This window comes from Paraburkholderia sp. BL18I3N2 (assembly GCF_003001875.1).
Classification (GTDB): domain Bacteria; phylum Pseudomonadota; class Gammaproteobacteria; order Burkholderiales; family Burkholderiaceae; genus Paraburkholderia; species Paraburkholderia phytofirmans.
The window spans coordinates 456307-513977 of the sequence record NZ_PVNC01000001.1 but is presented as its reverse complement, the minus strand read 5'-3'; the positions used below and the strand labels follow the sequence as shown (position 1 = coordinate 513977).

Genomic DNA, 57671 nt, shown 5'->3' with positions numbered 1-57671 from the left:
ATGACCCGGCAGTTCGACTTCGGTTTGCCGTTCTTTTACGGCCGTCATGTGTATTACGGGATTTCGGGGCGTGCTTCCGCGGGGGGCGGGACGGGGCCGTATGTAGCTTATGTTTCGAGTTGATCTGCAAGCGTGATCTGATCGTGACCATCGACCCGAACGGAGTAGTCTCGGATGTGAATGACGAGTCGTCCGGGTCGGCACGCAAAATCTCGTAGGTCTGTTGATCTTCTGGTGGCAACGCTGGCAACCTAGCGAATCCTAACGCAACCACGTTGCATGGGACCAGAGCAAGTGCACTGCGGGGACCGGCGTAACGCGCTGAAGCGCGAACGCCGGTCGACAGCTAAAAGCGCCACCTCTGGCCGACACAGCGGAGACAACGGCAATGGAACCCTCCACCCACCCGCACGACGACGACCTCGAACGCTTCGAAGCCCACGGCGCTGCGCCGCTGCCGGTCCCGGCCGAAGAAGGCTACGTCGGGCACGAAGGCGCGCGAATCTGGTACGCATCGTATGGCGCCGGCGCGCCAGTGATCCTGCTGCACGGCGGTCTTGGACACAGCGGCAATTGGGGCTACCAGGTTCCAGCGCTGCTCGATGCGGGGCGTCGCGTGGTGGTCGTCGACAGCCGCGGCCACGGCCGCAGCACCCGCGACGGGCGGCCCTACCGCTACGAGTTGATGGCGTCCGACGTGCTGGCCGTCATGGACACGCTGCAACTCGAACGCGCCGCGCTGGTGGGCTGGAGCGACGGCGCGTGCGTTGCGATGGTGTTGGGCGCGACCGCCCCTGAGCGCGTAGCCGGCGTGTTCTTCTTCGGCTGCAATATGGACCCGAGCGGCACCAAGCCATTTGTGCCGACGCCCGTGATCGAGCGCTGCTTCAGCCGCCATGCCCAAGACTACGCGCAGCTATCGGCGACACCGGACGACTTCGAGGCATTCGTCGGCGCGGTCAGCACGATGATGAAAACCGAGCCCAACTACTCCGCCGACGATCTCGCAAAGGTTCGCGTGCCGGTCGCGATCGTACAAAGCGAGTACGACGAGTTCATCAAGCCGGAACACGCCGATTATCTCGCCCGCAGCATTCCCGGCGCCGAATTGATCCTGCTGCCCGGCGTAAGCCATTTCGCACCGCTGCAACGGCCGGCGCAATTCAATCGTGTGGTGCTGGATTTCTTGCGGCGGATTGCCGGCTGATTGCGGCGGCGGCGCTCGCTGCGCCACCTGGCCGCCGCGTTTCTGCGCAAGGGTCGCACAACACCCTCAATATTTCACGATGCGGAACGATCGCGCGCCTCGTAAAAAATCGTGGTGCGTGGCACAAATTCGGCATTTCGCAATGTCGCCCCACGTTGCACATCGCGAAACAAAGACGATAAGCCTTTCTTTATAAACACTAATTTTTGACGCAACGGAGCATTCAACAGCCACTTGCGCCGCTGCCTGCTGACGTAGACTCTTTTACAAGAGCCAGCGCTTCAGTAGTCGAGCGGAGTGGGAAGAGACGGAACAGTGTCTGAAGAATCCCAACCTCTGAAACGAAGTCGCCACGGCACCGCGGTTTTTAAATGGTACTTGGGAGACTAAAAATGAAAGGCTTTCGCTTCGGTTCGAATCAGGGTGCTTTCTACATTTTGCCGGGCCAGGACGGTTGGGAAGCGACCTACGGCAACGAAACGCTCGGTGAATTCGCCAGCCCGCAACAGGCGGCGGACGACCTCGCGCGCGGCTTGATCTGCCCGCATCTCTCGGAAGGCGACGACACGTCGACGCTCGAAATTCCAGAAAAACTCAGCGATTGGGAAATCGTCCACGTGTGATGGCCGGTATGGCCGTTATCCACGTTGGCGTAGAAACGACGATGGTGCTCGAAAGCGCCATCGTCATGTTTACCGCTTGCTTCTGTGCAGCCTACTGCGTTGGTGCCTTAAGCAATTGCGTCCACGATCTTGTTCAGCGTGGCGCTCGGGCGCATGGCCTTGCTCGTCAGTTCGACATTCGGACGATAGTAACCGCCGATGTCCACCGGCTTGCCTTGTGCCGCAGCCAGTTCTTCGACGATCTTCGCTTCGTTCTCAGCCAGTGCCTTCGCCACGCCGGCGAATTGCGCCTGCAGCGCCGCGTCTTCGGTTTGCGCGGCCAGTGCTTCCGCCCAGTACAGCGCGAGGTAGAAGTGGCTGCCGCGATTGTCGATGCCGCCAACCTTGCGCGCCGGCGACTTGTCGTTGTCGAGGAACTTGCCGGTTGCCTGATCCAGCGTCTTGGCCAGCACCTGCGCCTTCGGGTTGTGATACGCGCTGCTCAAATGTTCGAGCGACGCGGCCAACGCCAGGAATTCACCGAGCGAATCCCAACGCAGGAAACCTTCTTCGACCAGTTGCTGAACGTGCTTCGGCGCCGAACCGCCCGCACCGGTTTCGAACATGCCGCCACCGGCCATCAGCGGGACGATCGACAGCATCTTCGCGCTCGTGCCCAGTTCCATGATCGGGAACAGGTCGGTCAGATAGTCGCGCAGCACGTTGCCGGTGACCGAGATCGTGTCCTTGCCGGCGCGAATACGCTCGATCGAGAACTTAGTCGCTTCGACCGGCGTCATGACGCGAATGTCCAGACCGGTGGTGTCGTGGTTCTTCAGGTATTGCTCGACCTTCTTGATGATCTGGGCGTCGTGCGCGCGCGCCGCGTCCAGCCAGAACACGGCCGGCGTGTTGGTGGCGCGGGCGCGGTTGACCGCGAGCTTGACCCAGTCCTGAACCGGCGCGTCCTTGGTCTGGCACATGCGCCAGATGTCGCCCGCTTCCACTTGCTGTTCGATCAGCACCGTGCCGGCTGCGTCAGTCACGCGAACCACGCCGTTCGCCGGGATCTGGAAGGTCTTGTCGTGTGAGCCGTATTCTTCAGCCGCTTGCGCCATCAGGCCGACGTTCGGCACCGTGCCCATCGTGACCGGATCGAACGCGCCGTGCTTCTTGCAGTCTTCGATCACGGCCTGATAAACGCCTGCGTAGCAGCGGTCCGGAATCACGGCTTTGGCGTCGTGCAGCGCGCCGTCCGCGCCCCACATCTTGCCCGACTCGCGGATCATGGCCGGCATGGACGCGTCGACGATCACGTCGCTCGGCACGTGCAGGCTGGTGATGCCCTTGTCCGAATTGACCATGGCCAGTTGCGGACGCTGTTCGTATTGCGCCTTGATGTCGGCTTCGATTGCCGCGACCGTTTCAGCCGGCAGGTCTTTCAGGCGCGCGTACAGATCGCCGATGCCGTTGTTCGGGTTGAAGCCGGCTTGCGCCAGCGCGTCGGCGTGCTTGGTCAGCACGTCTTTGTAGAACACCGACACCACGTGACCGAAGATGATCGGATCCGACACCTTCATCATGGTGGCCTTCAGGTGCACCGAGAACAGCACGCCCTTGGCCTTCGCGTCGGCGATTTCCGCTTCGATGAAGCTGCGCAGCGCGTTCTTCGACAGCACCGAAGCGTCGATGATCTCGCCCGCTTGCACGGCCGTCTTTTCTTTGAGGACTGTCTTCGAACCGTCGGCGGCCGTCAGTTCGATCTTCACCGAACCGGCTGCGCCGATCAGCGCTGACTTTTCGCTACCGTAGAAATCGCCGCCGCTCATGTGCGCGACGTGCGACTTCGAGTCCGCGCTCCAGGCGCCCATCTTGTGCGGATGCTTGCGTGCGTAGTTCTTGACCGACAGCGGCGCGCGGCGGTCCGAATTGCCTTCGCGCAACACCGGGTTGACCGCGCTGCCCTTGATCTTGTCGTAGCGCGCCTTGACGTCTTTTTCGGCGTCCGTGTTCGCGACGTCCGGATACGCGGGCAGCTTGTAGCCCTGATCGCGCAGTTCGGTGATCGCGGCCTTCAGTTGCGGCACCGACGCGCTGATGTTCGGCAGCTTGATGACATTCGCTTCGGGACGCGTGCTGAGTCCACCCAGTTCCGCCAGATCGTCGGGACCCTTCTGTTCCGCGCTCAGGTAATCGGGGAATGCAGCGATGATCCGGCCGGCAAGCGAAATATCGCGCGTTTCGACGATCACGTCGGACGAGCGCGTGAACGCCTTCACGATCGGCAGCAGCGAGTAAGTCGCCAGAGCAGGCGCTTCGTCGGTCAGGGTGTAGATGATCTTCGGCGGTGTGGACATGTTCGGTGCTTTGCTAGGTGAAGTGTTAGACAGAGCGTTGGGCGGTGCCGACCGGCGCGTTGCGGCAAAACAACATTGCGGCGCGACGCACGGCACTACTTTCTACGGCCAAGCCGTGAGTATATGCGTGTTTTCCTCTACTCGCTGCTAAACAAACATATCCCGGAAACGACGCTGACAAGGTCGAGCCCCGCCGGACAAGGCTTTCGGCAGATTTAGCCTCGTCTTATGACAGATGTCTTATAGATGACTAACGACCGGCAACAAATATATTGTTAATGCGAATCAGATGCATTAACATTTGCACGCAGCCGTGTTCTTACGTTTCGATTACTCCAACCACTCGCTTTCGATGAGGCCTCTCCGCACTTTTCGAGGTGCGCGACAGGCGGCATCCTGTCCAATTCGAACAACATGCAGAAATTCTTTGTCGCCGGCCGACCGGCGTTTGTGCGCGGCCAACGCCGCACTCCCTCGCTGCTGAGCGCGGGGCTTCTGGCAAGCGTCGGTTTGACGCTTTCCACGCTGTCGACTTCGGGCTGGGCGCAGGCCGCGGCCAGCGACGCCGGCGCGACGCTGCCGGCTGTGAGCGTCTCGGCGTCGAAAGACAGCACCGTGGCGCAGGCCGACACCGTCAGCGCGGGCGCGCTAGGTTCGCGCAAGCAGGTGGACACGCCGTTCTCGACCCGCGTCGTGACGAGCGACGAAGCGCAGGACCTGTTCGCGACAACCGCCAACGATCTGTACAAGTACGATCCGGCGGTCTCGGTGATCAGCGACAACGGTGTCAGCGAAAACTCGATGTTCACCGTGCGCGGCATGCCGATCGACACGCTGAACAGCATCAAGGTGGACGGTCAGACTTTCCCGTCGTGGGATACCGACCTCTCGCTCGAGCCGTTCGAGCAGGTCGAGTTGCTCAAGGGCCTGTCCGGCTTCATGTACGGCTTCGGCTCGCCGGGCGGCATCGTCAACTATGTATTGAAGCGCCCCACCGACACGCCGTACCGCAGCATCTCGGTCGGCTACAAGTCGGCCGGCGTGTTCAGCGAGGCGGTGGATCTGGGCGGCCGTTTCGGCAATGACGACCGTTTCGGCTACCGCCTGAACCTCGCCAACGAAAACGGCAACACCGCCGAAGACCACGGCCACGTGCGCCGCCAGGTCGCGTCGCTCGCATTCGACTTCCGCATCACGCCGGACCTGACGTGGAGCGCCGACGCGTTCTACCAGAAGCGCAGAACCAACGGCACGCTGTTCGGCCTGATGTTCGGTAGCGACGCCGGCGGCATTCCCGACGCGAGCAAAGTCACCCATGCGCTCACGCAACCGCAGAACTACTACGAGACCGAGATGGCCTCGTTCGGCACGGGCCTGGATTACCGCATCTCCGAAAACTGGCACGCGAGCATCAAGTACCGCTTCGCCAAGGAGAACCGCACCAATTCGGATAGCTTCCTGTTTGTCACCGACCCCGCAAGCAACTACTCAAACACGCTCTATGCGGCCCTGACGCGTTACTTCTATCAGAACGTCGACGGCATGGTGCAAGGCCATTTCAACACGGGCAGCATCAAGCACGACGTGGTGGTGGGCGCGGGCTTCCAGACGCAAACCAGTGAGTACAGCAACACCACGGGGTGGAACGAAGGCTACTTCCTAGGCAACGGCAATCTGTACGCCAGCACCTTGCTGACCAACGACGAAGTCAGCATCGGTTCGAACCTGTACCGCCAGCAGCGCATCACGCAAGCTGCCGTGTACGCGAGCGATACCGTGCAACTCACGTCGCGTCTGTCGGCCCTGGTCGGCGTGCGCTACACGCAATATCAGCAGCACGTGTACGACCCGAGCGGCGCGGTGTCGTCGCAATACCAGGCGGACCCGGTCACGCCGACCTTCGCGCTGATGTTCAAAACCGATCCGTACTCCACGCTGTACGCGAGTTACGTGGAGTCGCTGGAACAGGGCGGCGCGGCGTCGAACACCAATCTCAACTACCCGGACACGTTCGGCCCGCTGCGCAGCAAGCAGTACGAAGTCGGCTTCAAAACCGAACACGCCAAGTGGGGCGCCAACCTCGCGCTGTTCCGCGTCGATCAGGGTTACAACTACACGAACGTCGACAACATCTTCGTACAGGACGGCACCAAGCGCTATCAAGGCCTCGACGCGAGCGGTTGGCTCGCGGTCACGAGCGAATGGCGCGTGCTGGGCGGCGTGATGTGGCTCGACACGAAGGCCATGGACGTAAACGACCCGACTGTGGAAGGCAAGCGCATCTATGGCGCGCCGCGCTTCACCGTGACGGGCCGGATCGAATACAACCCGTCGTATCTGCGTCCGCTGACGCTGGCGTTCGGCGGCAAGTACGTCGGCAACCAGGCCGTCGACGCGCAGAACACGCAGTTCGTGCCGGCTTACACCACGTTCGATCTGAGCGGCCGGTATGAGACGAAGATCGCCGGCAAGGACGTGACGTTCCGCGCGGGCATCAACAACCTCTTCAACCGCCGTTACTGGACGACGGCATGGGGCTACTACGTGGCGCCGTCGCCGACGCGCACTGCCGTGGCCAGCGCAACGCTGCAGTTCTAAGCATCGCGTGGACGAGGGGCGCCCGCGGCGGGCGCCCCGATCATGGCGGGAATCTCCGCGACCAGCGCATCGATCGCACAGCGCGTTTTCAGCGCCAGATAGCGACTCTTGGGCCACACCAGGTGAATCTCCTGAGCAGGCCGGAAACAATTCTCCATCACCGTCACCAGTTCGCCTGTTCTCTCATAACGGGCCAATAGCCAACTCGGCAGCCAGGCGAGACCGAAGCCGGCGAGAGCGGCATCCACTATCCCCTTCATGTCGTCGAAACCGAGCTGCGGCTGAACCTGCGCGCGACGGATTTGCCCGTCGACATCGATCACATCCCACGGCTGCGCCGACCCTGCTCGCAAGTAAGCGATCACGGCGTGGCCGCGTAATTCCTCCACGTTGCGTGGCGTGCCATGACGCGCCAGATACGCCGGCGCGGCGCCGATACTCGCGTGCTGCATGCCGAGCTTGCGGGCGGCGAGACTCACGCTGTCGGCGAGCGGGCCCACGCGCACCACGAGATCGAAACCCTCTTCGATCACGTCGACGAAACGGTCGGTAATCGAAACGTCGATCTTCAATTGCGGATGCTTGCGCGCAAGTCCGAGCAGCACCGGCGCCACGCAGTGGTGACCGAATGCCTGCGGCACGCTCACGCGCAAACGGCCTTGGGGCTGGCGCCGTCCGGAGTCGAGATCCGCTTCTGCCGCTTCGAGCTCGGCCAGCGCACGCACACAGCGGTCGTAGTAAGCCTGCCCATCTTCGGTGAGGCTCTGGCTGCGCGTCGTCCGATTGAGCAGGCGCACGCCGAGGCGCTTCTCCAGCCGCACGATCACTTTGCCGACCGCCGAGCGCGTCAGGTTCATCCGCTCCGCCGCAAGCGCAAAGCTGCCTGTTTCCACCACGCGCACGAACGTCGTCACACCGTCGAGGATGTCGCTCATCTGTTTGCCCTATTGGTTCCCTTGGAGACGCATTTCCGGGATTTTTACGCGTCAATAGGGATCTGAATTCCCCCTATATTACACAGTCCATGGTGGGCGAGCCCATCGACTAACGAGGTGAAATTCCATGTCCCATGACCCGATCGCGCCGCCACGGCGTGAAGAGCGGCTCCGCACAAACGCAGCAGTTGGGCGTCAACCGACTTCGCACGAAGCGCATCGCGCACGAACGGTTACGAGCAAAGAGACCCCGCAGTCAGCCACTTTCCTCTCGGTCCACAAAAACACTTTGGCGTTGGGCGCGGTGTGCCTCGCGTCGCTGATGTTCGGCCTCGAAATCTCCAGCGTGCCGGTGATCCTGCCGACGCTCGAACGCGTGCTGCACGGCGACTTCAAAGGCATGCAGTGGATCATGAACGCCTACACGCTCGCGGTGACCACCGTCCTGATGGCAACCGGCACGCTCGCGGACCGCTTCGGCCGCCGGCGCATCTTCGTTGTCGGCATCGCGCTGTTCGGCATCACGTCGCTGATCTGCGGACTCGCGCAAAGCGTTCCGACGCTGATCGTCGCGCGCCTGTTGCAAGGCGCGAGCGGCGGCGCCATGCTGATCTGCCAGGTGGCCGTGCTATCGCATCAGTTCAGCGACGGGCCCGAACGCGCTCGCGCATTCAGCGCGTGGGGCATTATCTTCGGTATTGGACTCGGGTTTGGGCCGATCATCGGCGGGGCCATCGTGGCGTTGTCGAGTTGGCAATGGGTCTTCTGGGTGCACGCGCTACTCGCTGTCGTGACCTTGACGCTCGTTTTCAGCGGCGTGCAGGAATCGCGCGACCCGCATGCGCATACGCTCGACGTTGCCGGCATCGTCACGTTGTCGTTGGCGGTGTTCGGGCTCGTGTATTTCATCACGCAAGTTCCGGCGCTTGGATTCAGCAATCCGCGTGCGCTCTTCATTGTCGCCGCGACGTTGGTCGCCTTCGTGGCTTTTCTGTTTGCCGAGAAACTCAATACGCGGCCCATGTTCGACTTTTCAGTGTTCAGGATTCCGCAGTTTTCCGGTGCACTGATGGGTTCGGCGGGCATGAACTTCAGCTTCTGGCCGTTCATGATCTATCTGCCGATCTATTTCCAGATCGGCCTCGGCTACGACAGCGTGAGCGCCGGACTGGCACTGCTCGCTTATACGCTGCCGACGCTGCTGTTTCCGCCGCTCGGCGAACGTCTCGCACTGCGTTACGGCTCGGGAATCGCCATACCTGCCGGCCTGTTTACGATCGGCCTCGGCTTCATGCTGATGCGTTACGGCAGCGGCGCCGCGCATGCCAACGCATGGACCCTGTTGCCAGGTTGCATGATCGCGGGCGCGGGCCTCGGTCTCACCAATACGCCCGTCACCAATACGACCACCGCCGCGGTTCCCGCGGAACGCGCGGGTATGGCGTCGGGCATCGATATGAGTGCGCGGATGATTACGCTCGCGATCAACATCGCGTTGATGGGTGCAATCCTGGTCGGCGGAATTCTTGCCAGTCTGAAGACGCGCTTGCCGAAGACGCTCGACACCGCGCCGCTCGGCAGACTCGCCGAGAAAATCGCAGCGGGCGATGTCGAAGCAGTCAGGACGGGGATGCCCACCCTGGCGCAAATCGACCCGTCGGGAAGCGTCGTGCATGCCGCGTTGATGCAAGGCTTCGGCTGGGTGATGGTTTACGGCGGAATCGGCGTGTGGGTACTTGCCGCGCTCAGTTTCGCGATTTCCGGCAGCGCGTCGAGAAGGCTAAGCAGCGACAAACGCGTGCCGACGCAACAGCAGCAGCAGCAACCGGCTCGATGCGACGCGTGTAGCTAGCGCTTCTTCGACGGCGCCGTGCACAAGCGAATAAGTTCAGAGCGGCGCCTGCGCGCCGCTCCACCGCTCACGCTTCGACTTGTATCTTCTGCCCCGCCATTATCGCGAGCCCTTCGTTCAAAGCCGGGAAAAGACTGCGGTTGAAATTGTTCCAGCGCAGTTCGAGGATCGTATCGTCCTTATCGATTTCGGTGTTCAGCACGTCGTGAATCACCTCGCCCGAATCGATTCCGTTGTCGACATAGTGAAACGATGCACCCGTCAAATAGAGCGGTTCGACCGCCACGGTTTCCATCGTCTTCCAGTTGACCACCTTCTTGCCGCGCGCGCCGTAGAGCGCATCGAGCGTCGCATACGCGCCGCGCCGCTCGTACGGCGATTCGGCGCGCGTTACGCCCGGATGAATGTTCACAATCTTGCGATAGAACGGCGCACCCGGCCGAACCAGTTCGTCGAGAATGATCAGCAACCCATCAAGCACGACGATGTCGGCCTTCAACTCCACTAGCGTATCGAGCAGATGCTTTTCGAAAGCGCTCTTGCCTGCCGGTCGTCCCGGCGCATCGAGCGGTTCACGCCGGTACGTCGATGGAATCGCGAGCAGCAGATCGTTGACCGGCTTGCCTTGCACGCGCAGATTCGGCGGATAAAACCAGCGCTTGCCCGGCTCATAAGCGAAGCCGTATTCCATCAGTTTCTCGCGATCCACGCTGGAGCCGGCGTCGTCGTCGTAAATGACTTTTTCGAGCGAGTACTGATCGCCCAGTTCGGTGTCGTTTAGCGCCTCGACGAGCGACTCCAGCACCGACTTCATGTAGCGCGTGCCGCTCTTGTACGCGATCTCCTGACCGGCCTTGTCGGCGGCGGCATTTCTAAGCGACCAGATGTAAACGAGTTTCTTCTTCGGCATAGTAGTTTCTTGTGTATGTGAGTCGTGGCACACCAGGACCCGGTTTTCTAAGGCAGAAGCGGCGGCTTTTGTTAAAGAGCGAAGGCCATGCGACCGACGCTCGTTTCGTTTTCTTGTGCTTGTTGTGTCCGGCCGCCCAACCGGTCCTGCGATGCATAGTGTGCGAGCGACTCGGCGATTTCGTCCGAGCGCAGCGCGAGCACCGATAGCAGCGTGTCGGAGAGCCCATGAGTGTCTTCGCAGCAGCCTTGCAGATAAACGCGCGGCTTGAAACTCGCCGGCGTGGCAAGCCGGTAATCACGTTCGACGTTGCCTTGCGCAAGCGCATCGCCGAGATGCGGCGCGAGCCCATCCAGCAGGTCGAAATGCGTGTCGCGGCGATAGCCCGTCGCGAGCACCAGTGCGTCGAATTGCTCGGCTCGCGCGTGGCCGCTCAGACGATCACGCAGCGTGAGTTCGATCTGCCCGCCCGCCGTGCGCACCGCCGTTTCGATGCCGGTGTTCGCCAGCAGCCGGTGCCGCGGATCGGCGGACACGTTCTGCAGATAAAGCATTTCGTAGATCTGCTCGATCAGCGGACGGTCGACCACCGCATAGTTGGTGTCGCGAAAGCGCTCGATCAGTGAACGCCGGCCGTCGCGCGGCTGCGCGTAGACGATATCGGTAAAGGCGGGGCTAAAGATCTCGTTGACGAACGGGCTGTCGTCGGCGGGTTTCAGCGCGCTCGAGCGGATGATGAGGCTCGCATCGACGTGCGGGAAGCGGCGCGTCAGATCGACGAACACCTCGGCGGCGCTCTGTCCCGCGCCGATCACCGCCACGCGTTTTCGCGCACCGTCCGCAGGCCCGACCGTACGGTCGATGGACGTCAGGTACTGCGACGAATGCACGATGTTGTGCGTGCCGAGCGCGGCAAATGCTTCCGGCACTTGCGGACCGCCGCCGATGCCGACCGACAGCGCCCGTGTCACGCGCTGCCACTCGCGGCCTTCGCTGTCGCGCGAGAAAACCCGCAGCGCTTCAACGTCGTTCATATTCGTGGTGCTCCTGACCGCTTCGATGCCAGTCACGGTTTGCCCATAGTTCACGCGATCATCGAACGACGCTGCGACCCAGCTCAGGTAATCGTGAAACTCCACGCGCGTCGGATAGAAGTTCTTCAGATTGACGAAATCCGCCAGACGTCCATGCTCGAACAGATAATTGATGAACGTAAAGCGGCTTTTCGGATCGCGCATTGTCACGAGATCCTTGAGGAAGGAAATCTGCATCCGGCAATCGTCGAGCAACATGCCGCGATGCCAGCCGAATTCCGGCTGACGTTCGATGAAGCAATGCGCAAGGTCCGACACGCCGGCCTCTTCGGCGAGGCGCACGGCAAGCGCGAGATTCGACGGTCCGAAGCCGATTCCGATCAGATCAAATACGGTGTCTCTGTGCATGTCGCAGGTCCTTATCGGTGGAAGCCGGCGCGCTGCATACGCGGGCCGGTGAAAACTCTTTCGTGATTGATGCGGTTTTATTCATTGCGTTTTTTGCCGGCTTTCTTTTTTACCGGCGTTCTTACTGGCTTCATGCGCCGTCCCGTAACTCGACGACACTCGATCCCCGCGCAACGAGCCGTGCCCCGAGCTGTGCAAAGGTCGGCGCGGCGAACACGTCGGCGATTTCCAGCGCATGGCCGGCGGCCCGTGCGGCATCGACGAAGCGAACCACGTCGAACGAACTCGCGCCCGCTTCGAACAGGTCGTCGTGATGCGCGGGCGTGTTGCCTTCGAATAGATCGCTCCAGACGCGTTCAAGAACCTGGGCTCGTTGCGATGCTTCGTTGTGAGATGTCGCGCTCACGTGCGCGCCGCCCGCGACGCTCGCGGACTCCAATGCAAAGCGCGCGGCTGAAGCACCCAGTTGCTCGTGCGGCGCATCGACGAACTGCTGCACCACGTCCAGATAGTCGGCGGTCAATACCTCGACAAAACGGTCGTCCACCAGCTCGTTCGCATACGAGAAGGCGCCGGTCACGCGTCCGTCGGCATGTTCAACTACATCCAGTTCCAATTCGAACACCACGCGGTGCCGCACGTCGTTGAAATCTTCGAGCGTTAGACCGGCCCAGTCGCGTTCCGCCGTTCCCGCTGGGCGCAGGTAGTTGAACATCACCGAGAACAAAGGATTGCCGGCCTCCGCGCGAGGAGCGCGCAATGCCGCAACCACGTCTGCGAACGGCGTGTCAGCGTGCGCATAAGCGGCGAGCGCGGCATCGCGGACTTCGGCGAGCAGCGTCGCGGGCGTGTCGGTTTTCGCGAGCCGCGTGCGCACGACAACCGCATTGATGAAGAGTCCAAGCGCGCGGCGCGCGGCCTCGCCGGTCAGTTCGCGCGTCGAGGCGAGCACGCCGACCGGCTGATCGGTGACGCCCGTCGCGCGATAGAAGGCCACGTTCAGCGCGGCATGCAGCAACATGGGCAGCGTGGCGTGAACTTCGAGCGCCATTGAGCGGGCGCGGCGCACGAGCGCCGGGCTGAATTCGAACGCGAGACGGCCGCAACTCCAACTCGGCGACGCAGCACGGCCCGACGACGGTGCCGGCAGCATGTGCGACGGCGCATCCGTCAATGCATCGCGCCAGAACGACAGGCGCGCTCGCGGCGCGGCGACCGGCAAGATCAGTTCCTGATTCGCAGCCGTTCCCAATACTGCAGCTCTCGGCGACGCGCCGCGCACGATCGCGACATACGTGGTGCGTACGTCGTCGAGCCATAGATCGATCGACTGACCGTCCGACACGATGTGATGCACGACCAGCGACAACACATGATCGTGCTCGGCAAGACGCAATAAGCGCGCACGCCAAAATGGCGAGTTGTCGAGCAGATGGAATGGCGTGAGCGCGTCTTCGTCGGTCAGCGCAACAGCGGCGCTCTCGCGGGCGGCGGCCGAAGGATCGCCGGACAGATCGACAACGGGCAGATCGAACAGCGCCGGCTCGGCCACGCGTTGACCCGGCAACTGTCCGTCGCGTTCAACGAGCCGCACACGCAGCGCCGGATGTCGCGCGGCCGCTTGAGCAAACGCTTCGCGCAACGCATCGATATCGAGCGCGCCACGCAAACGCAGCGCGACGGGAATGTTGTACGCCGCGCTGTCCGGTTGCGAGCGCCACAGGAACCACAAGCTTAATTGCGCGGAAGAAAGCGGCAGAACGCCGTTCGCGTCCGCTGTCGGTTGTGAATTCGAAACGCCACTCGAAGCGTCATTGCCCACGTCGGCCAGCGCTTCGCTGCGCGCCGACGCCAGCACCCGTTGCGCGTATTGCGCGAGCGTCGGTGCTTCGAAGAGCGTGCGCACCGGCACATCGCGAGCGAGCCGCTCGGCCACGCGCGTCGCCACGCGGACCGCCGCGAGCGAATGCCCGCCGAGTTCGAAGAAATGATCAGCGCGACCGACACGCTCCACGCCCAGCACTTCGCGGAAAATCTGCGCAAGCGCGGTTTCGAGCCCCGCTGCGGGCGCCTGATAGGCGCGTGCGACTCGCTGCGGCTCCGGCAATGCCGCGCGGTCCACCTTGCTGTTGGCATTGCGCGGCAACGCGTCGAGCACGACGATATGCGCGGGCACCATGTAATCCGGCAGCGTATGACGCAGATGCGCGTCGAGTTCCGCCGCATCCGCGCGCGTGCTGCGTTCACGCGCCTCGGCGCTCAATTCGACATACGCCACCAGTGCCGCTTGCGCTCCCTTGCCATGCACGATCGCCACGGCTTCGCGCACATCGTCGTGCGCGGCGAGTTGCGCTTCGATCTCACCGAGTTCGATCCGCAAGCCGCGCAGCTTCACCTGATGATCGACGCGGCCGATAAAATCGAACACGCCGTCCGCGCGCCGCTTGACGAGGTCGCCCGTGCGATAGAGCCGTGCGCCCGGCGCACCGAACGGATCCGGCACGAAGCGCTCGGCCGTGAGCGCCGGCCGGTCGAGATAGCCGCGCGCGACACCCACGCCCTCGCCGCCCAGATACAACTCGCCGATCACGCCAACGGGCAGCGGATTCAAGCGTGCATCGAGCACATGCGCCGAACGCGCGCCAACCAGCGTGCCGATCGGCAAATAGGCGCTGTCCGCGAGCTTCGCGGTATCGTCGGTCGGATAGAACATCCACAGCATCGGCGTGATGACGGTTTCGGTCGGCCCGTATCCGTTGACGATGCGCGCATTCGGAAACGCCCTGCGCATCAGCGCGAACGCTTCGCGCGAGGTGGCTTCACCGCCCACCGTCAGCGAACGCAAACTCGGCGGCGCACCATGTGCGAGTGCCCATTCGGCGAGTTGGGTCGCGCAACCGGGCGGCACGTAAGTCATGGTCACGCCCTCGCGCACCATCATCCGGCAGGTTTGCGCGGGCGGCCACAGCGTGTCCGCCGTAATCGCCACGGCCGCGCCGGACATGTACTGCGAAAACCAGCCTTCATGCGCGCCGTCGAAATTGACCGACTGGAACAGCAGGAACACGTCACGTTCGCCCGCACCGTAGCGCTCCGCAATCGCCGCGCAATGCAGCGCAAACGAGCCGTGATCGACAACCACGCCCTTCGGTTTGCCCGTCGAACCGGACGTATAGATCACATACGCCGCCTGATGCGGCGACACGCGCGGCAACTCGACATGCGCTGCCGAGGGTTCGTCAGCCTGCGGTTCCTCGTCGATCAGCCACAACCGCAAATGGTCCGACGCCGGCAACGCAGCGACACTCCCGCGTTCCGTGATGACGTGCGTGATCTGCGCATCGTCGAGAATCTGCGCGAGACGCTCACGCGGATGGCTCGGGTCGAGCGGGACGAACGCGCCGCCCGACTTCAGCGCCGCGATCAGACCGACCAGCAGATCCACCGAGCGGCTCAGCGCGACGCCGACCCGCATCTCCGCACTCACGCCTGCCGCGACCAGACGTTGCGCCAAACGCGCGGCTCGCGCATCCACCTCGCCGCGCGTGAGCGAGCGGTTCATATCCGCGACGCCACGAGCATCCGGCCGCGCGCTGGCATGGTCGGCGACACGCTGATGCACCGGTCTAAATGCTGCTTCAGCAGGGAATGCCGTGCTATTCCATGCGTCGAGTTGTGCGCGTTCCGCTTCTGGCAGCCATTGCAAATCGCCGACTGCAGTGGCGGATGCTGCCGTCGCATTCGACAGCAACTCGATGAATCGCGCGGCGAGGCGCTCTATCGCATCGGCGTCGAACAGATCGAGTGCGTAAATAAAGTACGCATCGATCGAATCGTCGTCGCGTTCCTCGAAACTCAGCGTCAAATCGAACTTGGCGAACGGCGCACCCGAAGGCAACTCCGTCATGCGCACTTCCGCAAGCGACGGCAAACGGCGCCGCGCGCCATAAGCGGCCATCACCTGAAACAGCGGATGATGACTCGCGCTACGCACCACGCCGAGCGCTTCGACCACCTGTTCGAACGGCACGTCCTGATGCGACTGGGCGTCGATCAGCGTTCGCTGCGTCGCGCCGACCAGCGCGGCGAATGGCTGCGCCGCGGGAACCGGCGTGGCAAGCGTGAGCGTGTTTACGAAGAAGCCGACGAGACCGGCCACTTCGCCGCGTTCGCGATTGGCCGCGGGCACGCCGATCTGAATCTGTGTTTCGCCCGAAGAACGCGCGAGCAACGCACTCAATGCCGCCAGCAACACGGCGAACGGTGTCGCGCGCTGTGCATTGGCCAAGGTCTTCACTTGCTGCACGAGCGCGGCATCGAGAACGAAGCGATGCCGTGCGCCACGCGCGCTACGCTGCGCCGGACGCGGCGCAGCGCCCGGCAACATCAGCACGTCGCGATTCGCATCCAGCCGCTCGCGCCAGAACGCCAACTGACGTTCACGTTCACCCGCGTCGAGCCAACGGCGCTGCCACAGCGCGAAGTCGGCATACTGAATCGGCAATGGCGCAAGCGACACCGCTTCGCTTTTCGCATACGCGCGATAGAACGACGCCAGTTCCGCCAGTATCACGTCCGCGGACCAGCCGTCGGAGACGATGTGATGCGTCGTCAACGCGAGCCAGTGCGTGTTCGTATCGAGACGGATCAGGTGCGCGCGCATCAGCGGGCCGAGCGATAGATCGAAGGACTTCGCTTCGTCGGCCTGCGCGATGTCGGCGGCACGCGCCTCGCGCTGGTCGGCGGGCCACGAACTCACGTCGCTCGCGTGCCATGGGCAGCGCGACGGCGCATGCACCGTCTGCAATACGCCGTCGCCGCTTTCGGTGAAAGTCGTACGCAGCGCTTCGTGGCGCGCGATCAGCGCGTCACATGAGAGACGCAGCGCGTTGGCGTCGAGCGCGCCGTCCAGGCGCAGCCGTTCGGTGATGTGATACGCGGCCGGTTCGTCGATCATCCGCGCATGCAGCCACAGACGCGTTTGCGCGAACGAAGCCGGCACGCTCGCGGTGCGCTCGGCGCGCGGCGGAATCGGCAGCACGCGGAAGTCGATGCCGGCGGCGTCGAGTTTCGTGAGAAAGGCCTTGCGCTGCGCATCCGGCAACAGCGCGAAGCGTGACGCAAGGGACAGCAGATCCGGTTTGGCAGTGGTCATGCTAAGTGGTCTCAGTACGGGCCGGCGTGTTGGCTCATTGCAGTTCGAATTCGTCGAGCAGCGCATCGATCGCGCTCGCGGTATCGCCTGCGCCGTGTGCATCGCGCTCCGCGAGCGCGCGGTCGATCGCGGCGGCGCAGCGCTGCAAGGTCCGCTCGTCGAACAGGGTGCGTAGCGGCAGGATCAGCGTCCAGTGCAGATTCGCCTGCGCGTTGGCTTGCGTCGCGAGCAGCGAGTGGCCGCCCAGCGCAAAGAAATCGTCGTCGCGGCCAATCGTGTCGACGCGCAGCACGCGCTTCCAGATCTCGGCAAGTTCACGCTCCGTCTCGGTGGCGGCCACGCAGATAGCGCTTTCTGACGCGGTGCCACGCACAGGAGCCGGCAATGCGTGACGGTCGCATTTGCCGTTCGGCGTGACAGGCAGAGCATCCATCGCGACCAGGTACGACGGCACCATATACGACGGCAGTTGCGCACGCAAATCGTCGAGCAGCGCCTGCGTATCGAGTGCGTTGTCCGCACCGCACGCCACGTAGCCGATCAATTGCTCGTCACGCACGATCACCACGGCATCGTGCACGCCCGGCGCCGCGCGCAGCAGCGCTTCGATTTCGCTAGGCTCGATCCGCTGGCCACGCAATTTCACTTGCGTGTCCATGCGGCCGAGATAGTCGAGCGCACCATCCGCGCGACGACGCGCAAGGTCGCCGGTTCGATACAGCCGCGCGCCGCGCGAGAACGGATCGGGAACGAAGCGTTCCGCCGTCAGCGCAGCGCGGCCGAGGTAGCCGCGCGCGAGTCCCACGCCGCCCAGGTAGAGTTCGCCGATCGCGCCTTGCGGCAGCGGTTGCAACGCTGCGTCGAGCACGTGCAATTGCAGGTTGGCAATCGGGTGACCGATCGGCACGGACGCCGCGTCGGCATCGCGCGCGTCGCACGTCCAATGCGAAACGTCGATGGCGGCTTCCGTCGGGCCGTAGAGGTTATAGAGCCGCGCGTGCGGCAATTGTCTGGCGACACGCGCCACCAGTTCCGGCGCGAGCGCTTCGCCGCTGGCGACGATTCGCTCGATGCTTGCACAGCGCGCCGCCGCATGAAAGTCTTCAAGATGAGCGACGAAGGCCGCGAGCATCGACGGAACGAAATGCAGCGTCGTGACGCGATGAGTTTCGATGGCCGCGACGAGTCGCGCCGGATCGCGATGATCGCCAGGCGCCGCGATGGCGAGCTTCGCGCCGATGGCGAGTGGCCACACGAACTCCCATACCGACACGTCGAAACCGAACGGCGTCTTGTGCAACACGACGTCGTCGGCGTCGAGGCGATACGCGTCCTGCATCCACGCAATGCGGTTCGCCAGCGCGCGATGCGTATTGCCCGCGCCTTTGGGCTTGCCTGTGGAACCGGACGTGTAGATCAGGTAGGCGAGTTGATCGGGCGCGACCGGCACGGGAGCGCTGAGCGTGAAGTCGGCGCCGCGCAGTGCGTCGACGGTAAGGATTTTCACGCCTGTGTTGTCGACCGCTGCCATGACACGTTCCAGCAGATGCGGTTGCGTCAGCACAACTGCGGGCTTCGCGTCGTCGAGCAGATAGGCGATGCGGTCCGCCGGATAGTCGGGATCGATCGGCAAGTAGGCCGCGCCCGCTTTGAGCACGCCGATCAGCGCCGCGACCATGTCGAATGAACGCTCGACGCACAGCGCCACTGCCGTGTCCGCGCGCACGCCGGCTTCGATGAGCGAGGCGGCGACGCGATCGGCGTTCGCATCCAGTTCGCCGTAGGTCATCTGCTGCGTGTGCCCTTGCGCGTCAGAGAATTCAAGCGCAATCGCGTCGGGTGACGCCAGTGCCTTCTGTTCGAACTGGCGATGCAGCGCCTGCTGCGTGCCTGGCCACACTTGCGCGGTCGAATTGAAACGCGCCAGCGCGGCCAGATCGTCGGCGGCGGAAATCGAAATCGTGCCGAGCGGTGCGTCCGCATTGGCGATCAACCCCGCGAGGCACGCGGCAAATGCGCGATGCAATGCGGCGACACGCGCTTCATCGAGTTGCGCGGCATCGTAGCCGTAGTCGATCGTGAGCGTCGCGCCCGCTTCGATCACCAGCGTGAGCGCAAAGTCGGTCGCTTCGATATTGCGCAATTCACGCAGCTTGAGCGCGCGCTCGTCGCGGCCTTGCCATGCTTCATCCACGGGATAGTTTTCGAACACGACCAGCGTGTCGAACAGCGCGCCGCCACCTTGTCCCGCCCATTGCTGGATTTCGTAGAGCGGCGTATGCGCGTGCTCCGCGGCCGCGGCGTTGTCGCGCTGCAAATCGTGCAGCCATGCCGATGCACGGCGTTGCGGCAACGGCGCCGTAATCACCGGCAGCGTGTTGATGAAAAGACCCAGCACGGTATCGACGTCCGGCAACGCATCTGGACGGCCGGCGATTGTCGCGCCGAACGCGACGGCCGTGTGATACGTCATCCGTTGCAGTGCTAGCGCCCACGCGCCCTGCACCATCGTGTTGACCGTGACCTTCAGACGGCGCGCGGTTTCGGTGAGGCGCGCCGTGGTCGCTGCGTCGATCGTTTCACGCCGCGTGAGATGCTGCGATTCGCGGCCGCTCGCGGACTCGCGCTCGGCAACCAGCGTCGGTTCGTCGAGCAACGCGAGACGCTGCAGCCAGAAGGCGCGTTCACTGTCGGTGTCGCGTGCGGCCAGCCACGCGATGAAGTCGCGATAGCGCGTTTTCGCGGGCGCCGCGAACGGTTGCGGACGCGGCGGCTCGATATAGTCGCGCAGCACGTCGGCGAAAAAACGCGCCGTGCTCCAGCCGTCGAGCAGCAAATGATGGCGCGTCCAGACGAGACGCCAGGCGTCGTCCGTGATGCGGATCAGCGCGACGCGCATCAACGGCGGCGACGTCAGATCGAAACCGCGCGCACGGTCGGCGCTGAGCCAGCCTTCGAACGCATCATGCGTGTGCGCGCCACGCTCGCGCCAATCGAGAATTTCGACCGGCATACGCGCCTGACGATGCACGATCTGCATCGGCGTCGCTTCGTCCGGCGTGAAGCTGGTCCGCAGAATGTCGTGGCGCGGCACAGCGGCTTCGAACGCAGCGCGCAGACGCTCCACGTCCGGCTCGATCAAGGTCGCGACCAGTTGATTCACATAAGTGGATTGCTCGGGCGCGAACAGCGAGTGGAACAGAATGCCGTGCTGCATCGGCGAAAGCGGATAGATATCGTCGATGCTGCGCAAGTCGTGCGGCACGCGCTCCAGCGCGGCCTGCGTCAAGCCGCCCGCGCGCGCGAGCGGATAGTCGCCAGGCGTCGCGCCACCGCCGCGTTGCGCGAGGCGCGCCGCGCATGCCGCCGTCAATGCCGCGAGCGCGCTTTCAAAGCGCTGCGCGATGGCCTCCACGGTAGCGCGCTCGAATTGCGTTGCACCGTAGACCCAATGGATTTTGAGCGTGCGCGTGACATCGCCGTCGATATAGGCATGAATCGCCAACGCGTTGCCGATCGGCCCCGCCGGATCGCGTTCGCGGCCCGCGCCGCCGAAACGCGGCACGAGCGCCGCTTCGCGCGGTGCGTCGAATTGGCCGAGATAGTTGAAGGTCACATGCGGACGCGGCACGGCGGCGAGTGCGGCGCGCGTCGCCGGGTCGCCGTAGTGACGCAGCACGCCGAAACCGAGGCCCTTGTTCGGCACCGCTCGCAGCGTGTCCTTGACCGCACCGAGCGTGGCCGCCGGCGTGCTTTCAAGCGTGAACTGCACCGGGTAATGACTCGTGAGCCAGCCAGGCGTACGGCTGACATCGACATCGTCGAACACAGCCTCGCGGCCGTGGCCTTCGAGTTCGATACGGCAAACAGGCATGTCGAGCGACTGCGCCAGCGCAGCGATCAGCAGTTCGATCATCTGCGTGCGGTATGCGGCATTCGCTTCCGTCAATGCGGCGCGTGTCAGATCGGCGCCGATGGTCTGGATCACGGATTGCGCGTCGGCGTTGGTCGCCTTGGCTTGCGGACGGTCGAGCGGCAGATCGTCGTAGGGCTCGGCGAGTGCGGCCCAGTACGGCAGCTCAGCAACAAACGGCGAGTTCGTGATGTCGAGTGCTGCGCGTGCGAGCCGTGCCGCCCATTCCTGCGCACTCGTCCCCGTCGACGCGAGACGCACGCTGCGACGCTCGCAAGCGGCGCGATAGGCGGCGTCGAGGTCGTCGAGCAAGACACGCCACGTCACGCCGTCGACGATGATATGGTGGATCGCCAGATAGAGCTTCGTGGTGCCGTCTGGCAGCAGCGCGGCCAGCGCGCAGACGAGCGGGCCGTGCGTCAGATCGAGCGTGCCCTGCAAGGCGTCGAATTGGGCTAGCGCGTCGGCTTCGTCGCGTGCGGAACTCGCGGCGAGCGGCAGTGTTTCGAATGCGCGCTCGGCCAGATCGAGACGCCATTCGCCTTGCGCACCGACCGGCGTGAAACGCTGACGGAATATCTCATGATGCGCCAGCAACGTTTCGAACGCGCGCGCGAAAGCGTCGAAGTCGAACGGTGCTTGCGTGTCGAGTTCGATGGATTGATTCCAGTGACCACGCCGCGGAATATCCAGTGCGAAGAAACGCAGTTGGGCGGGCGTGAGCGTGGCGGAGTGCCCGGCTTTGGCGGGTACAGGCTGTGACTTCGATGCACCCGGCGCGGCCTGCGCACTGATGTCCACCGTCGTTGCGACACGTGCGAGTTGCGCGAGCGTGGGCGCATCGAACAGTTGCTTCGGTGTAAAACGCACACCGCGCTTGCGCGAACGGGCGATCACCTGCAATACAAGAATCGAATCGCCGCCCAGTTCGAAGAAGTTATCGTCGCGGCCCACGCGTTCGGCTTTGAGCACATCCTTCCACACTGCGGCGAGCGCTTCTTCCGTTGCGCCTTGCGGCGCGTCGCCCACTGCCACCGATGGCGCCGGCGCAGCCGCCTGCGCCCGCAATGCCGCGCGATCCACCTTGCCGTTGGCGGTCACCGGCAACGCGGCGACATGCTGCAACACGGCCGGCACCATGTAGTCCGGCAAACGCGCGCTCAACGCCGCGCGCAATGCGGCTTCGTCGAAGCGGGCATCGCTCGTCAAGGCGACGAAGGAGGCCAGACGCAAGCGCCCCTCGTGCTCTACGGCCAGCGTTTCGGCCTGAACGATACCGTCCAGCGCGCGCAGTGCCGCGCTGACTTCGCCGGGTTCGACGCGGTAGCCGCGAATCTTGACCTGATCGTCGAGGCGGCCCAGAAAATCCAGCCGGCGATCGGCGCGCAATCTCACGCGATCGCCCGTTCGATAGAGACGCTCGCCAGGCGCGAACGGATTCGGCACGAAACGCTCTGCGGTCGCCGCGGCGCGATTCAGATAACCGCGCGCCAAACCTGGTCCGCCGAGATACAACTCGCCGATCGCGCCCGGCGGTACGCTCGCGCCGTAACTGTCGAGCACGCAAGCGTAGGCGTTCGGCAGCGGCAGACCAAGCGGCACCGCTTGTGCGTTGCGCGCGCTCAGCGCACGCAATGCGGCTTGCGCGGGCGCCGACGTGTCGCACGTCAGCGCGCCTACCGTTGCTTCGGTCGGGCCATAGTGATTGATCACGCGGCAAGTCGGCTTTAGTGCCGCGATCCGCTCGACCAGCGACCATGGCAACGTTTCGCCGCCCGTCACGAGCGCATGCGCGGGCAGCACGTCGGCCGGATGCTGCGCGTCGAGCAGCGCGTGCAAGTGGCTCGGCACAATCTTGAGAATGCCGACGTTGCGTGTGCGCATTTCGTGGGCGAATCGATCGGGATCGAATGCGCATTGCGCGGGCAACAGATGCAGCGTGCGGCCCGAACAGAGCGCACCGAATAGCGTCGTGTGGCCGAGGTCGGCGGCGACGGTGGAGACCATTGCCATGGATGCGCCGGCGGCGAATGCGAGTTCGTCGAGCATGCCTTCGACGTAGTCGGCCAGCGCTCCATGCGAGATGACGACGCCTTTCGGCGTGCCGGTCGAGCCGGAGGTGAAGATCAGGTAGGCGGCCTGGTTCGCCAAAGGGGTCGTGGGTAATGCGGTTGCGCGTCTGGTTGCGGTTGCCTCGTCCACGCTCGTCGGCGATGACGCTTGCGTGAGCGCATCGAAGTCCAGCGTGCTTGCCGCGCCTACCGCGGCCATAGTTTGCGCTTGATTCGCCGTCACAATCCATCGCGCGCCACACGCTTCAACGGAAGCAGTCAGACGCTCACGCGGCGCGGCAGGATCCAGCGGCACGACGTACGCACCGGACTTCATCACGCCGATCAGCGCAACGGCAAAGCGCACCGACCGCTCGATACATACCGCCACCGGCTGCTCCGCGTCGACCCCACGTTGACGCAAAGCGAATGCGATACGGTCGGACGCCGCATCGACTTCGGCGTACGTGAGTTGCGTCTCGGCATCCGCGAGCACCACGCGATCCGGCGTTGCACGTGTATGCCGCGCGAACAGCGCGAGCACGTTGTCAGCCGCCGGCTGGAATTCACGGCCACGCCGCGCGGGCCGATAGTCGGCGCTATCCGCGCAATCCAGTTCGGCGATCGCGCGCTGCGGATCGCGCACGGCATCGGCGACGAGCGCGGCATAGCTGTGCAGCCACGCGTGGGCAGTCGCTTCATCGATACCGTCGAGCGCGTAAGCGACGACTAGTTCGATGCCGCGCGGATCGTCGGTGAAATCGAGTGCATAGTCGAAGCGGGCGGCAAGATCCAGACCCGGCGACATGCGCACCGAAGCGCCCGGCAATTCAGCCGACAACTCCAGATCGAACTGCTGCGCGAACTTCACCTTGAGCCACGCATCGCCGCGCCGCACCGGCGGCTTGACGGCGTCGAGCACCTGATCGAACGGCACATCCTGATGCGCGAACGCGTCAAATGCGGCACGGCGCACGTCATCGAGCAGCGCGGCGAACGATTGATCCGGCGTGACACGCGTTCGCAGTGCAAGCGTGTTGAGGAAGAGACCCACCAGCGGCGCGGTCTCCATGCGTTGCCGATGCGCGATCGGCGCGGCCACGACTATGTCGGTGGTGCCGGTCAACCGGTAAAGCCAGGCGTCGAAGGCCGCGAGCAGTACGGTGAACGGCGAAGCCTGCACGCGTCGCGCCGTTTCCCGCACGGCCTCGGAAAGCGCAACAGGCAAACGCAGCGCGACACGGCCGCCGCGATAGTCGTGTTCCGGCGAGCGCGGGCGGTCGAGTGGCAAGGCTAGCGCTTCGGGTGCATCGCGCAGTGCGTCGCGCCAGTACGCCAGTTGCCTGTCACGTTCGCCGGCTGCGAGCCAGTCGCGTTGCCATTGCGCGTAGTCGGCATACTGGATGGCCAACGGGGGCAATTGCGGCTCGCTTCCCACAGCGAAGGCTGCGTAGGCGATGCGCAGTTCGTCGAAGGCGCAGCGCGAACTCCAGCCGTCGCTAATCGAATGATGCGTGGTCAACAGAAAGCGCTGCGTGTTGTCCGTGAGCGTGACGAGCGCGGCGCGCACGAGCGGACCTCTAGACAAATCGAAAGCCACGCCGACTTGCCGTTCGGTCAACTCCACCAATCGTGACGTGCGTTCGGCCTCGTCGCAAGCGCGCAAATCGAATTGCGCGATCGGCACCGGCAAGCGTGCATGAATGCGCTGGATGACGATGCCGTCGTCGGACTCGACCAGCGTGGTTCGCCACGCTTGATGACGCGCGATCAGACAATCAAGCGCGCGTTGCAGCGTCCCGATCTCTAGCGCGCCCTGCACGTCCCATTGCACGGCGACGTGATATGCCGCGCCGGCGTCCTGCGTTTGTGCGAGCACCCAGAAGCGCTGCTGCGCGAACGAGGCGGCACGGTCGACAAACGGCGCGTCGCTGGTCTGCACCACGGTGATGGCATGCGAACCCATGGACGTTTCGGTTTCGCTGTCGTCGATCAAACGCGCCAATGCTTCAAGCGGTTGATCGTCGAACAACGCGTCGAGCCGCAGATTCACGCGCCATTCAATACGGATCGCTGCCTGCAATTGCATCGCCGCAAGCGAATCGCCGCCGCGTGCGAAGAAACGGTCGCCGCAACCGATCGGCGCCGGGTCGCTCAGCAAGGTTTGCCAAAGCGCGGCGAGGCGCGTTTCGGTGGCGGTTCGAGGCGCGACATGATGCACATCGACAACAGCCGGCATCGTGGCAATGAAGTCGCGCAACGCGGCGCGATCGAGCTTGCCGTTCAACGTGTACGGCAAGCGCTCGAAGCGCACCAACCGATGCGGCATCCACGCCTGCGGCAGATGCGCGGCGAGATGCGCTTGCAGTGCGGCATCGTCGAGTTCTTCTTGCAGCACCACACAGGCGATCAATTGCGTTCGGCCGCCAGCCGTCTCGGCGAGCACACCCGCATCGGCCACCGCCGGATGCGTCAGCAGACAAGCCGCGATTTCGCCCGGCTCGACGCGCACGCCGCGCACCTGAACCTGATCGTCGATGCGGCCGAGATAATCGAACGAGCCGTCCGCGCGTTCACGCGCGAGGTCGCCGGTGCGGTAGATGCGCTCGCCGGGTTCGCCACTCGGGTCCGGCAGAAAACGTTCAGCCGTGAGTGCAGCACGGCCGTGGTAGCCGCGCGCGAGACACACGCCGCCCAGCAGCAGTTCACCGCTTTCACCCTGTTGCGCCGCGCCGTCGATGCGCGCTACCCGCCGTCCAATTGGCCAACCGATCGGCAGCGACGCAAAGCCGTTGCCATCGTCGAGTGTCGGTGTCATGCCAGGATCGACGGGCCACAGCATCGGCGAAATCACCGCCTCGGTCGGTCCGTAGCCGTTGACCAGACGCACCGCAGGGAACACGCGGCGAATCTCGTCGAAACTGTCTTGCGACATTGCTTCGCCGCCGAACAGCAGAGTGCGCAACGAAGGCGGCACGCCGAGACGCTCGCAAACGTTCGCCAACTCGCGGACATAAGCGGGCGGCAGTGTCGTATTGGTGATGCCTTCGCGCAGCATGAACGCATGCGTGGTTTCCGGCGCGAACGGCGGCGGGTCGCTGATCACCACGCTGCCGCCGACGGCTAGCGGTACTAACCATGCTTCGATGGAGACGTCGAAATTGACCGATGCGAAATGCAGCACGCGGTCATTTGCACCGATCGGTAACGAGTCGGCCAGCGCTTCGCCGTGCGCGGCGAGCGGTCCGTGTTCAACGGCAACGGCTTTGGGCGTGCCCGTCGAACCCGACGTATAGATCATGTAAGCCGCTGCGCGCGGATGCACCGGCGTGTTTTCTTCATCGCCATCGAAACGCGGCGCTGCCGCATCTGTCGCAACAGCGCTTGCGACGTCGAAGCATTGCGCGAAACGCGCGCGCATCGCCGCATCGGCGGAACCGTCGACGATGCCGTGCATGAGCCCCGCATCCCGCGCGACCCAATCGAGGCGTGCCGCCGGATGACGCGGATCGAGCGCGACGAATACGCCGCCCGCCTTCAATACAGCGAGCAACGCGACGAACAGATCGCACGACCGCGCGACGCAAACACCCACGCGCACTTCAGTCGTCACGCCCGCCGCGCGCAGTTGCGCGGCAAGGCGCGCCGCGCGGCCATCCAGCTCGCCGCGCGTCAGACGCACGGTATGTGGCGTAAAGGACGCTAGCGCGGGCGCATCGGGATCGATGCGCGCCATCGCGTGGATCTGGTGGTGCAACGCAATCGGGAAGCTCGTCATGGGCATGAAATCCGTTAGAACTGGCCGCTTAGGCCAAGTCGCAGGCCGCAATGGGCCGCTTCATTGGTGTGACGATCCGCGATCGCAAATCTTTACCGCGTGTGCTGTTTTTATTTGGACTGCATCTTTTTGACGTGACAGATGAACGCGCGCGGTAAATGTTTGCTTTGCCCATTCGTCTATCAGGCGAGGGGCGTGTCTTTGCGCCCCGCTGAATGGCCGCATGCGCGCATGCGCGGCCGTTCGCCGATCCATTGCGACCCACTGCGACACATTGCCGATGACCGCTGCCAACGAGCGCTACGACGCGCCACCCTCGTCTGCTTCACCTCCCTCCAACTCCGCGGGCAAGCCCGCCATGCGCCTGATCGTCGCGCTGCTCAAACGCTCTCGCGGTTCCTTCGCGATCGCGCTAACCGCCTGCGTGCTGAACGGCATCGCCAGCGTGCTGCTCGTCGCAACCTTGAGCCGCGCACTGTCGCAAACAGGCGCCGCCGATATGTCGCTCGCCATGCGTTTCGCGGTGTGCGCGGTCGTCGCGCTCGTCACGCGCGTGATCACCGGCGTGCTGTTCGCGCGCCTCTCGCAGGACACGATGGCGCAGTTGCGTGAGCATGTCGCGCGGCGGGTCGCCGAGGCCGAGTTGCGCGATGTCGAACGGATCGGCGCGGCGCCCGTACAGTCCGTGCTGACCGACGACGCCACCAACGTGTCGATGCTGTTCTTCGCACTGCCCAATCTGGTGATGCACGGCTCGATCGTGTTCGGCTGCCTCGGTTATCTGGCGTGGCTGTCGTGGCCAGTTTGTCTGCTTGCCGTCGCCGCGATCCTGGTCGGCTCGCTCGGCTATCACGCCGGCGACAAGCGCGCGATCGCTTCGCTCGAAGCAGCAGGCCGCTCGCAGGACAAGCTGTTCGGTTATCTCGGCGCGCTCTTCACCGGCGCGAAGGAACTGAAGCTGCATCAGGCGCGTTCGCGTCAATTCGTGGACGGCCAGCTCGGCTCGGCCATCGACGAAGTGCGCGATCATCGGCGCCGCGCATTCAGCGCGTATGCGGTCGGAGTCGGCTGGATCGTGTTCCTGTTCTATGTGTTCCTGGGCGTCGCGGCATTCTGGCCGGCACTCGGCGTGCACGCCGATGCGCCGTCGGCATCGGGCTACGTGGTGGTGTTCCTGTTCATGCTGCTGCCGCTGGACGGCCTGCTCAACAACGTGCCGACATTGAATGCGGCGCGCGTCTCGCTCGATCGCATCGAGAAGGTGATGGGCGAATTCGGCGCGCTGCGCACCTCGCCGCCGCCTGACGAAAATGCTTCGCACGCACCGTATCGCACACTCACCCTCAGCAATGTCACGCACTCGTACTTTCATGAGCGCGACGAGCGGATGTTCCGAGTCGGGCCGGTCAATCTGACTTTCAGGCCGGGTGAGCTGGTGTTCATCGTCGGCGGCAACGGCAGCGGCAAGACGACGCTAGCGAAAGTGCTGACCGGTCTCTACGAACCCGAAGACGGCACGATCGAACTGGACGGCAAGCGGGTCGGCTTCGCTGAGCGCGCTGCGTATCGGCAGCGCTTTACGGCTGTGTTCAACGATTTCCATCTGTTCGACGCGCTGCTTGGCATCGTCGATCCGAACGATGCCTCACGCGCGCAGGCGGATGCCCGCGCCAACGCGCTGGTTGCAAAGCTCGCGCTCGACCACAAGGTGCACGTCGTGAACGGCGCGTTCTCCACGCGGGCGCTTTCCACCGGTCAGCGCAAACGCCTCGCGCTGGTGGTCGCGTATCTGGAGGACCGGCCGTTCTATCTGTTCGACGAATGGGCCGCCGATCAGGACCCGCAGTTCAAAGCGGTGTTCTACGAGCAACTGTTGCCGGAGTTGCGCTCGCGCGGCAAGACCGTGCTGGTAATCAGCCACGACGACCGCTACTTCCATCTCGCGGATCGTGTGTTGAAGCTGGAGAATGGCAGTATCGTCAGTGAGACGCATGGTGCGGCACAGGCGGTGCAAAGCCCGGCGGTGGCCAACGGTACGATGGGGTGATGAAGTGGAGGACGGCTCGTTGGGCGCTGGTGGTCAGGCGCTCAGCGGGCTTTCAGGCGTCGCGTGTAGCGATAGGGACGCATCGCAGGCCTGCGCGGTTCGCTCGGCAATTTTTTTTGGACCATTGAGCCAATCGCCTGTCGATTCCGTGCGCATTCGATCGTCGTAGTGCTGAAGTCACCGAATTGTCTTCCGACGAAACAGGTGGCCGACCTTTCTGACAGGAGAACCGAAATGCGCGTAATGGTCATGGTCAAGGCAACCCCCGAATCCGAAACGGGTCAGCTGCCCAGCAAGGAGGATTTCGCGGCGATGGGCCAATTCAACGAGGAACTGGCCAAGGCCGGCATTCTGGTCGACTGCGACGGACTGAAACCGAGCTCGAAGGGCGTGCGGGTGAAGTTTTCCGGCAAGGACCGAAGCGTCGTCGACGGTCCGTTCGCCGAAGTCAAGGAACTGGTTGCCGGATTCTGGATCTGGCAAGTGCAATCCATGGAAGAAGCAATCGAATGGGTGCGCCGCTGCCCGAACCCGATGCCGAGCGACTCGGAAATCGAAATTCGGCCTTTCTACGAGGCCGCGGACTTTGGAGAGGCGTTCACGCCGGAACTTCGGGAAAGTGAAGCGCGGCTGCGACAGCAGATCGAATCCAATCAAAGTAAAGAGCGCCACTGATAAAAGCGTTCGCCGCGCAGTGCATGCTTGATCGTCTCGTGGGCAAGTTTGACTGCGGGCCATAGTCCGTGGGCGCGCGTTGCGTTCGCGCCCACTCGTTCCTGTCAGTCGCGCGGGCACTCCGAGGCCTAGCTTTAAATCATGGATCCCGAACTCGCCCTGCACGAACCGGCTCCTCGTCGAGTTAGCGTTATTGCTTGTTGACGCCCGGCGCCGGCAACGACAACAACGTATCGGTCATCGTGTCGGCAAGCCGCAGCGCCGACATCGGTCCACCAAAACCCCAGATATTCCGCTCGACAAGCCCGACGCGCCCCGCGCTGCGAGCCGGCACGAAACGCCAGATCGGCGAATCGAGTTTGGTGGCGAGCGGGACACCCTTTTCAGTCGCAGTGACGAACAGTACGGTCAGCTTCGGCTTCTTCAATAGATCTTCCGAACTCACGTACGCGGTGCCTTCGCGCGTTGCTTCAGCGGGCCACAGGTTAAGCCCGAGCGCATGCGCGACACCCGCTGCCGTGCTGTTGCCAGTGAACGCCCAGTAGCGGTCCGGCAAGCCCAACTCCTGCAGCCACGCTACCTGTTCGCCGCCACGGCCCGCTTCGGCGAGACGCTGCGCGTCGCGGGCGAAGCCTGCGTCCACCTTGGCTTCGACGGCGCGCGCCGCGTCCTCGCGTCCCGTCAGACAGCCGATGGTGCGCAGAATCTTGCGGCTCCAATCGAGTTGCGTGACGTGTGCGCCGTCTTCGGTAAAGTTCGGACCGTATTTGAACAGCACCGTCGGCGCGATGCGTTCCAACGCCGCAAAAATCGGCGCATGGCGCAATCCGACGCCGAGGATCAGATCAGGTTTGGCCGCCGCAATCGCCTCGAGACTCGGCTCCTGCCGCGTGCCGATATCGGGCACCGACGCAAGACGCGCGTTGTCGTAACCGATCCACACCGGGTAGTACTCGGGATCGGCCATGCCGACCGGCGTGATGCCAACCGCCGCCAGGTCTTCGGCGAACATGAATTCGAGGACGACGATGCGCTTCGGCTGGGCGGGCAACGACGGACTGGCTTGCGAGACGATTGGGTTGCCGGCGAGCCGCTTGCAGGTTTGCGGCTGCGCTTGCGCGGCGGTTAATTGAATCGGGCCGGTTGTCCCGGCTGCGCTGCCGCTGCCTTGCGCAAATGCATGCGCGTTGGAAAGCAGCGTGGCCGCCATCACCGCATTTGCGCAAAGCTGCCTGAAACACGTGCCTTTCTTCTCGCGGCGTGACCGTGGCGCCGAGGGCGTCGCCGACGTCATCAGTGTCAATGCGAAGCGGCCTGCAATGCGATTTCCGCATCGCTCATCGTCAGTAGCAGGGGGCAGCGTCCACACAGTTGCGTCTCTCCAGGAATTTCATAACGTACGCAGCACACGCGCCGTGCGCTGAACGGGTTCGGCAGACTCGCGGCGCGAGGTTTTGCCAGGCGCACGGGCAGACGCAGTGGATTGGTCTCGCCATCGGCCGCGATCGGACCGAAGAGCCACGCGATGTCATCCGTCAGATCGAACTGCGGCGCGCATTGTTCGAACAGATAGTCCAGCAGATTGCCGGCGTTGCTCCACAACACGCGCGGCGCGATTTTTGTCATTGCGCACAGCGTCTCGATCACCGTATTCAGATGATCGACGAGCGGCGCGTAACGGCGTGCCGGATCGCACTCAACCGGCTGCAGTGCGTCGGGCGCGAAATACGCGGCAATGGGAAGACCGTCGCGCAGCACGACATGGGTTCTGTCCGGCGACATCGCGAGCGGCCGGCGCAGCAACGCTGCCGCAACGAAGCCGGCCGTCGCCGCGAAGCCGAAGTAGTACTTGGTCCATTGCGACAACAACGCACGTGCATGTGTTTCGCGCTCGCCGCCGTACAGCGTGACCATTGCATCGAGCAATTCGGTGCGATATTTGGTCAACTCGCTGGCGCGAATCACGCTCAGCGACGTGGTTGCGTCACCAGCGAGTGCGGGTTCCTCGATCGCGTTCGGCGTGCCGAGCCACACGTGCTCGAGATAATGCGCGATCGACTCCGGCGCGAATTGCGCGAAGCACTGCGCGCGCTGATCGTCGTCGAGTTGCCGCATCACCGTTTGCCTCGCTTCTCGCGCCGAGCCTCCATGATCAGCAGCGCGAGCAGATAAGGCGCGCCGATCAGCGCGGTCAGCACGCCGGCGGGAATTTCGCGCGGCGCCAGCAGCGTGCGCGCCGCGATATCGGCCACGACCAGCACCAGCGCGCCGCACGCCGCCGCCAGCCACAAGCGCGTGCGATGAGCCCGCGCACCGAGCATCGACGCCAGATGCGGCGCCATCAAGCCGATAAAGCCCACCGGTCCCACCGCGGCAACGGCGGCGCACGCGGCGAGCGTCGCCACGGTCAGCACCAGCGGACGCAACACGCCGATCGGCAAGCCCAGCGAGGCCGCCTGGTCGTCGCCCAATGCGAGCAGATCGAGCGGCCGCGCGAGCAGCGCGAACACCGGCACGGCCAGCGCGCACCACGGCAGCAACGTCGTCACTTCGCCCCAACTGCGCCCATACGTGCCGCCCACCAACCAAACGACGAAACGCGCGGGCTGCACGCTTTGCTGCGTGATCAGCCATTGCGACAGCGTCGTCCACAGCGTGCCGATGACGATGCCCGTCAGCGCGACCGCGAGCGGCGCATAGCGATGCCGGCGATTCAGCAGGAGCGTCAGGGCCAGCGTGATGCCGCCACCCGCGAGCGAAGCGGCGGCCAGCGTCGAGTGGGTCGCAAGCGGCCACATCACGAGCGCGACGAGCGTCGCGAGGCCCGCGCCCTGCGTCACGCCCAGTACTTCAGGTCCCGCGAGCGGATTGCGCACGATGCTTTGCATCAGCACCCCGCTTGCGGCGAGCAGCGCGCCCGCGAGCAACGCGCAGATGAGGCGCGGCAAGCGCAGGTCGAGCAACATCCGTGCGAGTTCGTCGCGGTGATCGAACGCCGCGAGCCAGCGCTGCACACCGATCGTCGTGGGACCGAACGACGCGCCCGCACACACGAGCACGACGCCGAGCAGCACCAACGCGCTTGCCGTCAGCGGCCACGGCCACGCATCGATCGCGCGCACGAAGCGTGTGCCCGCTCGCGCGACGGCGCGCTCCTGACCGGCATGCAAAGCGCCGGACCATGCGGCGCCGCTGCGGATCATCGCGAGCATCAAGGGGGTGCCGACGAAGGCAATCGCCACGCCGGTCGAAAGCGTCGCGTCGAGATCGAGCGCCTGCACGGCGCTATCGGTGACGAGCACCAGCGCGCCGCCGACCAGCGCGGACAAGGGCACGAGCGCGGCCAACCGCGACGCTTTCGCGCCACGCACCTGGCGCAGCAGGTTCGGCGCGATCAGGCCGACATACGAAAGCGGTCCCGCGACGCTCACCGCGACGCTCGCGAAGCCCACCGCGACCACCATCGCCGCAAGCCTGGTGGCATCCACGCGGACGCCGGCTGCCGCCGCGGCGTCGTCGCCCAGGGCGAGCGGATCGAGCGGACGAATCACGAAGGGCAACGCGATCAGCGGCAACACGAGCCACGACGCGGCGATCTTCAACCCCGCCGCGCCGGGTTGATAAAGACTGCCGCTCGCCCACAACGACACGCCGACGATACTCTGCTCGAAGAACGCGAGAATCAGCGTGGTCAGCGCGGAGAACAGCAGCATGCAGACGCTGCCGGCGAGCACGAGCCGCAACGGCGTCGCGCGCCAGCCGCCTGCCGCCGCGGCCACACATGCGGCCGCGCCCAGACCGCACGCGAACAGCAGCGGCACGGAAGCCACGCCCGCGAGCGAAGGCACCAGCATCGCGGCGAGCAAGCCGAGTTGAGCGCCGCCGGTGATACCGAGCAGATCGGGCGAAGCCAAAGGGTTACGCGTCAGCGATTGAAACAAGGTGCCGGCCACCGCGAGGCAGCCGCCCGCCACCAGCGCCGCCAGCATGCGCGGCACGCTCAGGTCGAACAGCAGAATGCCGGCGAGTTGCGCGGCGTCGCTGCCCGCGGGCGCGGCGAGCCATGTGCAGAAACCGGGCGCGAGCCGCGTTGCCGCCACGACCACGATCAACGCAACGAGCGCAGCGCCGATCGTCGTGACGCGGCTTTTGACGGGCGCGCGATAGCTGTCCATCGCCTGAGTACTGCGGCGCGGGCGTTTGCGCGCGGCAAGCGTCGTCATGCGGCGACGTCCTTGCTCATCGTTTCCTCGCGGAGTGAAGCGGCATCGGCGTCGTTGTTTGTGAAGTCGCCTTCATACGCCGGCACGCACATCGGCGCACCCGTTTGCGGGTGCGCGATCTTGAGCATCGGCACGCTGAAGGTTTCGTTGAGATGACGCGGGTCGAGCATCGCATCAGGCGAGCCTTGCGCGACGATGCGGCCCGCGCGCATCAACACGATTTCGTCGCTGTAGGCCGCCGCCTGATTCAGGTCGTGCAGCACCCACACGATCGTGAGGCCGCGCTCGCGGTTCAGGCGCCGCAATTCACGCAGAATATCCAGTTGATGGTGGATGTCGAGATACGTGGTCGGTTCGTCGAGCAGCACGATCGGCGCCTGTTGCGCAAGCGCCATTGCGATCCATGCGCGTTGCCGTTCGCCGCCCGAGAGCGCGGCGACGTCGCGCGCGGCATCGTCGGCGAGACCGCTGGTGACGAGCGCTTCGTCGATCGCCGCGTGGTCGGCGCGCGAGAGTCCGCGCAGCCAGCCGCCGTGCGCGTAACGGCCGTACGCGACCAGCTCACGCACCGTGAGGCCGGACGGGATCTGGTTGAACTGCGCGAGCATGGTGAGCGTGCGCGCCAACACGCGGCGCCGGTGCGAAGCGAGCGGCACACCGTTGACATCGACGCTGCCGGACAGCGCCGGTTGCAAGCCGGCAAGCGTGCGCAGCAGCGTGCTTTTGCCGCAGCCGTTCGGTCCGCACAAGGCCGTGACGCGGCCGGCCGCGATCTTCAGATTCAGACCGTGGAGCACGACGTGATCGCGGTAGCCGACCGTCAGCGAATGCGCCGCAAGCGCCGCGCCCTGCGATTTCGTCATTGCGCGGCCGTCCGCTTCTTGCCTTCGCTTTCGCTTTCGCTTTCGGCTTCGCTGTAGCTTCGTGACATCGCGACCACGACTTTGCGCGGGCCTTCGAACGGATCGCGTGCGTGCGCCGTGAGCATGTTGTCGAGCATCAGCACGTCGCCGGTGAGCCACGGGAACACGATCCGTTGCTGATCCAGCACGCCGCGAATTTCCGCGAGCGCCTCGGCTTCGAGCGGTTCGCCGTCGCCGTAATAGACGTTGCGCGGTACGTTTTCGAGGCCGACGGAATCGATCAGCGCCTCCTGCATGTCTTCGTCGAGCGACGAAAGATGGAACAGATTCGCCTGATTGAACCAGACACGCTCGCCAGTGCGCGGATGGCGCGCTACTGCCTGGCAGCGCTCGCGCGTGCGCAGCAGCAGTTCGCCGTCTTCGCTGTCGCGCCATTCGCATTCGATGCCACGCGCACGGCAAATCTGCTCGACGGTGCGCGGGTCGTCCGATCCGAACGCCTGCTCCCACGGCAGATCGAGCCCTTGCCCGAAGTTGCGCACATAGAGCAGTTCACGCTTTGCAAAGCGCTCGACCAACGCCGGATCGAGCGCGCGATAGATCGCGCGGCTATCGGCGATCGGCGTCGCGCCGCCGCTGCGCGCGGCGAGCGCGCAATGAAACCAGATACGCAGCGGCCATTCGCGCGTGTACGACTGCTCGTTATGCAAAGGAATCGAGCGATGCGGTGGATATTCCGTCGACGTATAGACCGCGCCTTCCACCTGGCTGCGCGGCGTCGAAGCGAATTCATAACCGATCAGCGGATGCCCGAACGAGCCCGCGAAACTTTGAAACGCGTCGATCGAGGCCACGCGAAAACCCGTGAACAGCACGCCGCCCGCGCGTTCGAGCGTGTCGTCGACGATCGAACGTAGAAGCGGCGCCGCTTCCTCCAAAGATATCTCCGCGCCCGCGCGCGGCGAGACGACAGTCGGCAAGCCCGGCTCGATCGATAAATCGGCGAGCGTGGGCAACGGCATGGAAAGCATGGTCATACTCTGAATCCTTTTGCTGGAGCGGCGCGGCCGGCACATGGCCGACCTGCTCGATTGCACTGCGTGCTTTAGGCCGTCGCGTTCTTCAGCCCGCCGCGTCCATGTGTCTGCGCAAGCTGGCTGGACGCATGTCGGTCCACACGGTCTCGATGTGCGCGAGGCATTCGGCCTTCTGGCCGCGCACGCCCACTTCGCGCCAGCCTGCCGGCACGTCGCGGAAGGTCGGCCAGATCGAGTACTGCTCTTCGTCGTTGATGACGACGGTGTAGACGAGGTCGTCCGCCTCGCCGGCTGCCGCGCTGGAGGTCTGCTGTGCTTGCGTCATGATGAAAGGCTCAGTCGATGAAAGGTCAGGAAGCGCCCGGACAGCCCACTGGCATGTCCCGGCGCCGCGGCGCCGGCATTCGCTCGCGCACCGCTTCTATTCAGTTGACGTTTGATGCGCGCGCTTTTTTACCGCCGGCGCGCGCGTCCGCTGCAGAACGCGGGGCCGGCCACGCCGCGATTGCAGGCGTCGAGGCAATCGGCGCAATGCTTCTCGGCGTCGCGCACCATGAAATGCACCAGCGTCTGCGAGACGTCGAGGGCGCGCGCGGTGTTTTGCAGCGTTTCTTCGCGCAGGCGCACCATTTCGAAGGCGACGCGGCTGCGCGGCGGCAGTTGCTCCAGCGCGTTGTAGACATGCCGCAGCGTGTCGCGCACGAGCAGCGCCGCTTCCGGTGAAGGTTCCGGCGATGGCACGTGCAGGCCGTCGTCTTCGTCGGCGTGATAGGTGTTTTCGAGGCTCTGACGGCGGAAGGCGTCGATCGACGCGTTGCGCACCATGCGCGTTACGTACGCGACCGGCTGACGCACCGCGTCCTGATCGGGGAAGTCGACCAGCTTGATGAAGACGTCGTGCACCACGTCTTCCGCGAGACTCGCGCAACCCACGAAGCCGCGCGCCAGATTGACGAGCATCGGCCGGTTGTTGATCAGCACGTCGAGAAGCGTGCCCTTCTCCCAATCGACCGCACGCGCGGGGTTGCGCGCGCGCCGCGAAACCGGTGGACAGGCGCCTGCGACGTTGAGAACCGATATCGGCATCGCTGTTGAAGGCTCTCGCCGAACGAGCACCTCAGCCATAGATTCGCTCCGCTTTCTCAAAGGATGGAGCGCCAATCTAACGTAAACGCGAATCATTCTCAATCAAGATTTGGAATAACCTTACAATTTCCGATAGCTTTGTCTGATGATTCCAAATGCATAACGGTTTTCCGCCGTTTTTTCGTCCTGACTCAAGGTCGTGAAATTATGTTAGGTATCCGCACCAACGGCGACGAGTGCGTCGCTGGAGACCGTCGCGCAATAGCGGAAATCCGTGCGCTGGTCCGAAGCAGTCGCGTTCGGGTCTCTTGCGCTCCAACGCTTCGCACTCCCGGTATATATAGGAAGTCTTCGCGACGGAACGCTCCACCTGCCCGCGTGGCGTCGACGCACTGGAGCAAGACGACGCGAATCTGGTACAACTGAAGCCCGCGCCCATGAACGACGGCGCCGTCGCGGTCCCGACCCGTGACAGCGAGTCGCGGAACCCGGATCCTGAACGTTGAAACGTTGATGTATTCACCCCGTTGGAGTGTGACTGATGGCCCATGCTTACCTGCAGGTGATCGCGCATTTTTTCGCCAAACCCGGCAACGGCGACGCGATCGTCAAGCCCCTTACGGAACTCGCCGCGGCAACCCGCAAAGAGCCGAAGAATCTTTACTACGAATTCTTTCGCTCGCCGCTGGATCCGGACCACTTCGTGATTCTCGAGAATTACAGCGACGCCGGCGGGCTCGCGGAACATCGCGAAACCGAGCATTTCCAGCGGCTCGGCTTCGGCACCATCATTCCGTTGCTCGACCGGCGCGAAGTCGAAAGCCATATGGTGTCCGGAGACGCGCCATGATGAACGCGTTCCGGTTTCAAACGGTGCCAACGCTCGTCGTCGAGTTCGGCGCGGCGCGCCGCCTCGGCGCTTTGTTGCGCGCGCAATTTCCGGCGCTATCGCGTGTGTGCGTCGTCACCGATGGTTTTCTGCACAAGAGCGGGCTGTTGAAGCCGGCGCTCGCCGATCTTGCGGCGCATGGCTGGGACGCCACCGTGATCGACGACGTGATCGCCGATCCGCCCGAACACATCGTGCTCGAAGCGAGGTCGCGTGCCCGGACTGCCGGCGCGGAAATCGTGCTGGGGCTCGGCGGCGGTTCATCGATGGATGTGGCGAAGCTGATCGCCGTGCTCGCGCCGCAGCAACAGCAGGCGCTCGGCGAGATGTACGGCGTCAACAAGATCACGGTGGCGCGTTTGCCGCTCGTGCAGATGCCGACCACCGCGGGCACCGGCTCCGAAGTCACGGCCGTGTCGATCGTGACGGTGGGTGAAGCGAAGAAGATGGGCGTGGTCGCGCCGCAACTGATCGCGGATCTGGCGATTCTCGACGCCGAGCTCACGCTTGGCCTGCCCGTTGCGGCGACCGCAGCGACCGGCGTCGATGCGATGGTGCATGCCATCGAGGCGTACACGTCCGCGCATCTGAAGAATCCGGTTTCCGACCTGCTTGCGGTGAAGGCGCTCGACCTGCTCTCGCGCAACCTGTTGCCCGCTTGTGAGAACGGCGGCGACCGCGCGGCGCGTGAGGCGATGCTGCTCGGCGCCACCTTCGCGGGCCAGGCGTTTGCGAACTCGCCGGTTGCCGCGGTTCATGCGCTCGCGTATCCGATCGGCGGCATTTATCACGTGCCGCACGGTCTTTCGAACGCGCTCGTGCTGCCGCATGTGTTGCGGTTCAATGCGGAAGCGGCGGCGCCGTTGTACGCGGAACTTGCCGAGGTAGTCGTGCCCGGCGTCACCGGCAGCGACGAGAGCAAGACGCAAGCGCTGATTGAACGGCTCGAACAGATGATTGCCGCGACGGCGATTCCCGCGCGTCTGCGCGACGTCGGTATCGAGCAAAGCGGGCTGGAGCGGATGGCGAGCGATGCGATGTTGCAGACGCGGTTGCTGGTGAATAATCCGCGGCCGGTGACCGAGGCGGATGCGCTGGCGATTTATGCGGCTGCGTTTTGATGCGGGTTTGCGGCGGGTGCTTGCCGTTCCGATGCGAAGGTGCCGCGCGATGATTGCGGCGTGCTGCGCATCGTTACGGTCGGCGCTCGCGTTACGTAGCACTCGGGCGGAACACGGCTTTGTCGTTGAGATTAAAATCGCGATTCAATCGGGTTAAATTCTTCTTATGGTTGATTTTTTCGATATACCTGCGCGCTGATAGCACGATCACGCCATAAATGACATTTGGCGTGCAACTTGCAGCAGTGTCCCCGCCAATAGTCGTTCAACGGGGACATCATGAAAAAATTTGCCGGTCGGACAGCCATCGCTGTTGCGACGTCTGCTTTACTCGCGCTGTACGGATGCGGGTCGACGCTTAACACCCCAAGTCCCGGACTCGGCGGTGGCGGTTTGGGTGGCACGTCGGGGTCGGGGACTTCGGGGAGTTCGGGCACGTCAGGGACTTCGGGTACGTCGGGTACGTCGGGTACGTCGGGGACTTCGGGGACTTCGGGTACTTCGGGCACTTCGGGCACTTCGGGCACTTCGGGCACTTCGGGCACTTCGGGCACCTCCGGTACGTCGGGCACCTCCGGTACGTCGGGCACTTCCGGTACTTCGGGCACTTCCGGTACTTCGGGCACCTCCGGTACTTCGGGCACCTCCGGTACTTCGGGCACCTCCGGTACTTCGGGCACCTCCGGTACTTCGGGCACCTCCGGTACTTCGGGCACCTCCGGTACTTCGGGCACCTCCTCCACCCCCATCGGCAACATCATCACTCAGGCCAGCAATCTCATCACAGCTGTCGGCACGACCACCGCCGACACCGGCACCAAGATCAGCGGCACCTCGGTTCCCGGCGTCAACGGCGCAACGACCTCGAACCTCGGCAACGCGATCACCGACCTCGGCAACGGCGTGAAGGTGCTGGGTAACGGCACCGCCGCGGGCCTCGGCACTGTCGGCAGCACGGCCAATCCGCTCGGCCCGACGCTGACTTCGACTTCCGGCGTCGTCGCCAATACCGGTGCCGCCGTGACCGCGCTGGGCGGCGTGGTAAACAGTCTCGGCAGCGGCCCGTTGAAACCGCTTTCCCCGGTGACGTCGACGCTAGGCAGCGTCGTCGGCAGTGTGGGCAGCGGCGTCACGGCCGTGGGCTCGGGATTGAACACCGCGCTCACCAGCGCGCCCGTCCAGCAGATCGAAACACAGCTCAGTTCGGCGATCAACCCGATCACCACCACCGTCTCCAACACGACGCAGACGCTCGGCAGCGCGACAGGTCTCGGCGCACCGCTCGACAACCTGCTCGGCACGCTCGGCAACGGACTCAACGTGGCGGGCCTCAAAGTGTCGGGCGCCACCGGCGATCAGGTCGGCAAGGACGTCGGCGGCGTCGTGAGCCAATCGGGCAAAACCGTGACGAACACGAGCGGCCTGTTCACCGGCGCGACCACCAATCCGCTCGCGCCGATCACGGGCTTGCTCGGGCCGCTCGGCGGCCTCGGCGGCGCAGGTGGCTCGGGCGGCGTCTCGATCCCGCCGTTGACCGGCCTGATCGGCAACCTCGGATCGCTCGGCGGCGCAGCGGGTGGCACGGGTGGCGCCGGCGGCGCGGCCGGCCTGCTCGCGCCGCTTACCGGCCTTCTCGGCAAGGTCGGTTCACCAGGCGGGACATCGGGCACGGGCGGTCCGCTGGCACCCGTCGCCAGCGTGCTCGGCTCGTTGACGGTCAACGTGACCGGCGGTGTCAGCGCTGGCGGCTCGCCGGGCCCCGCGGCCGCCAATCCGGTGACGGGCCTCATCAGCGGCTTGAGCGGCGGCTCGGCCGGCGCCGCAGGCAGCAGCGGCTCGGGGAACAAGAATCCGCTCGCGCCGGTGACCAACCTAGTCGGCGGACTGCTCGGCGGCGTCGCGGCGGCTGGCAAATAAGCGTTACGTAAGCACGGCGGCCGGGCACCAAAAAATCAACAGCCCGGCCGCCTTCAATGTCATGACGACGAGGGATGACATGAACTCCACCTTCGATACCGTCGCGCGCGTGCACGACCCGCGGCCGCGCTCGGCGACCCCTTTTTCGATCGGCCTGCTCGGGATCGTCGTCGGATTGCTCACGCTCTGGTTGCTGCGCGACAGCAGCTCGCTCGATGGCGCGACGCGCAGCACCGTTGCCTGTCTGGCGATCATCGCGACAATCGCCGCTTACGAACTGTTCGTCGCGCGCGTCTATTTGCGCCAGAGCGCGGGCCTCTCGAGCCGCGCGGTGCGGCCGCTGAGCATCGTGCGCGTCGTATTGCGCCTCGCGGCCCTGGTCTCGGTGTATGCGGGCATCGGCGCGCTTTACTGGCTGCTGCCCGAATATCACGGCGCCTTCTATAACCCCTTCTGGTCGCTACTCGGTACGCTCGCGCCTTATGTACTCATCGCGGCGCCCTTCTACTTCGCGTGGATGGACCGGCATCAGCGCGAAACAGCCGACGCGTACCTGCTATGGGCGCGCTTCCTATTCCGCGGCGAGCGTCCCGCGAACTGGCGCCCAGTGCGCGAGATGTTGGCGGGCTGGATGGTGAAGGCCTTCTTCCTTCCGCTGATGATCGTCTACCTGTCCACCAATGCGGATCACCTCAACGCGTCGTTGACGACCGCGCTGAACGCTCCGTTTTCGCTCGCGACATTCCGGTTCATGTATGACCTGTCGTTCGCGATGGACTTGATGTTCGGCACCGTGGGTTACATCTGCACGTTGCGCATACTCGACAGTCACGTGCGCAGCGCAGAGCCGACGACGTTGGGTTGGCTCGTTGCACTGATCTGCTATCAGCCGTTCTGGTCGCTCATCTCGAACCAGTACATTCATTACGAAGGTTCGGTGTTCTGGGACAACTGGCTTATTTCGATGCCGGTTGTGCGAGTTGTGTGGGGCGCGCTCATCGTCGCTTTGCTGCTGTGCTATGCGCTTGCGACCATCTCGTTCGGCTTGCGGTTTTCGAATTTGACGAATCGCGGGATCATTACTTCGGGACCTTATCGGTTCACCAAGCATCCCGCTTATATCGCGAAGAATCTGTCTTACTGGATGGTGACCGTGCCGTTTATCGAGCCGCTGGGATGGCGAGCGGCGGTAACGCATTGCGCGGCGCTACTGGCTGTCAATATGCTTTATTTCTTACGCGCTAAGACAGAAGAAAAGCATTTGATGAATGATCCGGAGTACCGGGAGTACGCGGCGTGGATTGCGCGCAATGGCGTCTTTGCGAGGTCGTCGAGAGTGTTTGATTGAGTAACGAAGTCTGAGAAAAGCCTGCGTTCCGATACCCTTTTAGATCAAACAATGTCGAAGCCTCACAAGGCATGCTGACCACAACCGGCTCAATCAAGAGTTCCTCATGGCTAACGCCAATCGAGCGAGCAGCGCCATCGGACACATTGCAAGACAACCGTAAGCGAGTCGCCTTTTTATAGATGCAGATCAGTGACACGGTACTCGTATTGGCCGGCTCCCGAGAAACAGCAGATCATGCAGCGCAGCAAGTGCATGTCGGATCGAACAAACCGCGTGACGGCTCGGCTTGAGTCAGGCTGTCCTTGCGTCATCGAACATTAGAAACCTTGACCGAAAGATTGCGGCTTTGTAGGATGATGGCCGCCGCGATCGGCTGCACACTGCAGGATAGATCCAGTCCACCCGCAACATAAGAACAAGGCCACTACTAAATGAATGGTGAGGTCATCGGGGTTATGGCATGACAATGGATGAAGATATCGCACACGTGGCGCGTGTGATGGTGCCATCGCTCAGCGCGTTTCGCGGTGAGCCCGTATTGCAGCCGGCTTATTGGCGGAGGCGGCTTCAACGTATACAAAGCGAATTCCGGTTGACTGAAACGCAAGCTTCGCAGATCCAGCATTTGCTTGGGGATCTGGATAGGTTTGAGGCGGAAAGCAGTACCAGGAGAACGCCACTCGGTACTAAAGTTCGTGCTCCCTGGATACCGCGGCAGTGTGGAGACGACGCGGCGGGATTGGCGCGATATGGAAAGCAATTTCTTCATGTAGAGTGAATTCGAGGTGCGGCGCAATTAGCTCCGTGCTTTCTTTCAACGCAACCTGCGGCATCTGGATGTGTCATGTTGATTAGATTTCAAATCGGCGACATCCGTCTTTGCTCCAGTTAATCGGCATCAGCAAAAACTCCGGCACGCATTCAACAGCATTCCTGCGAGCCCAGGTTGGGTCCGATGTTTCTGTGCGCCACAAGCGAAAGCGATGCCCGACGCACATCGAGCTCAGCAGCACCAGCCTCTCTTGGGACACAACACGCAGCACCTCCCGTTTTCCGTTCCCGGCTTGGGCGAGCCGTTGCGCGCCACGTAACGTGACGAGTCATCGCGAACGCTCAGGCCGGTGTTGCTCAACTGCTGAAGACAATGTAAGGCATCACTCTCTCATCATCGTCGTTCCTCACCGTTTCCTTTACACCTGCGCAACCAGGCGCCGACTCCAACCTCGATACCTTGATGGCGGCAGGCGCGATTACGACGGGCAGCCGGCAACGTCTCTAGCCCCGGCGGCTCTCTCCGCCGGCGCGGCTTCACCGATTTCAGGCAACGGCAACAGCGGCGCGACCGGTGGCACGGGCGGCACAGGTACGACCACGAAGTAGCGCGGCGGACGCCACAAAAAGGCGTCCCGCAACAGTCAGATCGCAGGTCGCCGGCAATACTGCCGGTTTCTTTAATCGCTCTCGAGCCGACACAAAGCCAGGACGTTACGGCGCGCTGTTACGTTACGCCACCGCGAGATCCACGGCAAAGATCGCAACCGATTATCACGCACAAACCCGGAGCCGTCGCCAGGCTTGACTCCGCTGCAAGACGCGAAACCTTCCAAACCAAAGTCGATGCCTGGCATGCTTGCTGCTTAACCCTATCGCTGCGCAAAAGACGCAGGCTAAAGAAACGGGGAAGCAAATGAGTATCTCTTTCAACAGCTCGATCTGGCTCGGGGTGGGCCAGTTCTCTAGCAGATTACGCCAGAGGAAAGCACCGAGCACGGCAACGCACTTTCGACCGGTAGCCGCCTGCATTTTGTGCGACCGCACAGGGCATTGGCCTGGCATACGAAAGTTTTTGCGTAGCCGATCAGCGAGCAACCGAACCATCCCCTCCGGGTTCAGCAAGAACACGATGTCGTCCATGGGCTGATTTCCGAGAACAGAGGAATACTAAAAACAGAATCCATCTTGTCACAAGACGGATTGTTTCTGGGGCACCACGTGCGCCTGAAAGGCGTATAGGACACGGCCATAGCATGAACGCTATCTCAACCGCACATGAGAGCAGGAAGTCAGCGGGCTTTCAAGGATTGCTCGCACGAGTCCTCGACATCTCGTTGATTGTCGGAGGTGCAGTTGCAGCTTCACAGATTCGCTTTGAGGATCTGACAGGGAATCATGTTGATACAGGTTTCATCGCATTTGCCGCAGCTTTCGCTTTGGCACTGTTTCCAGTGTTCGGGGTCTATCAGTCGTGGCGAGGCCGCTCCATGCTCCGTCTCATTAGCCAGATCTCTCTCGCGTGGCTAGTCGTGCAAAGTTGCGGGCTGGTTTTAATGTTCTCCCTGCATCGGACGGATCTCATATCACGACTTTGGTTCGCCTACTGGACGGGCATGACCGGTGCGGCACTCATCGTTTCCCGATCATTGACGTATGCGCTGTTGCGCCGCATGCGTGACGCAGGCCTGAATTTGCGCAGTGTCGCGGTGGTTGGGCGCGGATCGCATTGTCAGCAGGTGGTGCGCAGCATCCAGGCAGCACGGGCGAGTGGCTTCCGGGTGTCAGCGGCATTCGACCTGTTTCCAAGTGCTGAGCGTTCTATCTCAAACACTCCGCTTTTCGATAAGTTCACCGAGTTCTCCGACTTCGTTCGAACCGAAAATCTTCAGGAAATCTGGCTTGCACTTCCACTGTCGGAAGAAAGCATGATTTCGCGCTGCTTGCAGGAATTCCGTGACGACCTGGTCAACATTCGCTTTCTTCCAGATGTGAGCAGCCTGGCGCTGTTCGACAGTAGCGTTATCGACCTGATCGGCGTGCCGGCTATCAATCTCGTTGCGTCGCCTTTGTCGTCGCATGCGTTACTAAAGAAAGAGATTTTCGATCGGCTATTTGCTATCGCCGCGTTGTTCTGCGTGGCGCCTCTGATGGTTTCCGTTGCAGTCGCAGTCAAGCTGTCTTCACCGGGCCCAGTCTTTTTTTCACAAAAGAGAAAAGGAGCCGACGGACAGGTCTTCAAGATCTACAAGTTTCGGACGATGCGAGTGCACGCTTGCGAGCCCGGTGTCGTCAAGCAGGCGTCACGCAACGACCCACGGATCACGCCGGTAGGCGCCTTCTTGCGGCGCACGAGTCTGGACGAATTGCCGCAATTCCTAAACGTGCTAAGAGGCGATATGTCGATAGTCGGGCCGCGCCCGCATGCCATTGAACACGACGAAATCTATCGGACGATCGTAGATGGATACATCCACCGGTACCGAATCAAACCTGGGATCACCGGATGGGCACAAGTGAACGGCTACCGCGGAGAAACGGACCGCGTCGAAAAAATGCAAAAGCGGGTCGAGCATGACCTGTACTACCTGAGGAATTGGTCCTTCGGGCTAGACATGAAAATCGTTTTAGCAACCGTCGTACGTGGATTTACGCATCGGAACGCGTACTAGGGCAACCTGAAAGATTCTGGCACAGCAATAACTAGAACAATGGCTAGCGCGTCTCGCTAACGAAGTCAGTTGGTACATCGACGACTCCAGCCAGCTGGCCAAAAAATTGAACAATACGAGGATTCATTCTATGGGCCATTCGAAGAAAATTTTTGAATACGGCGCTTGGCGTCAATATCGTCGGCACTTACACAGAGCTCTATGCGCCGCACTCTGTTACGGACTCCTGGCATGCGCAGCCGCGCCCGGCATGCGGATGCCCACATCAGCAACCTTGCCAACGGGAAACAGCGATGCACAAGGTCAGCAAGCGGCTCTGCAGATTCCGATCGTCGACATCAATACGGCATTGATCAAGAAGTTGCGCGATACCTCGGATCAGACGAGCACGGATCAAACCCGCCAATTGTCGGGACAGCCTGGCCCCTACACGCTCGGCGCAGGAGATGTACTGCAGATCACCGTCTGGGACCATCCCGAATTGGCAGCCGCATTGGGTACGCAGAACCAGAACAATTCCAGACCGTTCGATCCGGCCCAAGGCTTTGTGATCGACAACGGCGGAAACATACAGTTTCCGTACGCAGGCTCAATCCACGTAGCCGGTCTTCGCGTCGAACAGGCTCAACAAGCGGTATATGCGGAGTTGTCGAAAATCTTCATCAAGCCGCAACTCACCGTTCGAGTCACATCATTTCGCGCCAAGCAGATTTATGTGGACGGCGAAGTCAGGACCCCTGGCGCTGTACCGGTCAACGACATTCCGTTGACACTGTATGAAGCGATCAACCGTGCCGGTGGCTTCAGTACGGCCGCTGACCAAAGCCGGATGATCCTGGTGCGCAACGGCGTTTCATATCGCCTCAACCTCTCCAAGATGCTCGAGAGCGATCAAAACCCATCCAGGATCATGCTTATGAACGGAGATCTGCTGAGAGTCGTATCGCGTGACGACAACGGCGTGTTCGTCATGGGCGAAGTTAATAAGCCAGTAACAGCGCTACCGATGAAGAGCGGCAAGCTCACATTGAGCGATGCTCTCTCGCAAGCCGGCAGCCTGAACACCGCCAGCGCGGACGCGGCACAGCTCTACGTGATACGTGGATCGACAGATTCGCAGGCAGAGGTTTTCCATCTCGACGCGCACTCCCCGGTATCAATGATCCTGGCGAATCAATTCGAACTGCAACCGAAAGACGTGGTGTACGTCGACGGCAACGGCCTCGTGCGTTTTAGCCGCGTGTTGAGTCTGCTTCTCCCAGCCATCAATGCGGGTCTAACTACGGCGATTGTGACGAAATGATCGATACGGTACTCATAGTCTGCGAGGGCAACCTCTGCCGCAGTCCGATGGCGCAAGGGCTTCTGCAGCGGGAACTGTCCGACATCGAAGTGGCGTCAGCGGGTCTTTCCGCTGCCAAAGGCGCACCGATGGACCGCTTCGCGCGCGAGATGCTATCGGACCGGGGGATCGATATGTCCTCCCACGTAGCCAGACGTCTCAACGAGCGAGTGTGTGGCGCAGCTGACCTGATTCTTGTGATGGAGTTGGCTCAGAAGCAGGCAATCGAAAAGTTCTATCCGACTGCGCGCGGTCGGGTCTACCGATTGGCAGATGCCGATCACGTCGATGTGCCGGATCCGTTTGGCCGATCAGCGCGCATCTACGATCAGGCAATGGTTTTGATTGAACGCGGTGTGCTGGATTGGACAAGGCGCATTGTGGATCTGTCCCGGGGCTTGCGTGCATAAGACGATGAGGCCGGTGAATCGCGCGAATAAACCGTTGAAATACGAGCTTACAAAAAAATGAAAAATCAATTTTCCCGTGACGAGGACGAAATTGACATCCGTGCACTCATAGATGTCATTTTCAAGAATAAGAAGTTGATAGTTTCGGTCACTATCCTGTGCATGCTCGTCGGGGTCATGTACGCATTACTCGCACCGCCGATTTACCGTGGCGACATCACGGTTCAGGTGGAAAACAACTCGGACCTTGCAGGCGCGGCGGCCGGCAACCTGATGAGCGGATTGACGTCCCTGTTCGACATCAAATCAACGGACGACGGCGAAATGCAGATCCTCGACTCGCGACTTGTCACCGCAAACATGGTCGACGAGTTACGCCTCTACATCGACGCCAGACCCAAATACTTTCCGTTACTGGGGGCATTCATCGCGAAGCATCGAACTTCGTTGTCTCAGCCGGGAATTCTCGGCGTAGGCGGCTATGCCTGGGGCTCGGAAAGCATAGTGGTCGACCAATTCGACGTGCCTGGTGAGTTTGAAGAAGATAAGTTCTCCGTCACCGCGCTGGGCAACAATCGGTATGGGCTTTCGGGCAGCGATCTTGACGCCGATGTCATGGGCGTGGTCGGTGTGCCCTTGCTGGTGAACACCTCCTCCGGGCCGATCAAGCTGCTGGTGTCGCAGTTAAGCAGCCGGGAAAACGCAAAATTCGAGCTGAGGCGCTATTCCCGAATTCAAATCCTCGAGCAGTTGCGAAAGGATCTGGTGATTACAGAGATGGGCAAGGATCAATCCGGCGTCATCGGTGTGACCTATGACGACCAGGATCCAGCCCGCGCAGCGGCAGTATTGAACAAGATCGCGGAAAACTACGTCACGCAAAATGCCGACCGCAAGGCGGCGGCGGCGGAAAAGTCCCTCGTTTTCCTTAAAAGCCAGCTTCCGGACGTAGAGCGCGGCCTGAGGCTGGCTGAAGACCGTCTCAATGCCTATCAGAACCGCCACAAAGTCGTTGATCTCAGCGAGCAGGCGAAGGCCGTGCTGGGGCAGGCCGTCGAGGCGCAGTCCAGTCTGTTCCAACTCGAGCAAAAACGTAAGGAACTCGCAACCATCTACAGCGCTCAGTATCCCGCCGTGCTCGCACTGGATCAACAAATCGCCGCCGCGCGCGCGCATATCGACAACTTCAACGAGTCGATCCAGCGCCTTCCTGACGATCAGCAAAATATCGTCCGACTGAATCGTGACGTGACTGTTCAAACAAGCCTGTATGTCGGATTGCTCAATAGCGTTCAACAACTGCAACTTGCTACGGCAAGCAAGATTGGAAACGTCCGCGTAATCGACCACGCACTGGTCGCCGACAAACCGACGAAGCCGAAGAAAGCCCTCGTTATTGCTTTGGCAGCCGTCATCGGGTTGTTTGGCGGAATCGGATTCGCCTTGGCACGCTCAACGTTGTTTGGCGGGCTGACTGACCCCATGGATATCGAACGTGATCTGTCTCTTGACGTCATTGCGACTATCCCGCTGAGCGATACCCAGCGTCAACTGACGCGAGTCAGGGAACGAGGCGGCCGTCGCGGTCCGTCGATTCTCGCACTGGCGCGACCGCAAGAGCCGGCAGTCGAAGCCATTCGAAGTCTCTGCACCGCGTTGCAGTTCGCGCTGCTGGAGAACCCGAAGAATAACGTCATTTTGATGACTGGACCTTCGGTCGGTATCGGCAAGTCATTCACATCCGCAAATCTCGCGACTCTGCTGGGAATGTCCAAGAAACGCGTGCTGTTGATGGACGTGGATCTTCGCCGGGGCCATCTGGCTGCTGAGTTCGACGTGTCCGGCAAGGTCGGTCTCTCCAACGTGCTCCGGGATGACATGCCGCTGGAAGCGGCCATCATCAAAGACGTGTCTCCGAACGTGGACTTCCTCGCTACGGGTCCGTTGATGGCGCAGCCGGTGGAGTTACTGTCTTCGGGCGGCATCGCCAAAATTCTTGCAGACGTCTCCGGCCGATACGACATTGTTCTTCTAGATGCACCGCCGGTGCTTCCGGTCACAGATGCCACAGTCTTCGCGCCTTTCGCCGGAATTGTTCTTCTGGCGGCACGTTCGGGCATGACTAGCAGCGGCGAGCTTCTCGAATCCGCAAAGCGAATCGAACGCGTCGGAGCAAAGATCACCGGCATCGTCTTCAACGGCTTCAAACCAAGCTTGCGCTCTGCACAGTACGGGGACTATGGCGGCTATGCGTATCTGAGTAACGCGTCGGACACATGAAATGAGCGACTGGTTCGCGATGGGCCGCGCTAGAAATCCTTGCCGTAACAGCGCGACAAGCAAGGGGAACACTAACGTCTTATCCGTAACACCGGGCGTCGCGCAGACCGCGTAACAGTCCGCAGCTTTCCTCCATTAAAAAACTTATCAAGCGACGAGACCAACGCTATGTCATTCGATGTCGTTTCCATTATTGGACTGGGTTATATTGGGTTGCCCACCGCTGCGGCGTTTGCCGCGCGCCGAAAGAAGGTTATCGGCGTCGATGTATCGCAGCGCACGGTCGATACGATTAACAAAGGTGAAATTCATATCGTCGAACCAGAGTTGGACATGCTGGTTCACGCTGCGGTGACACAAGGATATTTGCGCGCAACACAGACGCCAGAGCCGGCCGACGCATTTCTTATCGCCGTTCCAACACCATTTTGTGACGGGAATAAACCCGATCTGAGTTATATAGAGGCGGCAAGTCGTTCAATTGCTCCCGCGCTTAAAAAAGGGGATATCGTCGTTCTCGAATCGACCTCACCTGTGGGAGCGACCGAGAAGATGTCGGCGTGGCTGGCCGAGTGTCGTCCCGATCTGACCTTCCCTCAGCATTCAGGCGAGCAGTCCGACATACGCATCGCGCACTGTCCGGAACGCGTACTCCCAGGACACGTCATCCGCGAACTCGTACAAAACGACCGCGTGATCGGCGGCATGACCCGTCGATGCGGCGAGTTGGCTCGCGAGCTCTATCAAATCTTCGTTCAGGGCGACTGTATTCTGACGGACGCCCGCACCGCTGAAATGTGCAAGCTCTCTGAAAACGCGTTTCGTGACGTCAACATTGCGTACGCGAATGAATTGTCGATGATCTGCGATCGGCTCGATATCAACGTGTGGGAACTCATCCGCCTCGCCAATCGCCACCCTCGCGTAAGTATTCTCCAGCCTGGGCCGGGTGTCGGAGGGCATTGCATCGCAGTCGACCCATGGTTCATCGTCGACTCGGCGCCTGAAGAAGCCAAACTGATTCGGGCCGCCCGTGGCGTGAACGACGGTAAACCCCACTACGTTATCGATCAGACAAAGCGCTTGGCGGCCCGCTTCAAAACACCTGTGATTGCCTGCCTCGGACTCGCATTCAAGGCCAACATCGACGACTTGCGCGAGAGTCCCGCGATAGACATCGTAAGTCAACTCGCGGACGAGCATGTGGCGGACATCGTTGTTGTCGAACCCAACGTGTCGGTTCTTCCGGACGCGCTTCGCGGCAAGGTTGAGTTAACCAGCCTCGCGAGCGCAATTGAGGCGGCCGATATTGTTCTGTTGCTGGTCGATCACCGCGAGTTCAAGGACATTAACCGGCGCCGCTTGCAGTCGAAGCTTCTTGTCGATACACGGGGAATCTTCGCGTGATGAAGCAAGGAAACGCGAGCGCGGTGCGCCGACGTCTCAGCTTCGACGCGCTGGCCGGCGCCGTGTCCGTTGAACGCATCGAAGCCCTGATTTGTACCGGATCGCCAGGACTTTACCGCGTGGTCGTTTTCTTCGCGGTTCAGCATGTCTATTCGCTTGCAGAACTCGGACGGACTGCGTCGAGCATGTCGATCGCGCAGATGGCTGCGTTCTTTACTGCAATCGGATGGGCGACATTGATACTGGTGCGTGTGCCAGCGGCCACGACCGAGCAGGGCGCAATCGCAGCATTTTATCGAGTTGGGACGATGAGTCTTGCCACGACTGTCTTGTGCACCCTTCTCGCACTGACAATCGCCGTCTTCAAAACAGTTCAGTTCAACCTGTGCGCATTTGTAGCATTGCTGTGGGGTTGGACGGCTTACCAGATCGCACGCCACTACTTTGTTGCTCTAAAGCGCTTCCGCGTCGCGATTGCCTTTGATGTCGCGCTGCTCGCCAGCTCGGGGGGCATGCTGGCCCTTTGCCATCGTGGCGGACTGTCGGCCGCCAACGCGCTGGCAATGGCACTTGGCGCAATTGCCATTGCGATGTTCGTGCGAATTGGCCGACCAGCGCTAGAAGTGTTGCCAAAGAGACTGGACATCGAAGGGCTTCAGTTCGGACTTACAAATTTCTTGTCTGGTGGGATTCCATTGGTCTTCGTGCCGGCCGCGACAGTCATGTGTGGCGCGACGTTCTCCGGGACGCTATCGCTGCTTTCGTCAGTTACCGCGATCGGGATGCTACTGCCCCGCGCGATATCGATGACGCAGTTGGCAGATCTCGCCAAGCGTACCGCGGCCTCGCTTTCCCTCGACGAATCGCTTCGTACGATGAGCCGCAATATTGGTTGGTGTAACGCAGTGACGCTGGTTTTCAACGTCATTCTGGTCCTGCTGGTAGCCGCGCAGCAGGTATACGGCGCCGCACATCAGTCGGGCGTCATCGTTGCCGGACTGTTGCTTGCAACCCAATGCGCGGTCGGCATGATGGGTATCGCAAGCAGCAGCATCATGATGGTGTTCGAGCGAGGCGGGTCGGCGGCGAAAATAAACGTCTTTACGACGTCGGCATTTGCATTGCTCGCTGTTCCTTGCTATGCATACGGCGGCCAAAGCGGCCTCATGATGATTCTTTGCGCGGCGATAGCGATCACGGTCTGGCGTAATTGGCTGATCAGACGTTGCGCCCGCCAGATTCATAGCCAATACGTCAATCTCTGCGGATCGGCCGCTGTTTCCGATGTGAAATGCCAGGTACAACCGCTAGCCTGTGGAGCGTCCCGATGAACGCCAGCATTGCGTCTGTACCGTCCTATCGCGAATCGCAACTGACCGGATGGCATTCCGTGGGCGCGTGGGCGATTTCATTCTCCTATCTACTGTTTTGCATCAGCGATACGCTTCTATCACTTGAAGTGGACGGATCCCAGTTCGTGAAGCTTGGTGCGTTTGTCTTGCTGGCCTTCGCGATTTTGCTTCGTCCGAGATTTCACAAGCTCATCGCGCTGATCGTCCCTTTCATGTTGACACTCTACATAGCCATGTGGCGAACATTCAACGTCAATGCCGGTGGGGAGGAGTTTATGCGGTTTCTCGCACCCATGGCGATCACCGTGGCGATGTTCGCGTACAGAAGCAAGCTTTCGCCGGTCATTTTCATGTTCTTTGCTGTCGTATTGAGCAACGACTTCTTTCAATGTTACTTTTACCTTGCTTATGGATTGAAACTTCCGCTGTTCCTACCGGTTAAATTTGATTCTGGCCTGTATCTGAGAGCACAAGGATGGATCGGATTCTTCTCGGAATTTAGTTTCATCAATTTCTGCGGGTTTCTTGTGTGCCGTCACTACCAGCCGACCCAGCGATCACAGGGAGCGGCGTGGATTTTTCTAACATTTGCCCTCCTGGGTGTCTCATTCAAAATCTTCGCAACGATAGCGGTGTATTTCATCGTCGCACGAAAGCTGCCCCTACGCTCCTTCATCGCGGCGTTATCGGCGATTGGCGTCGCGCTGTTTGCGCTGATGGCGGGACTGCTTGATCCGTTAATCAAGATCGCAATGGCCAAAATCTCCTTCTACGTCGTGGCAGGAAATTCGGCGCGCGCGGAGTCGTATCGCGTGATGTTCCAGTCGCTGATGAAAGGGAACATTTTCGGTGAAGGGCTCGGCTCCTTTGGTGGACCGGCTTCCGTCAAGTACCACTCCCCGCTTTACAGCATCTATCACTTCAACTGGTACGGGCTCGGAAGTACCCTGACGACTACCGATACGTTCTATCCGCATCTTTTCGTTGAACTTGGTGTATTGGGCGCGATATTGTGGCTCGCATTTATGATCCTGTACGGACAGGTTAGCAAGCGTCGACATGTCTGGCTATTTTTGGTCGGTGCTTTCTGCTTCGACAACATCTTCTCAATGTCATTTGTTTCAGCGTCCTATGTCTTTTCAGCGCTAATGCTCATGTATCTGTTTTCAGACAATGGATCCTCGATCTCGCGGTCTTCTTTGGCTACGGGGAAACGTGACGGAGCCAGGCGATGAGCATTCGAGTATTGCAGGTAGGGCCGGGGCGTGGACAAAAGGGAGGCATAGCGTCGGTACTTTCTCAGTTAGCCAAGCGTCGGGATCAGCTCGAGCAGGCCGGCGTCTGCGTTTCGTTCTTTGAAACGCACGGGTTTCAAAATCTCAGTGGTCTGCTGGCGTTTTTCCTAGTCGATATGCCGTCCTTTGTGCGGGCCACTATCCGGGTTGACGTTGTGCATTTCCACGTCTCCGAACGCGGATCGTTCTATCGGAAGTTTGCGCTCTTCGTTGCCGCGAGACTGTTCGGCAAACGCACTGTATTTCAGCTACATTCCGGGAATTTTGAACGCTTCGTTCAACATGCGGACTGGGTGACTCGTCTGCTAGCGGGATTGTTCCTTGGTAAGGCTGACTGCGTCATCGCCGTTTCAACGCCTATAGCAAAGTGGCTTCAACACTGGCGCCGCACCGATGCAGTCCAGGTCGTCGGGAATATGGCGCTTGATGCAGAGCACGGCGAGCCAACGGCTACTCCCCTTGCTTATTCGAGGCCGTACATTGCTTTTACCGGGCGCTTGAGCGAAGCGAAGGGACTCGATGAACTAATTCAAGCAGTCGCCGATCTGGTCCGCAGAGGGCGGGATATCGAAGTCCGGGTGGCAGGAACCGGTGACATGCTGCGCTGGCAGCGCATCGCTGCGGCGCACGGAGTCGATGAGCGTGTAGTCTTCGAGGGATGGCTCGATGGCAACGCAAAGTTGGCGTTTTATCGCGGAGCACGTCTATTCTGCATGCCAAGCCATTTCGAATCGTTCGGCATTGCCACACTCGAAGCAATGTTTTGCGGTCTACCGGTCGTGGGCACACGTCTGGGCGGCTTTATCGATCTCGTTGAAGACGGTGTCAGCGGATATCTGGTCGACGTGCACGACTCGCGTGGGCTAGCGGAGGCGATATGCAGACTGGTCGACGATCCGGAACATGCAATGCGTATGGGTTCCGCAGGACTGAATCGCGCTCAAACCTGCTTTCGGGCCGAATCGATCATTGATCGATATGTTGATTGCTATAGGCGGGTCGATGCACGTGGGAGGAGCGAACGATGAATCTGAAACGTTACGTCACAGCCGTCTATCTATCGTTCTTTGCAGCCTGCTCAATCGCTCAAACGGTTGATGATCCGGCGCGACGGCTTGCTGGCTTTCAAACGCTGTTTGCTACGAATTGGGCGCACGGTTTCGACCCTGCGGTTGACATTCAAAGTCCCGATACTCGTGACCTTATGATAGTCAATGATCCGCTATCTCCAGATCGACATGCAGTCAAAGTCAGCATCCGACGCAGCGAGGATTTCTCTCGTGTCGCCAATGGCACGCCACGCGGCGAATTGGTGTTCGCACGGGCCGCGAAAATCGCTTCTGGGCACGAGTATCTCATTGAATGGTCGACGCTGCTGCCGGCAGATTTTGTATTCGACGATGAACAGATGCAAATCATAATGCAGATTCACCAGACGGACACTTGGGGCGGTTCTCCACCGCTCATGTTGCAACTGCAAGGGGGCGATTACCTGTTCTCAGAACGCGGTGGGGATGACACCAAGCACGGTCATGACATTCTTCTGCCCGGCGCGGGCGCGGACCGCGGGAAATGGGTCCATTGGATTCTACGTTATCAACCCGATTCGACTGGCGATCGTGCAGTAACCGATTTATGGAAGAACGGGGTGCACGTATTCGCTTCTCGCGGTTTCCCGAATGCGTATCCTCACGAACACCACGCCTATTTGAAGCTTGGAGTCTATAAACCAAGCTGGCAAAATTTTCATTCTCGGACTAGCGAGACTGGATTGTTTTATGGACCTGTCTCTATCTCGGAGCGCGCGGGGACGAGCGAATGACTATCCATCTCGACGCCGGCCCGCTCGCCGATGCGCTGGTTATGCAGTGCCGCGCGACCGGCTACGCCGGCTATGACCCTTTCGACGGCCTCAATAGCGTATTGTTCGAGAAGCTAGGACTTGGCTCTCTGCCGTTCGCAAAGATTGCATGGCTGCAGTTTCACAAACGCAGCCTCGCGAACTTGCGCCCGTTTGTCGGCGTTGCGCGCCGCCGCAACCCCAAAGGCATCGCGTTGATCATCCTTGGACTTCTGGAACGTGAACGAAGGGTGGGCGACGGATGGGCAATTGAAGAAGCTGTTGGGCTCGCAGATTGGCTGCTCGAACAGCGTTGCGATCGGGAGAAATGGACGCACAGTGCTTGGGGTTACCACTTCGACTGGGCCGCGCGCGCTTTCTTCGTGCCTCGCGGCACACCTAACGCAATCACCACATGTTATATAGCCCGAGCGCTTACCGCACTCGGAGATGAAACCGGCGAGCGGCGATTTATAGATGCGGCGGCAGATGCCGGTTTCTTTATCGATTCACTCTACCGGGAGGAGGATGGCTATTACGCATACATCCCTGGTGAGTCCGCATTTGTGCACAACGCCAACTTGTGGGCGGCTGCGGTTGTCGGCGAAACCGCGAGTCGCGTGGGTAACGGTGCGCTGATGCAGCGCGCGCTCAGCGCTGCCCGCCGCTCGGTAGCAATGCAGCGTGAGGACGGTGCCTGGCGCTACGGCACTCGCGACCATCATTCGTTCGTGGATGGTTTTCACACCGGCTATAACCTGGAAGCATTGTCGGCGCTAGGACGATCGGCAGGAACTGAGGAGTTTAGCGACGCCATCGGCCGCGGAATGACCTACTACCGACAGAATTTCTTCTTGCCAGATGGCACCGTTAAATACTACGACAACGCTGTCTGGCCGCTCGATACGCATTCGGTAGCTCAGGCATTGCTTACGCTGCTGAACGTTGGCGCGTCCGATGAAGATCACCGGTTAGCGACTCGAGTTTTCAAGCGAGCGCTGAACACGCTCTATATGCCGCGTGAGCGCCGTTTCATGTACCAGAGAGGAAGACTGACGAAGAATCGAATCAACTATTTACGCTGGACCCAGGCGTGGGCCTTCTACGCCATAGGGACATACGCAAACAGCGCGCGATTCAAGTGAGAGAAAGAAAAAATCGAATATTCCTGGGGGGAAGACAGTGAAACGTATCGAGCTATTTGGATGCCCGATGGACATTGCCACTATGCAGGAGACCGTAAACATCATTGGCGATCGCATTGAGGCCCGGCAGTTTACTCAGCACGTTGTGGTTAATGTTGCGAAGCTCGTCAACATGCAGACAGACAGCGTACTTCATTCGTCGGTCCGTGCTTGCGACATTGTAAACATCGACGGCATGGGTGTAGTTTGGGGTGCACGCCTGTTGGGTCACGCCGTGCCGGAGCGAGTGGCGGGAGTCGATCTCTTCGACCGTCTCTTGCAGATGGCGGCGGCACGCGAGCTGCCTGTATTCCTCCTCGGCGCAACTGACGAGGTGGTGGCACGGACTGCGGCGGTCGTAACGCTGCGACACCCCGAACTGAGAATCGCTGGTTACCATCACGGATACTTTTGGGATGACGAAGAGGGTATGGTCGAGACGATTCGGAAATCTGGCGCCAAGCTCCTCTTCGTCGCGATCACATCGCCAAAGAAAGAAAGCTTTATCAATCGATGGCAAGATCGTCTCGGCGTCGATTTCGTAATGGGTGTCGGCGGGACTTTCGACGTCGTCGCGGGCAAAGTACGTCGGGCTCCGCAATGGATGCAACGCCACGGTCTGGAATGGGCTTACCGGGTCATTCAGGAGCCGAGGCGTATGTGGAAGCGCTATTTCATCACTAACAACAGGTTCGCGGTGATGTTGTTGAGGGCACGACTCGCCTCCGCATTCAAGCGGATGGCAGGCGAACACTGAGACTCACCATGGAACGTGACCGCAGTGCTCCCGGTGAGTGCTGTTTAAACGACTGGGCAGATCGGCTGATTAGCAGGCCGATCTCTTCGAAGCGAAACTGGGGAATGGTGCCGTCGGACAGCCGCTTGTTTTGCAGACGCCACGGCGCCTAACCTTCTGTGCAACTTGAATCTACTCGTACCGTAACTCGGTGTATCACTCCTTCCGCCATAACGCCAACACCCTCGCCAACCCCGCCTGCGGACGCACGAACAACAACCCCTGCACCAGCGCCTCCGGCCATCGGTTCAGCCACTGAAACTGTTCTTGAGTATCGACGCCGCTCACCACCACCCGCATATCGAGTGCGTGC

Annotated in this window: 35 protein-coding genes and 2 pseudogenes (2 of these 37 only partly in view); 22 read left to right on the top strand and 15 right to left on the bottom strand. The window is 61.9% G+C overall.

Going from position 1 to position 57671, the window contains the following annotated elements; genetic code table 11:
* The 3 genes from B0G75_RS02325 to B0G75_RS02315 all read left to right on the top strand — a co-directional run.
* Positions 1-123, top strand: partial view of a DUF3443 domain-containing protein gene (locus B0G75_RS02325; RefSeq protein ID WP_106300266.1) — the 3' portion only. Its footprint begins 1230 nt before the window's first position; the window shows 123 of its 1353 coding nt (coding positions 1231-1353); its start codon lies beyond the left edge, outside the window; it ends in the stop codon at positions 121-123.
* A gap of 265 nt (positions 124-388) precedes the next feature.
* On the top strand, positions 389-1207 hold the full coding sequence (locus B0G75_RS02320; protein ID WP_106300264.1) for an alpha/beta fold hydrolase: 819 nt from the start codon (positions 389-391) through the stop codon (positions 1205-1207).
* 392 nt (positions 1208-1599) lie between these two features.
* The gene (locus B0G75_RS02315) at positions 1600-1830 is read left to right on the top strand and encodes a hypothetical protein (protein WP_106300262.1); all 231 of its coding nucleotides are present in this window, start codon (positions 1600-1602) and stop codon (positions 1828-1830) included.
* Positions 1831-1937: 107 nt separating this feature from the next.
* Here B0G75_RS02315 and B0G75_RS02310 read toward each other — a convergent pair whose 3' ends face one another.
* The gene (locus B0G75_RS02310) at positions 1938-4166 is read right to left on the bottom strand and encodes an NADP-dependent isocitrate dehydrogenase (protein ID WP_106300260.1); all 2229 of its coding nucleotides are present in this window, start codon (positions 4164-4166) and stop codon (positions 1938-1940) included.
* A 414-nt stretch (positions 4167-4580) separates the two neighbouring features.
* Between B0G75_RS02310 and B0G75_RS02305 the strand changes: the two genes are divergently transcribed.
* Entirely contained in the window at positions 4581-6764 is a 2184-nt protein-coding gene (locus tag B0G75_RS02305) for a TonB-dependent siderophore receptor (RefSeq protein WP_106300258.1), read from the top strand.
* Here B0G75_RS02305 and B0G75_RS02300 read toward each other — a convergent pair.
* Positions 6761-7699, bottom strand: a complete 939-nt coding sequence (locus B0G75_RS02300; RefSeq protein WP_106300256.1) for a LysR family transcriptional regulator — start codon at positions 7697-7699, stop codon at positions 6761-6763. The genes B0G75_RS02305 and B0G75_RS02300 overlap by 4 nt on opposite strands.
* A gap of 322 nt (positions 7700-8021) precedes the next feature.
* Here B0G75_RS02300 and B0G75_RS02295 point away from each other — a divergent pair, with 322 nt between their 5' ends.
* Positions 8022-9551, top strand: coding sequence for an MFS transporter (locus B0G75_RS02295; RefSeq protein ID WP_374956868.1), 1530 nt, complete (start codon positions 8022-8024; stop codon positions 9549-9551).
* Positions 9552-9618: 67 nt separating this feature from the next.
* Here B0G75_RS02295 and B0G75_RS02290 read toward each other — a convergent pair whose 3' ends face one another.
* The 5 genes and pseudogenes from B0G75_RS02290 to B0G75_RS41955 form a co-directional block, all read right to left on the bottom strand.
* The gene (locus B0G75_RS02290; RefSeq protein WP_106300252.1) at positions 9619-10461 is read right to left on the bottom strand and encodes a N(5)-hydroxyornithine transformylase PvdF; all 843 of its coding nucleotides are present in this window, start codon (positions 10459-10461) and stop codon (positions 9619-9621) included.
* 71 nt (positions 10462-10532) lie between these two features.
* Positions 10533-11903, bottom strand: coding sequence for a lysine N(6)-hydroxylase/L-ornithine N(5)-oxygenase family protein (locus B0G75_RS02285; protein ID WP_106300250.1), 1371 nt, complete (start codon positions 11901-11903; stop codon positions 10533-10535).
* A 130-nt stretch (positions 11904-12033) separates the two neighbouring features.
* Positions 12034-17058 (bottom strand): non-ribosomal peptide synthetase, encoded by a 5025-nt coding sequence (locus tag B0G75_RS02280; RefSeq protein WP_106300248.1) that lies wholly within the window; start codon positions 17056-17058, stop codon positions 12034-12036.
* 34 nt (positions 17059-17092) lie between these two features.
* A pseudogene (locus tag B0G75_RS02275) lies at positions 17093-24934 on the bottom strand (amino acid adenylation domain-containing protein); the annotation flags it as partial.
* 138 nt (positions 24935-25072) lie between these two features.
* Positions 25073-26758: pseudogene (locus B0G75_RS41955) on the bottom strand (amino acid adenylation domain-containing protein); the annotation flags it as partial.
* A gap of 322 nt (positions 26759-27080) precedes the next feature.
* On the opposite strand from B0G75_RS41955, the gene B0G75_RS02270 reads away from it, so the two are divergent.
* Together B0G75_RS02270 and B0G75_RS02265 are read left to right on the top strand one after the other, a co-directional pair.
* Entirely contained in the window at positions 27081-28847 is a 1767-nt protein-coding gene (locus B0G75_RS02270) for a cyclic peptide export ABC transporter (RefSeq protein ID WP_106300244.1), read from the top strand.
* A gap of 234 nt (positions 28848-29081) precedes the next feature.
* Entirely contained in the window at positions 29082-29522 is a 441-nt protein-coding gene (locus B0G75_RS02265; RefSeq protein ID WP_106300242.1) for a YciI family protein, read from the top strand.
* A gap of 190 nt (positions 29523-29712) precedes the next feature.
* On the opposite strand, the gene B0G75_RS02260 is transcribed toward B0G75_RS02265, so the two are convergent.
* From B0G75_RS02260 to B0G75_RS02230, 7 genes are all read right to left on the bottom strand, one after another.
* Positions 29713-30816, bottom strand: coding sequence for an ABC transporter substrate-binding protein (locus B0G75_RS02260; protein WP_106300240.1), 1104 nt, complete (start codon positions 30814-30816; stop codon positions 29713-29715).
* 5 nt (positions 30817-30821) lie between these two features.
* Positions 30822-31637: a siderophore-iron reductase FhuF gene (gene fhuF, locus B0G75_RS02255; protein ID WP_106300238.1), complete on the bottom strand. Its 816-nt coding sequence runs from the start codon at positions 31635-31637 to the stop codon at positions 30822-30824.
* A complete protein-coding gene (fhuB, locus tag B0G75_RS02250; RefSeq protein WP_106300236.1) occupies positions 31637-33745 on the bottom strand; it encodes a Fe(3+)-hydroxamate ABC transporter permease FhuB in 2109 nt (702 codons plus the stop codon). Before fhuB ends, fhuF begins: the two co-directional genes overlap by 1 nt.
* Complete coding sequence (locus B0G75_RS02245; protein WP_106300234.1) at positions 33742-34608, bottom strand: ABC transporter ATP-binding protein; 867 nt, start codon at positions 34606-34608, stop codon at positions 33742-33744. Before B0G75_RS02245 ends, fhuB begins: the two co-directional genes overlap by 4 nt.
* Positions 34605-35645, bottom strand: a complete 1041-nt coding sequence (locus B0G75_RS02240) for a TauD/TfdA family dioxygenase (protein WP_106300232.1) — start codon at positions 35643-35645, stop codon at positions 34605-34607. Before B0G75_RS02240 ends, B0G75_RS02245 begins: the two co-directional genes overlap by 4 nt.
* An 85-nt stretch (positions 35646-35730) precedes the next feature.
* Positions 35731-35970, bottom strand: coding sequence for an MbtH family NRPS accessory protein (locus tag B0G75_RS02235; protein WP_106300230.1), 240 nt, complete (start codon positions 35968-35970; stop codon positions 35731-35733).
* 128 nt (positions 35971-36098) lie between these two features.
* Positions 36099-36731, bottom strand: coding sequence for an RNA polymerase factor sigma-70 (locus B0G75_RS02230; protein ID WP_374956867.1), 633 nt, complete (start codon positions 36729-36731; stop codon positions 36099-36101).
* A 541-nt stretch (positions 36732-37272) separates the two neighbouring features.
* Here B0G75_RS02230 and B0G75_RS02220 point away from each other — a divergent pair.
* The 15 genes from B0G75_RS02220 to B0G75_RS02135 all read left to right on the top strand — a co-directional run bounded on the left by B0G75_RS02220 (position 37273) and on the right by B0G75_RS02135 (position 57319).
* Positions 37273-37581 carry a putative quinol monooxygenase gene (locus tag B0G75_RS02220; RefSeq protein ID WP_106300226.1) on the top strand — a complete coding sequence of 103 codons (309 nt, stop codon included), beginning with the start codon at positions 37273-37275 and terminating at the stop codon, positions 37579-37581.
* Complete coding sequence (locus tag B0G75_RS02215) at positions 37581-38741, top strand: iron-containing alcohol dehydrogenase (RefSeq protein WP_106301764.1); 1161 nt, start codon at positions 37581-37583, stop codon at positions 38739-38741. Before B0G75_RS02220 ends, B0G75_RS02215 begins: the two co-directional genes overlap by 1 nt.
* Positions 38742-39020: 279 nt before the next feature.
* Positions 39021-40658 carry a collagen-like triple helix repeat-containing protein gene (locus tag B0G75_RS02210; protein ID WP_106300224.1) on the top strand — a complete coding sequence of 546 codons (1638 nt, stop codon included), beginning with the start codon at positions 39021-39023 and terminating at the stop codon, positions 40656-40658.
* A gap of 79 nt (positions 40659-40737) precedes the next feature.
* Positions 40738-42006 (top strand): isoprenylcysteine carboxylmethyltransferase family protein, encoded by a 1269-nt coding sequence (locus B0G75_RS02205; RefSeq protein ID WP_106300222.1) that lies wholly within the window; start codon positions 40738-40740, stop codon positions 42004-42006.
* A 2030-nt stretch (positions 42007-44036) separates the two neighbouring features.
* The gene (locus B0G75_RS02185) at positions 44037-45452 is read left to right on the top strand and encodes an undecaprenyl-phosphate glucose phosphotransferase (protein ID WP_106300216.1); all 1416 of its coding nucleotides are present in this window, start codon (positions 44037-44039) and stop codon (positions 45450-45452) included.
* A gap of 130 nt (positions 45453-45582) precedes the next feature.
* Positions 45583-46755: a polysaccharide biosynthesis/export family protein gene (locus tag B0G75_RS02180; protein ID WP_308705660.1), complete on the top strand. Its 1173-nt coding sequence runs from the start codon at positions 45583-45585 to the stop codon at positions 46753-46755.
* Positions 46752-47204 (top strand): low molecular weight protein-tyrosine-phosphatase, encoded by a 453-nt coding sequence (locus B0G75_RS02175; RefSeq protein WP_106300212.1) that lies wholly within the window; start codon positions 46752-46754, stop codon positions 47202-47204. The genes B0G75_RS02180 and B0G75_RS02175 overlap by 4 nt, the downstream gene beginning before the upstream one ends.
* Positions 47205-47261: 57 nt before the next feature.
* Complete coding sequence (locus tag B0G75_RS02170; RefSeq protein ID WP_106300210.1) at positions 47262-49484, top strand: polysaccharide biosynthesis tyrosine autokinase; 2223 nt, start codon at positions 47262-47264, stop codon at positions 49482-49484.
* Between the two features lie 168 nt (positions 49485-49652).
* A complete protein-coding gene (gene wecC / locus B0G75_RS02165; protein ID WP_106300208.1) occupies positions 49653-50891 on the top strand; it encodes a UDP-N-acetyl-D-mannosamine dehydrogenase in 1239 nt (412 codons plus the stop codon).
* Positions 50891-52222: a hypothetical protein gene (locus tag B0G75_RS02160; protein ID WP_106300206.1), complete on the top strand. Its 1332-nt coding sequence runs from the start codon at positions 50891-50893 to the stop codon at positions 52220-52222. The genes wecC and B0G75_RS02160 overlap by 1 nt, the downstream gene beginning before the upstream one ends.
* On the top strand, positions 52219-53478 hold the full coding sequence (locus tag B0G75_RS02155; RefSeq protein WP_106300204.1) for a hypothetical protein: 1260 nt from the start codon (positions 52219-52221) through the stop codon (positions 53476-53478). Before B0G75_RS02160 ends, B0G75_RS02155 begins: the two co-directional genes overlap by 4 nt.
* The gene (locus B0G75_RS02150) at positions 53475-54566 is read left to right on the top strand and encodes a glycosyltransferase family 4 protein (RefSeq protein WP_106300202.1); all 1092 of its coding nucleotides are present in this window, start codon (positions 53475-53477) and stop codon (positions 54564-54566) included. The genes B0G75_RS02155 and B0G75_RS02150 overlap by 4 nt, the downstream gene beginning before the upstream one ends.
* Positions 54563-55360 (top strand): heparin lyase I family protein, encoded by a 798-nt coding sequence (locus tag B0G75_RS02145; protein ID WP_106300200.1) that lies wholly within the window; start codon positions 54563-54565, stop codon positions 55358-55360. Before B0G75_RS02150 ends, B0G75_RS02145 begins: the two co-directional genes overlap by 4 nt.
* Positions 55357-56523: an aspartate-semialdehyde dehydrogenase gene (locus B0G75_RS02140; protein WP_106300198.1), complete on the top strand. Its 1167-nt coding sequence runs from the start codon at positions 55357-55359 to the stop codon at positions 56521-56523. The genes B0G75_RS02145 and B0G75_RS02140 overlap by 4 nt, the downstream gene beginning before the upstream one ends.
* 67 nt (positions 56524-56590) lie before the next feature.
* Entirely contained in the window at positions 56591-57319 is a 729-nt protein-coding gene (locus B0G75_RS02135) for a WecB/TagA/CpsF family glycosyltransferase (protein ID WP_106300196.1), read from the top strand.
* A 195-nt stretch (positions 57320-57514) separates the two neighbouring features.
* On the opposite strand, the gene B0G75_RS02130 is transcribed toward B0G75_RS02135, so the two are convergent.
* On the bottom strand, positions 57515-57671 hold the 3' portion of the coding sequence (locus B0G75_RS02130) for an EAL domain-containing protein (RefSeq protein WP_106300194.1). It continues 722 nt past the right edge of the window; 157 of the gene's 879 nt are visible here — the last part of the coding sequence; its start codon lies beyond the right edge, outside the window; the stop codon is at positions 57515-57517.

Coding starts and splice junctions, on each gene's coding strand:
- B0G75_RS02310 (WP_106300260.1), bottom strand. CDS start 4,166: ATGTCCACACCGCCGAAGATCATCTACACCCTGACCGACGAAGCGCCT.
- B0G75_RS02260 (WP_106300240.1), bottom strand. CDS start 30,816: ATGACGTCGGCGACGCCCTCGGCGCCACGGTCACGCCGCGAGAAGAAA.
- B0G75_RS02305 (WP_106300258.1), top strand. CDS start 4,581: ATGCAGAAATTCTTTGTCGCCGGCCGACCGGCGTTTGTGCGCGGCCAA.
- B0G75_RS02245 (WP_106300234.1), bottom strand. CDS start 34,608: ATGACGAAATCGCAGGGCGCGGCGCTTGCGGCGCATTCGCTGACGGTC.
- B0G75_RS02320 (WP_106300264.1), top strand. CDS start 389: ATGGAACCCTCCACCCACCCGCACGACGACGACCTCGAACGCTTCGAA.
- B0G75_RS02240 (WP_106300232.1), bottom strand. CDS start 35,645: ATGACCATGCTTTCCATGCCGTTGCCCACGCTCGCCGATTTATCGATC.
- B0G75_RS02185 (WP_106300216.1), top strand. CDS start 44,037: ATGAACGCTATCTCAACCGCACATGAGAGCAGGAAGTCAGCGGGCTTT.
- B0G75_RS02270 (WP_106300244.1), top strand. CDS start 27,081: ATGACCGCTGCCAACGAGCGCTACGACGCGCCACCCTCGTCTGCTTCA.
- B0G75_RS02155 (WP_106300204.1), top strand. CDS start 52,219: ATGAACGCCAGCATTGCGTCTGTACCGTCCTATCGCGAATCGCAACTG.
- fhuB (WP_106300236.1), bottom strand. CDS start 33,745: ATGACGACGCTTGCCGCGCGCAAACGCCCGCGCCGCAGTACTCAGGCG.
- B0G75_RS02160 (WP_106300206.1), top strand. CDS start 50,891: ATGAAGCAAGGAAACGCGAGCGCGGTGCGCCGACGTCTCAGCTTCGAC.
- wecC (WP_106300208.1), top strand. CDS start 49,653: ATGTCATTCGATGTCGTTTCCATTATTGGACTGGGTTATATTGGGTTG.
- B0G75_RS02170 (WP_106300210.1), top strand. CDS start 47,262: ATGAAAAATCAATTTTCCCGTGACGAGGACGAAATTGACATCCGTGCA.
- B0G75_RS02315 (WP_106300262.1), top strand. CDS start 1,600: ATGAAAGGCTTTCGCTTCGGTTCGAATCAGGGTGCTTTCTACATTTTG.
- B0G75_RS02205 (WP_106300222.1), top strand. CDS start 40,738: ATGAACTCCACCTTCGATACCGTCGCGCGCGTGCACGACCCGCGGCCG.
- fhuF (WP_106300238.1), bottom strand. CDS start 31,637: ATGCGGCAACTCGACGACGATCAGCGCGCGCAGTGCTTCGCGCAATTC.
- B0G75_RS02215 (WP_106301764.1), top strand. CDS start 37,581: ATGAACGCGTTCCGGTTTCAAACGGTGCCAACGCTCGTCGTCGAGTTC.
- B0G75_RS02285 (WP_106300250.1), bottom strand. CDS start 11,903: ATGCACAGAGACACCGTATTTGATCTGATCGGAATCGGCTTCGGACCG.
- B0G75_RS02175 (WP_106300212.1), top strand. CDS start 46,752: ATGATCGATACGGTACTCATAGTCTGCGAGGGCAACCTCTGCCGCAGT.
- B0G75_RS02140 (WP_106300198.1), top strand. CDS start 55,357: ATGACTATCCATCTCGACGCCGGCCCGCTCGCCGATGCGCTGGTTATG.
- B0G75_RS02290 (WP_106300252.1), bottom strand. CDS start 10,461: ATGCCGAAGAAGAAACTCGTTTACATCTGGTCGCTTAGAAATGCCGCC.
- B0G75_RS02235 (WP_106300230.1), bottom strand. CDS start 35,970: ATGACGCAAGCACAGCAGACCTCCAGCGCGGCAGCCGGCGAGGCGGAC.
- B0G75_RS02265 (WP_106300242.1), top strand. CDS start 29,082: ATGCGCGTAATGGTCATGGTCAAGGCAACCCCCGAATCCGAAACGGGT.
- B0G75_RS02180 (WP_308705660.1), top strand. CDS start 45,583: ATGGGCCATTCGAAGAAAATTTTTGAATACGGCGCTTGGCGTCAATAT.
- B0G75_RS02220 (WP_106300226.1), top strand. CDS start 37,273: ATGGCCCATGCTTACCTGCAGGTGATCGCGCATTTTTTCGCCAAACCC.
- B0G75_RS02150 (WP_106300202.1), top strand. CDS start 53,475: ATGAGCATTCGAGTATTGCAGGTAGGGCCGGGGCGTGGACAAAAGGGA.
- B0G75_RS02135 (WP_106300196.1), top strand. CDS start 56,591: ATGGACATTGCCACTATGCAGGAGACCGTAAACATCATTGGCGATCGC.
- B0G75_RS02280 (WP_106300248.1), bottom strand. CDS start 17,058: ATGACCACTGCCAAACCGGATCTGCTGTCCCTTGCGTCACGCTTCGCG.
- B0G75_RS02300 (WP_106300256.1), bottom strand. CDS start 7,699: ATGAGCGACATCCTCGACGGTGTGACGACGTTCGTGCGCGTGGTGGAA.
- B0G75_RS02295 (WP_374956868.1), top strand. CDS start 8,022: ATGTTCGGCCTCGAAATCTCCAGCGTGCCGGTGATCCTGCCGACGCTC.
- B0G75_RS02145 (WP_106300200.1), top strand. CDS start 54,563: ATGAATCTGAAACGTTACGTCACAGCCGTCTATCTATCGTTCTTTGCA.
- B0G75_RS02210 (WP_106300224.1), top strand. CDS start 39,021: ATGAAAAAATTTGCCGGTCGGACAGCCATCGCTGTTGCGACGTCTGCT.
- B0G75_RS02230 (WP_374956867.1), bottom strand. CDS start 36,731: ATGCCGATATCGGTTCTCAACGTCGCAGGCGCCTGTCCACCGGTTTCG.